The sequence below is a fragment of the Candidatus Brocadia sapporoensis genome, from assembly GCF_001753675.2.
GTDB lineage: Bacteria > Planctomycetota > Brocadiia > Brocadiales > Brocadiaceae > Brocadia > Brocadia sapporoensis.
Genome location: NZ_MJUW02000102.1, coordinates 1 through 51,707 on the forward strand (window position 1 = coordinate 1; position 51,707 = coordinate 51,707).

34 protein-coding genes and 3 riboswitches are annotated in these 51,707 nt (G+C 41.5%); of the genes, 20 read left to right on the plus strand and 14 right to left on the minus strand.

The features are described 5' to 3' along the window. Positions 1–411: 411 nt before the first annotated feature. The 9 genes from groL to BIY37_RS09835 all read right to left on the minus strand — a co-directional run bounded on the left by groL (position 412) and on the right by BIY37_RS09835 (position 14,298). Positions 412–2,049 (minus strand): chaperonin GroEL, encoded by a 1,638-nt coding sequence (groL, locus tag BIY37_RS09790; protein ID WP_070067664.1) that lies wholly within the window; start codon positions 2,047–2,049, stop codon positions 412–414. A 386-nt stretch (positions 2,050–2,435) separates the two neighbouring features. Then, positions 2,436–3,539: a C39 family peptidase gene (locus tag BIY37_RS09795; RefSeq protein ID WP_070067665.1), complete on the minus strand. Its 1,104-nt coding sequence runs from the start codon at positions 3,537–3,539 to the stop codon at positions 2,436–2,438. 99 nt (positions 3,540–3,638) lie between these two features. Beyond that, positions 3,639–5,762, minus strand: a complete 2,124-nt coding sequence (locus BIY37_RS09800) for a GGDEF domain-containing response regulator (protein ID WP_070067666.1) — start codon at positions 5,760–5,762, stop codon at positions 3,639–3,641. Positions 5,763–5,776: 14 nt separating this feature from the next. After that, complete coding sequence (locus tag BIY37_RS09805) at positions 5,777–6,223, minus strand: response regulator (protein ID WP_070067667.1); 447 nt, start codon at positions 6,221–6,223, stop codon at positions 5,777–5,779. Continuing rightward, the gene (locus BIY37_RS09810; RefSeq protein WP_179129358.1) at positions 6,171–7,883 is read right to left on the minus strand and encodes a sensor histidine kinase; all 1,713 of its coding nucleotides are present in this window, start codon (positions 7,881–7,883) and stop codon (positions 6,171–6,173) included. Before BIY37_RS09810 ends, BIY37_RS09805 begins: the two co-directional genes overlap by 53 nt. 2 nt (positions 7,884–7,885) lie before the next feature. Then, on the minus strand, positions 7,886–8,821 hold the full coding sequence (locus tag BIY37_RS09815) for an ABC transporter substrate-binding protein (protein ID WP_179129359.1): 936 nt from the start codon (positions 8,819–8,821) through the stop codon (positions 7,886–7,888). Between the two features lie 37 nt (positions 8,822–8,858). Next, the gene (locus BIY37_RS09820; protein WP_230402494.1) at positions 8,859–10,796 is read right to left on the minus strand and encodes a TonB-dependent receptor plug domain-containing protein; all 1,938 of its coding nucleotides are present in this window, start codon (positions 10,794–10,796) and stop codon (positions 8,859–8,861) included. Between the two features lie 513 nt (positions 10,797–11,309). Then, complete coding sequence (locus BIY37_RS09825) at positions 11,310–12,524, minus strand: MFS transporter (RefSeq protein WP_179129361.1); 1,215 nt, start codon at positions 12,522–12,524, stop codon at positions 11,310–11,312. Positions 12,525–12,909: 385 nt separating this feature from the next. Further along, positions 12,910–14,298, minus strand: coding sequence for a cache domain-containing protein (locus tag BIY37_RS09835; RefSeq protein WP_070067672.1), 1,389 nt, complete (start codon positions 14,296–14,298; stop codon positions 12,910–12,912). 970 nt (positions 14,299–15,268) lie between these two features. Here BIY37_RS09835 and BIY37_RS09840 point away from each other — a divergent pair. Both BIY37_RS09840 and BIY37_RS09845 read left to right on the plus strand, forming a co-directional pair. Next, the gene (locus tag BIY37_RS09840) at positions 15,269–17,785 is read left to right on the plus strand and encodes a hypothetical protein (RefSeq protein ID WP_143299240.1); all 2,517 of its coding nucleotides are present in this window, start codon (positions 15,269–15,271) and stop codon (positions 17,783–17,785) included. A gap of 171 nt (positions 17,786–17,956) precedes the next feature. Then, positions 17,957–18,388: a hypothetical protein gene (locus tag BIY37_RS09845; protein ID WP_143299241.1), complete on the plus strand. Its 432-nt coding sequence runs from the start codon at positions 17,957–17,959 to the stop codon at positions 18,386–18,388. A 108-nt stretch (positions 18,389–18,496) separates the two neighbouring features. Here BIY37_RS09845 and BIY37_RS09850 read toward each other — a convergent pair whose 3' ends face one another. The 5 genes from BIY37_RS09850 to mltA all read right to left on the minus strand — a co-directional run bounded on the left by BIY37_RS09850 (position 18,497) and on the right by mltA (position 25,092). After that, a complete protein-coding gene (locus BIY37_RS09850; protein ID WP_070067675.1) occupies positions 18,497–18,958 on the minus strand; it encodes a 4Fe-4S ferredoxin in 462 nt (153 codons plus the stop codon). Further along, on the minus strand, positions 18,955–19,752 hold the full coding sequence (locus tag BIY37_RS09855; protein ID WP_070067676.1) for a hemerythrin domain-containing protein: 798 nt from the start codon (positions 19,750–19,752) through the stop codon (positions 18,955–18,957). Before BIY37_RS09855 ends, BIY37_RS09850 begins: the two co-directional genes overlap by 4 nt. Before the next feature lie 168 nt (positions 19,753–19,920). Then, positions 19,921–21,513 (minus strand): DUF11 domain-containing protein, encoded by a 1,593-nt coding sequence (locus tag BIY37_RS09860; RefSeq protein ID WP_070067677.1) that lies wholly within the window; start codon positions 21,511–21,513, stop codon positions 19,921–19,923. Positions 21,514–21,902: 389 nt separating this feature from the next. Then, the gene (locus BIY37_RS09865; protein WP_070067678.1) at positions 21,903–23,528 is read right to left on the minus strand and encodes a DUF11 domain-containing protein; all 1,626 of its coding nucleotides are present in this window, start codon (positions 23,526–23,528) and stop codon (positions 21,903–21,905) included. A 409-nt stretch (positions 23,529–23,937) separates the two neighbouring features. Beyond that, on the minus strand, positions 23,938–25,092 hold the full coding sequence (gene mltA, locus BIY37_RS09870) for a murein transglycosylase A (protein WP_070067679.1): 1,155 nt from the start codon (positions 25,090–25,092) through the stop codon (positions 23,938–23,940). Positions 25,093–25,303: 211 nt separating this feature from the next. Next, a riboswitch (cobalamin riboswitch) is annotated at positions 25,304–25,513 on the plus strand. A 291-nt stretch (positions 25,514–25,804) separates the two neighbouring features. On the opposite strand from mltA, the gene BIY37_RS09875 reads away from it, so the two are divergent. From BIY37_RS09875 to BIY37_RS09955, 18 genes are all read left to right on the plus strand, one after another. Then, complete coding sequence (locus BIY37_RS09875; RefSeq protein WP_201789423.1) at positions 25,805–26,572, plus strand: energy-coupling factor ABC transporter permease; 768 nt, start codon at positions 25,805–25,807, stop codon at positions 26,570–26,572. Further along, positions 26,547–26,882 (plus strand): hypothetical protein, encoded by a 336-nt coding sequence (locus BIY37_RS09880; RefSeq protein WP_070067680.1) that lies wholly within the window; start codon positions 26,547–26,549, stop codon positions 26,880–26,882. Before BIY37_RS09875 ends, BIY37_RS09880 begins: the two co-directional genes overlap by 26 nt. 66 nt (positions 26,883–26,948) lie before the next feature. After that, positions 26,949–27,737: a cobalt ECF transporter T component CbiQ gene (gene cbiQ, locus BIY37_RS09885; RefSeq protein WP_070067681.1), complete on the plus strand. Its 789-nt coding sequence runs from the start codon at positions 26,949–26,951 to the stop codon at positions 27,735–27,737. Beyond that, positions 27,731–28,585, plus strand: a complete 855-nt coding sequence (locus tag BIY37_RS09890) for an energy-coupling factor ABC transporter ATP-binding protein (RefSeq protein WP_070067682.1) — start codon at positions 27,731–27,733, stop codon at positions 28,583–28,585. Before cbiQ ends, BIY37_RS09890 begins: the two co-directional genes overlap by 7 nt. A 35-nt stretch (positions 28,586–28,620) precedes the next feature. Continuing rightward, the gene (gene cobD / locus BIY37_RS09895; RefSeq protein ID WP_070067683.1) at positions 28,621–29,718 is read left to right on the plus strand and encodes a threonine-phosphate decarboxylase CobD; all 1,098 of its coding nucleotides are present in this window, start codon (positions 28,621–28,623) and stop codon (positions 29,716–29,718) included. A gap of 320 nt (positions 29,719–30,038) precedes the next feature. Beyond that, positions 30,039–31,577, plus strand: a complete 1,539-nt coding sequence (locus BIY37_RS09900; RefSeq protein WP_179129362.1) for a cobyric acid synthase — start codon at positions 30,039–30,041, stop codon at positions 31,575–31,577. 6 nt (positions 31,578–31,583) lie between these two features. Further along, entirely contained in the window at positions 31,584–32,756 is a 1,173-nt protein-coding gene (arsB, locus tag BIY37_RS09905; protein WP_070067684.1) for an ACR3 family arsenite efflux transporter, read from the plus strand. A gap of 272 nt (positions 32,757–33,028) precedes the next feature. Beyond that, positions 33,029–33,817, plus strand: a complete 789-nt coding sequence (locus BIY37_RS09910; RefSeq protein ID WP_070067685.1) for an AbiJ-NTD4 domain-containing protein — start codon at positions 33,029–33,031, stop codon at positions 33,815–33,817. A gap of 12 nt (positions 33,818–33,829) precedes the next feature. After that, complete coding sequence (locus BIY37_RS09915) at positions 33,830–35,533, plus strand: site-specific DNA-methyltransferase (RefSeq protein ID WP_201789424.1); 1,704 nt, start codon at positions 33,830–33,832, stop codon at positions 35,531–35,533. 11 nt (positions 35,534–35,544) lie between these two features. Next, positions 35,545–35,949 carry a hypothetical protein gene (locus BIY37_RS13695; protein ID WP_201789425.1) on the plus strand — a complete coding sequence of 135 codons (405 nt, stop codon included), beginning with the start codon at positions 35,545–35,547 and terminating at the stop codon, positions 35,947–35,949. A 361-nt stretch (positions 35,950–36,310) separates the two neighbouring features. Then, entirely contained in the window at positions 36,311–37,987 is a 1,677-nt protein-coding gene (locus tag BIY37_RS09920) for a putative DNA binding domain-containing protein (RefSeq protein ID WP_070067686.1), read from the plus strand. A gap of 178 nt (positions 37,988–38,165) precedes the next feature. After that, the gene (locus BIY37_RS09925; RefSeq protein WP_070067687.1) at positions 38,166–39,356 is read left to right on the plus strand and encodes an RNA-binding domain-containing protein; all 1,191 of its coding nucleotides are present in this window, start codon (positions 38,166–38,168) and stop codon (positions 39,354–39,356) included. Beyond that, on the plus strand, positions 39,356–42,277 hold the full coding sequence (locus BIY37_RS09930) for a DEAD/DEAH box helicase family protein (RefSeq protein WP_070067688.1): 2,922 nt from the start codon (positions 39,356–39,358) through the stop codon (positions 42,275–42,277). Before BIY37_RS09925 ends, BIY37_RS09930 begins: the two co-directional genes overlap by 1 nt. Before the next feature lie 40 nt (positions 42,278–42,317). Then, positions 42,318–42,589, plus strand: a riboswitch (cobalamin riboswitch). A gap of 165 nt (positions 42,590–42,754) precedes the next feature. Further along, a riboswitch (cobalamin riboswitch) is annotated at positions 42,755–42,952 on the plus strand. 35 nt (positions 42,953–42,987) lie between these two features. Further along, positions 42,988–45,105, plus strand: a complete 2,118-nt coding sequence (locus BIY37_RS09935) for a TonB-dependent receptor domain-containing protein (protein ID WP_070067689.1) — start codon at positions 42,988–42,990, stop codon at positions 45,103–45,105. Positions 45,106–45,405: 300 nt separating this feature from the next. After that, positions 45,406–45,801 carry a DUF4430 domain-containing protein gene (locus tag BIY37_RS09940; protein WP_070067690.1) on the plus strand — a complete coding sequence of 132 codons (396 nt, stop codon included), beginning with the start codon at positions 45,406–45,408 and terminating at the stop codon, positions 45,799–45,801. A gap of 139 nt (positions 45,802–45,940) precedes the next feature. Next, complete coding sequence (locus tag BIY37_RS09945) at positions 45,941–50,077, plus strand: cobaltochelatase subunit CobN (protein ID WP_070067691.1); 4,137 nt, start codon at positions 45,941–45,943, stop codon at positions 50,075–50,077. Continuing rightward, positions 50,074–50,703, plus strand: a complete 630-nt coding sequence (locus BIY37_RS09950; RefSeq protein WP_070067692.1) for a MotA/TolQ/ExbB proton channel family protein — start codon at positions 50,074–50,076, stop codon at positions 50,701–50,703. Before BIY37_RS09945 ends, BIY37_RS09950 begins: the two co-directional genes overlap by 4 nt. 345 nt (positions 50,704–51,048) lie before the next feature. Beyond that, entirely contained in the window at positions 51,049–51,408 is a 360-nt protein-coding gene (locus BIY37_RS09955; protein ID WP_070067696.1) for a DUF2149 domain-containing protein, read from the plus strand. Positions 51,409–51,707 lie beyond the last annotated feature (299 nt).

Here is a 51,707-nt window from a genome sequence, read left to right on the forward strand (position 1 = left end):
AATAACGTCCCTTCGGGATTACATAATCAATATTTTGTTCGCTCATAGTGTTTGTGAGCGAAAGTACGCTGGATAGTTACCAATAATCAGGCTTGAGTCGTCTATCCCTATTTTAAAATGAATGTTTCACAAACAACGTTGTGCAAGTTTCACACGGACAAACGGAGTTTGTCCGTGCCACCCTGTTTGTTAATTCAGAAGATTCGCCAACGGTGAATTCTTTGAGTATAGGGACAATCCATACATTACCACCTCTATGCATTATATCTTTATTAGCACAGAAGTTTTTCAAAAAACTAAAGTGATACGAACTTCTTCAATAAAAAAAACCCCGCCAGTCTGCGGGGTTTTTTATTAATCAGAAATTGCCAAAATTCACAAAAACCGATCCGGAATGTAACCGGTTTATTATTAATACATATCTCCGTATCCGCCATATCCTCCACCCGGCGGCATGGGCGGCATCTTTTTCTTTTCCGGTATCTTACCAACAATAGCATCCGTTGTGAGGAGCAATGTGGAGATACTGGCGGCATTTTGTAGCGCCGTCCTGACTACTTTTGTTGGATCGATAATGCCTTCACTCACCATATCACAATACCGGTCAGCACTCGCATCATATCCTTCATTGCCTTTGGCCGTTTCAACGTTTTGCACAACAATTGCGGCATTTACCCCTGCATTGGTAGCAATTTGCCGTAAAGGCGCCCGCAATGCCCTGCGGACAATATCAACTCCTACGGCTTCGTCCCTGGACAGTTTCAGGGCGTCTAAAGCCGGAAGACACCGCAAAAGAGCTACACCTCCGCCTGGAAGTATACCCTCTTCAACAGCTGCACGGGTGGCATGGAGCGCGTCTTCCACACGGGCCTTTTTTTCCTTCATCTCGCTTTCGGTTGCAGCTCCCACATTAATCTGTACCACACCACCGGCCATTTTTGCCAGCCTTTCCTGGAGCTTTTCCCGGTCATAATCTGAAGTAGTTATCGAAATTTCTTTTTTAATCTGTTCAATACGGGCTTTGATATTTTTGCCCTCGCCTGCTCCTTCGATGACGATAGTATTTTCCTTATCAATTTCGATTTTCTTTGCACGACCAAGATCTTTGATTTGTATGGTTTCCATATTGATACCGAGATCTTCAAAAACCGCCTGTCCACCGGTCAAAATAGCAATATCTTCCAGCATGGCCTTGCGTTTGTCTCCAAACCCGGGTGCCTTTACTGCTGCACATTTCAGAGCACCGCGAAGTTTGTTGACTACCAAGAGGGTCAACGCCTCTCCTTCTATTTCTTCAGCAATAATTAAAAGGGGTTTCCCTGTTTGAGAAATCTTTTCTAAAAGCGGAACCAACACCTTTGCAGTAGTAATTTTCTTTTCGTGGATTAAAATATACGCATCTTCTAACACGCATTGCATCGTATTGGGATTCGTGACAAAATATGGTGACAAGTACCCTTTATCAAACTGCAGCCCTTCAATCCATTTTGCTTCGGTTTGCAGGCTTTTACCCTCTTCCACCGTTATCACCCCGTCTTTTCCGACTTTTTCCATAGAATCAGCGATAATCTTGCCAATTTCTTTGTCGTAATTCGAAGCAACGGTAGCAACTTGTTCAATCTCTTTTCGTCCCTTTGTTGCAATGCTCATTTCTTTCAATTTCTTTACGATGGCCTCAACAGCCTTATCAATACCACGTTTCAAAGCCATTGCATTCGCGCCTGCGGTTACATTTTTCAATCCTTCAACAAATATCGCTTCAGCAAGCACCGTTGCAGTCGTAGTGCCGTCACCGGCAACATCACTGGTTTTTGAGGCGACGGATTTTACCATCTGTGCACCGATATTTTGCATATGATCTGAAAGTTCAATTTCCTTTGCAACTGTAACCCCGTCCTTTGTTATGGTAGGCGAACCGAAACTTTTTTGTATGATAACATTGCGTCCCCGTGGTCCCAAAGTAATCTTCACGGCATCTGCCAGTTGCTTAACACCAAGCTTAACGGTATCAAGTGCGTCATGATCAAATACAATCTTTTTTGCCGACATATCAAAGTATCCTCCAAAATTTTCACTATCAATAAAAGCAAATCAAATATCTGGGGAAACATTAGCAAAATAAATGCCTATTATTTTATTTTGTAGTATTTTTATCTATATTGCTTCAATGATACGTAACTTATGATGTTTCAACAAAATAGACACCGTTACATCGGGATATGAAAAATAACGAGAGACACTTTTCAGTAAAAGGCGTGCCATTATGACAGTATTCACCGGTGACGAATTCTTGTTTATGTGTCAATTTGACAGACGTTTTGGTTTTTATATCGTTAATTGCAAACCCTGATTCGGCAGGCACAGAAAATATCTACCTCTTTTATGAAGGCGTCACAAAAGTGATTTCCTATGAATAACCCGGCAATGCTGATATGTTACAGTTCTATACTTTTTTCAACACCGATTTCATCGGTATAGTCATATGCCGGATAAAAATTTTTCTTACTGTTCTTATCACCACTTTTACCCGGGTTTATATTTATCCTACCATTCTTACTCACTTTTGGCACAGTACCAGAAACAAGCCCCGTGGCTTTTACAGCAATTGAAGAACCAGACCCGTCTCCATCGAGCTTGACCCTCCATGTAACCGCGCTACTTTCTCCAGCCTGCAAATATCCGATATCGATTCCGGGCACGCCCTCCAGCAAGAGCATTTTTGGGGGTAAGGTGATCTCTGCACGGACGTTGAATGCAGAATAGGCATGACAATCAAAAGGTTGCGGGCAGGGATAGGTAATCTCTGCAGTTACCTCTAGTACTGAACCGGCGGTTGTTTCACCGGTGGTATGAATGGTAACCGTCCAGGGCATCATTACGGCCCCCCAAAAAGGGTGATCGGTTCCATATCCCGTATAATTCCATGCATTTTCAAAGTCAGTCATGCTCCAGGTAATAATCCCATCAAGGTTTGTCGCTCTGGTTAAGTCACGCCCCCATGGATCCACAAAATAAACAACTCCTTTTTCTTCATCATACCCCACAATTATCCGATAATGCCCGGTATCATCATCTCGTGCATATTTCATGAGTAGAACTACAGGGATATTTTGAGTAATAAGTCTTTTAAGATCTGTCCACCACAGGCAGTCTGAAGCATAACTAAAAGAAGCATAACCCAAGGGTCTTTCTGAATATCCGGCTTTAGGAGCACTTTTAGGGAAGCATCGTCCCCGGGCTGCACTCAAACGACTAAAACAACCAGCTCGCACCATATCCCACGTATAAGTACCCATGGAAGAAGATCGCGTAACATCTGAGATGGCCTTTTGATCGATATCCTCGCTCCAGAAGTCGTATAGTATCTCAAGGGCTGCAGGACCGCAGGAAAAAACGGTAATTTGCTTGTGGTACGGCACACCAGCAATGAGATGTGTCTTCGGCAAACTTGCCGTTTCACCTGCACAAACCATTGGAGTGCAGAAACTCAAAAACGCTAAAACCGACAACCATATAATGCGCCTATATCTGATTCTCATTTTCTCTCATCCCTGTTCAGAATATGTTATGAGACAATCGTAATTCATCCGCTACGGCGTGTACTAAAAGCAAAAAGAGGCAAAGCCATTTGTTTCCGTTTACAGAGGAACAAATTCGCGCGTAATGTTACTTTTTGTATCTGATATATACTTGTTTTTCTGCCTCAACAGGTTTGTAATCTCATCCGCCTTCATAGGACAGTAGAACAGGTAACCCTGTACATAATCACAGTTATACAAACGCAACAGGTCTAATTGCCCTTGTGTTTCCACCCCTTCTGCAATTACTTTTATTTTAAGCGTGTGTGCCATATCGACAATCGATTTAACAATTGTTGATGCATCCGAACTGGTATCGATGTCCGAAATTAAAGACCGGTCAATCTTTAACGTACTGAAAGGAAGATGTTTCAGGCTGTTTATCGAAGAAAAGCCGATACCAAAATCATCCATCATGAGATGTATTTTCATTTTATTCAGTTCTTCAAATATTTCGAGGACAAGCCCTTTGCTCTCCATTACCGTACTTTCTGTGATTTCCAGTTCAAAGGCATCGGCAGGTAAGCCGGTATTTTTAATTATAGCGCCGATCTGCTCCGGTAATTCTTTGTGCCGGAATTGTAATAAGGATATGTTAACCGTGACGGTTATGGTTGAAAATCCCATGTCATGCCATATCTTGTTTTGAGCGCATGCCTCTTGTATTACCCAATAGCCGACTTTATCAATCTCCATGGTTTCCTCTGCCAAAGGAATAAACTCATCTGGTAAAATCAAACCCCGTTGCGGATGTTGCCAGCGAACGAGTGATTCCAGAGCAACAATCTCCATGGTTGCTAATGACACAATGGGTTGATAATAAATTACCAATTCTGACCGCTCGATAGCATGCCGTAGATCTGCCTCCAACTGTAAAAAGTTCATTGCATGGGCATGCATTTCTACATTAAATATTGCATACCGTGCCTTACCAAGCATCTTTGCCCGATACATTACCGTATCGGCATCCCGCAGAATGTCCTCCGGACGATTATACAGTTCCCCTTTCAGAACGATTCCAATACTGGCGGAGACAACGATTTTGTGCCCATCGAGAACAAAAGGAGCCTTCAAGGCTTCCAGAATTCTCTCTGCCACAAATTTTGCATTAAAATGGTCATCGACATTATCAAGAAGGATTGCAAACTCATCTCCTCCAAAACGTGCGACCGTATCGGATTTCCGCAGACAGTCTCTCAGTTTTTGTGCGATTAAGACCAGCAATTTATCTCCCGACAGATGTCCGAGGCTGTCATTTACAACCTTGAAACGGTCGAGATCGAGAAATAATACAGAAAACGTACTGTTTCTGTTTCTTTTTGAGTGTTCAAGCAATCGCTCCAATCGCTCCATGAACAGGTTCCTATTGGGCAGATTCGTTAACGTATCGTGAAATGCATTGTACCGTAGCTGATCGATAAGACGATTGCGTTCGGTAATATCACGTAAGATCCCTACGATTCCTATTTCTTTGTCGTTTATATCCTTCAGGATAGACGCAGACAGAAATGAGGGGAAAGTTTCTCCATTTTTTTTTCTTTTATTTATTTCTCCCTCAAACATCTTTTCTTTTAGTATTTTATCAATAACCTGTTTGGATTCCGCAGCATCGGCAAACAACATGCGGATAGATTTACCGACTACTTCTGACTTGCAATAGCCAAACATTTTTTCGGCAGACGGGTTAAATTCGGTAATTGTTAACTCTAAATTGGCTGCTACAATCATATCCAGCGAACATGCAACAAGATATTCCGAGTAATTTTTTGCTGATCTGACGGCTTCTTCTGCACGCTTGCGTTCAATGGCATGACGGATCGATTTTTCCAGCAGAGAAGAGTTTATCTGTCCCTTAATCAGGTAATCCGACGCCCCTTTTCTTATCGCCTCCATATCCACATGATAATCGTCCTGTCCAGTGAGTATGATGATAGGGGACTTGCACCCAAGGTTTATTGTTTTGTGCAAGAGTTCCAATCCGGTATGTTCGCCGTAACCAAGCCGATAATCAAAGAGATACACATCATACTGTTTGCCCTGGATCTTTTCCAATGCCTCGTCATAGGTTTTTGCCCAATCCAGTTCAGGTTTCCAGGTCGAAATTTCAGAAACTAATTCGCGAACTATCACATAATCATCTTCGTCGTCATCTACGAGAAGTATTTTTATCCGGTTAATGTTCATAATCTTTCTATTCCTTAATGTGGAAGTTCAACAATTTCGAACCAATATCTTGACAACCCCTTTACAATCATCACTAATGTTGTAAAGTCCGTTGGCTTGAGTACGTATGAATTTGCGCCCAAATCATATACGAGACTAATATCTTCAACCCTTTTTGACGTTGTCATGATAATAACGGGGATTCGCTTCAGGTCCGGGTCTGATTTGATTTCTCTTAAAGCGTCTTGTCCGTTTTTTCTGGGCATATTCAAATCGAGGAGAATAATAGCCGGGTGTGGCGCATTATTAGGCCGGGAGTGTTTCCTCCGTGCATGAAGATAATCCATTAACTCCTGACCATCCTCAACGTAATGAATCACATGGTGCACGCCAGCTTCTTCAAATGCGTCTTTGAGTATGAGACGATCGTCAGGATCGTCTTCCGCTATTAAGATAGTAAATGGCTTCCTGGTGTTTTTCATCTTCTTTTCCTTTTATCTGGTCTACCGGTAATACAATAACAAACTTCGCTCCTTTCCCGGGAGCGCTTGTTGCGGTAATAGTACCACCGTGACGCTCCACAATTTTTCTGCAAAGCGATAGTCCTATACCCGTTCCTTCATATTCATCGCGCCTGTGCAGCCGTTGAAAAATTCCGAATATGTACTCGGCATATTTCTCATCAAACCCAATTCCATTATCTGCGACTGTAATCTCGCAAAATCCATTGTGGTGAGAAGTCTGGGTATGATCTTGTTTTAAGCTCCCGAGGCATTGTGCCTGTATCTCTATATGGGGGGGTACATCTTTGAGATGGTATTTCAGGGCATTCCCGATGAGATTTTGAAATAATTGGCGCATTTGAACAGCATCCGCATTAATAACCGGCAAATTCCCAACGTTTATACATCCTTTTGTCCTTTCTATTTGGATTTCCAAATCGTTGATTACATCCTGAACTATCTTTGCAAGATCAACCGGAGTAAACAAACTGTTCTGTGTAGCAACCCTCGAGTAGGCGAGAAGATCCGTGATAAGTGTTTGCATGCGCCTTGACGCATTTCTCATACGTTCTATGTAATCACGCCCTTCATTATTCAAAACCTCTCCATGCTTCATGACCAATCGGTCACTAAATACCATTACCTTTCGCAACGGTTCCTGCAGGTCGTGAGAAACGATATAGGCAAACTGCTCCAAATCCTTATTGGAACGGATAATTTCCCTGGTTTTTTCTTCGAGCGCTTTTTCTATCTGCTTTCGGGTAGCAATTTCCTGCAACAGTTTTTCATTGGTATCCATAAGTTCCTTATTGTGCGATTCTATTGCACAACGATATGCCCGTAAACGGCTAATCATATTATTAAAAACCGTTGCAAGATCTGAAATTTCATCGTTCGTATGAACATGAACAACATGTTCAAATACTCCATCGGATACTTTTTTTGTTATCAAACTCAATCTTTCGATAGGGGCAGTAATTCTCTTCGTAAGAAAAAGGGTTAACATAATGCCGACAAATATAAATAAAAGGGTAAAGGCCGAAGTAGATATCTGGAATTGTCTTATCCTTTTGTAAAGATTTTGAAGAGATAATCCGAGATGAACATACCCGATAATCTCCTGATTTCCATTCTTTCCCGTGGTTAACAAGTCATCCGCTGATTTATTATTAATAAGACCAATTACCGGCGATAAGACGCTAATATATCGATTCCCATCCTCCGTATTAATAAATTCTTCATGGAGGAGCGGTGGGGGGAAACTGGAATTTGCCATATTCGTTGCCGGAGCCGGCGGAATTATCAATCCGGATTTAAAGCTTTTACACATGAGTTGTCTCTTTCTTTTATCAAGAAAGCATACATAGGCAATATCTTCATCTACTTCCAGGCTCTCAATTGTCTGCCTCATGGATTCCCTGTCCCCGGTGTAGATACTATATTCACTCGTTTGTGACACCATGCTGGCAATGATCAAGCCATGATTTACAAGGCTGCGATATATGTGAGAGGTGGTATTTCGTATGATGAAATAACTGATTCCTGCCGAAGTTACCAAAATAATGAAAATGGTTAAAAGGTTAAATTTCATTACAATGCTTACGCGTCTCTTTTTTTTAGTTACCTGTGTGGTGGACATAATCATTCGTCATAAATTTGATATGCATCATGAATATACTTTTCCTGAAACACGACCTTCATACGTCTGGCCGTTCTCAGATTCAGAACATAACGCAAGTTTCGAGGAAAAGAGACAGGGACAGAAATCACCTCAACCCCCTGCTGTATTTTAATGGCCTTCTCTCCGCATTGCACACCGATATCATAAAAATCATATTCCAGGGAGTAAAGCGCTCCAGCCTTTACCCATGCGGAAGAAAGACCACAGAATGGTATCTGATTTCTAAAGGAAAACAATAGTATTTGCTTCGCTGTGAGTGAATTATATACCAGCGGGTCATTTATTCCCCACAAGATATCAATGTCGTTTGCTAAAATTTTCAGCGCTGCAGGAATATCTTTTGGCGAATGGATTTCGACTGGCTTAAACTCGAGTCCCATCGTCTTTGCTACTCTTGTGGCAGATCGGATATTCTCCTGATTCTCCGCCGGATTGTACATAACCCCAATTTTTCTTACATCCGGAAGAAACTTTTTTAACCAGGAGAACTGTATTTCTGCCGGAAAGCTCAATATTACCCCTGTGACATTACGAGCATGCTTTATAGCGCTATCATCAAGAATAAAGGTTGCAATAATAGGTATATCAGTAAACATCCTGATGACTTCCACCACGGGAGTAGTCCCAACAGTGAATATTACATCAGGATTGATTTTTTTGATAGTATCAAGGATTTGCGCTGTTTGTTCTTTTTCACCTTCTATGACAAAGACACTGTATTTTACATGTCTTTTTTGTTCCGTAACTGTTTTCTGAAAACCGTCAATCACCTCTTTGTAAGGAGATTCGTTACGGCCGGCAAGCACAGCAATTTGGTATTCGTTTGCTAAGGTTGCGGGAATGCCGGCGCATAAAACAGAGAGCATCGTAACAAACACCCTGAAAATGATAGGCATTTTTCTTCTGTGCATAGTTTGTGTTGCTTATTCATACCTAAAATGCGTACGTAATCCTGATGCGAAATGTCCTGCCAAATTGCTCAATGGAATCCTCTGTGTGCTCTTCACCACCCGGGTCTTCGTATTTATTATTTAACAAATTAAAAATGCCTCCCGAGAGCTCCAATGTCTTGAAAATATTCCGGCTATACAGTGTTACATTTGTAACAAAAACGTCCTTCACAGAATTACGTAAAATTGTTTTCCGGCTGCTTTTATACTGCTCTTCTCCGCTTAAAAAGAGTCTTCTTTTGATCAGCGGAACAATCATATTGAACTTCGCCAGGTGTTTGGGAGAATTTACCATGACTTTCCCGGTATCGTCCTCTCTGGCTTCCTGAAGACTATAACTTGCCCTCCCCTCAAATCCATTTTCCCATTTTCCTTCCAGTTCAAATTCCAAGCCTTTTGCATGAACTCCCTTTACATTATCAAACATCTGTAAACCGTCGTTAGGATCGTTTTTTAGGGAGATGAAATCGTCTATAGAATTATAAAAACCAACAACTGTTCCACGCAGATGTTTCCCTAAATACTGCTCGTAAATGGCCTCATAGGAATGAATGGTCTCGGGATTAAGACCGGGATTGGCCTTTTGGGAAGTGCCGTCTCCATAATAAAGTTCGTAGGCATTGGGTTCACGAAATGCCCTGCCATAAACAAACTTAAAAGTCGTTTTCTCAAAAGGAGTATAAATCAGGGCTGCACGGGGATTGGCAGTCCCACCAAAGGTTTCAAAATAATCAAAACGAACGCCGGCCTGCAAGGTCAGGAAATCGGTAATGGTAAACTCATCCTGAATATACGTTGCCCAATAATTCGATTGGCGTTTGTCATCAAGGATGGTACCATCTGTGCTGTGAGCATAGAAGCGCTGGTCCTGCTGCATATTATGCCGGGAATCCAGGCCAAAGGTGCATTTGTGCTTTTCAAGAAATGTTTTGGTTAACTGCATCTCTCCTTGTAGCCATTGACTATCAATATCATCAGAATATTTTAATTTTCCTGTTGATGCTTCAGAATAATAATCATCATTATACTTATAAAAATTATAGCTGACCCTGGACAGCAAGTGTACCTGGTTACCAAATGTGTGATCATACTTCAAATCGGCCCAGCCCCGTTCATCTGCGGTAAAATAACGTTCGTTAAAGATCGTTTGATAGGGAGCAGTTGGAACATCCTTTTCTCTCCTATGGTAATTTAATTGCAAGGAAAGATCACGATACGAAAATCCAGCAAAAATATTTTTAAACTGATCGTTGTCAAGATTTTCTGCAATACCATTATTATTTTTGGGCTGGTCGAACTCTTTAAAAAAAAGCCGATCGTCCCCTTCGCTATCGTAGTAAGAGCCGGAAATTATCATTTCAAGACCATTGTGAAATTTCTCACCGTAGCTCATACGGGTCTTGTAAGTCTCATAATTACCAGCTTCTCCGGATACCTCGGTACCTCTAAAATCTCTGCCCTGCCTGGTGATCACGTTGATCACTGCAAAAAATGCATTTGTACCATAGAGCGAAGAACCAGAACCGCGGATAATCTCGATACGTTCAATAAGACCAATATCGATAGGAAAATCGGTGCCAATAGGCGCCTGGTCATAAACAACATCATTTATTCTATGCCCATCGATAAGGAGGAGGATACGGGTGTTGTAATCCCCCGGTAACCCAAAGCCTCTTACCCCTACATAATGATAGTTTCTGTCATAGGTAACATAGAATCCGCGCACACTCCGTAAAATTTCTGAAAAATTCCAGTACCCATATTTTTTGATCTCCTCCGCCGTTATAATACTCACGGAGGAGGGCGCTTCGGTTATCTTTTGCTCATATTTTGAAGCGCTATATACGGAGGGGATTTCCTGGAAAAGTATCGATTCTTCACTTATCGACGTCGATTCCGGGAGTTGTTCACATTCTGCCAAACGCAGTGAAGACAAAAAAAAGAGGGGAATTATAACAAGAAATGTTCGAAACTTTCCATGTACTGGAGAAAAGAAAAAATATTTCATTTTATTACAAATACTTAACATTCCCGGTTCTACATGTTATAAATTTTATACGAGAATTTCGAAGATGTGCATACGTAGTTGTTTCAAAGATGCCATCTAAGAAATTTAACCGAAAAACGAGTTTTGTCTTTTCGTTTTTTTCATCCATGAAAGGACATTGTATTTGTTGGCAATACTATAATAATATCATTACGATAGTTCAACTAAAATAATTGGGAAAATTTCTTTGTCCGGAAGAATGGCGAGTATATAAAGGCGTATTACGGAGTATCGTGTTCGGCGGGGAGATAATTTTTGTCTTTGATTCCGGGTATTTAGGGTGTTGAAAACGCCGTGCAGAAAAACTGACAGGAATTATGATATTTCGGAATCTTGTTTGATGGAGAACGAAGGGAATCTTCGCTCTCCGTCAAACCATGCATGCTCTTATTGCATTGCTGTCGTTACTTTTTGGTGTGCATTCAGGAGTGTTTTTTCCTCCATAAATGAAAGACACAGAAGGCAAACGAGGGATACGAAGATGTAGCCGAGCGAATAATTGTCGGTGTAATCTTTAATAGTGCCTAAAATTATAGGAAGAAAGAAGCCCCCAAGACCTCCTGCCGCCCCTACCAGACCACCCACAGCCCCCGTATCTTTGGGAAAATATTCTGCAACGAGTTTGTATACAACGCCGTTGCCAATGCCCAGACAGGTTCCCATAATATAGAACACAGCGAGTGAGACTGTCAGCGATACGTTTAAATTAAGGAATATCGCAATAACAAGTACAATTACGGTAAGAAGTACCATTATTTTTCTTCCATTGAATCTGTCGCCAAGGAACCCACCCAAAATTCGGGTAAACGATGACAGAAATACAAATATCGATGTGAATCCACCGGCCTTTATCGGTGAAATGTTGTAAAAATCACAAAGATAAGATGGCAACCATATCGAAAAGCACACGAAGAATCCAAAGAACATAAAATAAAACAGACAAAAGATCCAGGCCAACCTGGATGATTTATAGAGTTTTAATTTGTCGCTTAAAGTAGAAACTTTTACACCTGCCGGCTTTGGGGCATTTGATGTAAAAAACCAATAGACAAATGCCATAAAGAGTAAGGGAAATGCGTAAATGATAAATGCCTTATTCCATCCCAAAGATTCTGCAATAAACGGTGCTCCAAAAGCTGAAAGGGCAGTACCCGCGTTACCCACGCCGTAGACGCCGAGTGCAAAGCCTTGCATCTTTTTTGGATACCATTCTGAGACATGCGGAATTCCTATGGAAAAGGAAGAGCCTATTAAACCAAAAAAGAATCCGCCTATCAACAACATGCTATAACTACGCGCAAAACCCGTAAAAAAAAGAGATATGAATCCGAACAGCAGCATAATGGTAAAAACGAGCCTTCCACCAAACCTGTCTGTAACAATACCCATAGGAATTTTTGCGAGAGAACCAAGTAGTACCGGAGTTGCAAGTAATAATCCTACCGATGTGGAAGACAGGTTAAATTCTGCCTGAAAATATATTGCTAAAGGGGCAAACAATGTCCAACCCGCAAAGCATAGTGCAAATGCTACGGTCGCAAGAATCATTACCCTTAAATTGCCATTTGGTGTTTGTGTCGATTCATTTGCTGACATATTCATAAAAAAAATCTCCTGACTATGAAAAGGTATCGTCATCGTAAAATAATCATGATTTTACTGACGATAACAAAAAAGACTACAGTTCAAACAACTGTTAACATGGATATAAATACTGAAAAGGTTTAAATTCGGCCTTCATCAAGGCAAAACAACCATACATTTGGAAAATCCCAAGAATAGCAATGTTTGCCGTTCTTATGTTTTTCAAAAAACTAAAATTGTTACATCCAGGGCACTTTACACCACGAGTATCGATATCAGTTATGGCGTCATCATAAATGCTCCTATTCATAGCAGCCCTTGTGTCCTTTATATCATCAAGCGTTTGAACGTCCCTTTTGATAAACGAACTTATTCGGGAAAACCTCTTCATATCAAACATTTTTTATTGTTTTAACTCCCATGTCATTCCTGGCTTATCTGTTGATTGTGTCGTATTACTTTCAACAGACCCTTCTTTCTTATTTTCCAGGTTATTGGTACTTTCAGATTTAAGTATGGGAAGCTCCTTTTTAAACTTAGAGATCTTGCTCTTGATGAAATCAGCATCCCTCTGTATTATAAGTGAGCCCAATGTATTTAACGGGTTGTGTACTTTGTATTTTTGCTCCCGAAGATATCCGCGTTCTTTCCTCAATTCGTAGTTATCAAGGATTGCTATAATAAAACCAATGGTGATGATGCATGTTATTCCCAGTAAAGCCTTATGAGGTACAGACAAATTTTTGATCATATAGCCTGCACTTAATTTTCTGTAAATCAATATTGCCATTGCAAACGCCGGAATGAGCATTACGATCATAAGCGACTTTGTCATCGAGCTAATATTATCCAATGCCCCAAAAGCTTCATCAGCATCAATTTCAACAATCAGTCCCATATTAAAGTCCTTCAGCCAACTCCATGCACCAACGACTTTTAGTCCACTGTAATCCCTGTATCCGTCCAGATTACAGCCGCTTGCTTTTTCCGTGATGCACCTCTTTACACCTTTTGTAATTATCAGATTGTCAGGATCTGCGACAACGTGACACGTTTTGCAAGTATCGCCGGTATTTTTCATATGTTCCGAAAACCTTGACTGCGTCATCATGACCCCTTCCTTATTTACCAGATATGATTTTCCGGTTTTCCCCAGCAAGGCATTCCTCATACCATAATTTAGCATAGAAGTGTCCATCCATAACACAATAGCACCAATCACATCACGGTTTTCGTCTTTAATGGGATACGACAAAAAGAGGGAAGGTATATCGACATCTTTTCCACCCTGGCTATTGTCACCGGGAGAAAAATGGATTACATTAGAAAAATATGTTTTCCCGTCATACAGGGTTTCCTGGATATTGCGGAATGCCTTCTCTTTCATAATATTCCTGCCAACCATAAATTTTTCAGTTTCAGTCGTCATGCGAACGATACCTGCGCCATCGCAAACAAAAACCCCTTTATATCCGTAATCGACCTTTGTGCATTCCATCTGCGTTTCCAACCTGAGATATTCATGATCATTTTTCCCATTTATGAGACTTGCAAATTTTTCATCACCGTGAATCAACAAAGTGGTGAGAATGGCGTCTGATATGCCCCTGGCATGCGATTCCTTTTCAGACCGCAAGAGCATTAGCATATCTTTTTGTTTGTTGAGTATACCCTCCAGGTTCCGTTCTATCCCCTGTTTCAGTTCTGCGCTTGCCTTTGGAAATGCAATGATTCTAAATAAAACCAGGGGAAGCATCCCAAAAAAAAACAAAAGTAATAATGACTGTGACAATTTGTTTTTTTAATATCTCTATCATTTTTTTACCCTCTTTAAGGGAGAAATACATACCCTATAAAGTATAAAATTCTGTTAATTTCAATAAGATGTACCTCAGTATCCGTTATTAAAAAGCCTGGCAATTGTCTTTTATTTAAATGAAAGGAGTCTATTATAATAATGAAATATTATATGTCAATAAATTAGTAATGTTGTCAAGCGGAGATCTGATAAATACCCGCATTTGTATCGCTGTCATGCGTCAATACCGCTGTAATTTCCTAACATTGAGCCCTGTTATCTTTACTGCCACCTTTCCTAAATATCACATAACGCAGCAAAGCCGCAACCCAATCCCCCCCTTTCGTTCGACGGATCGCTCACAACGAAGTCAAGGGATGCGAAGGGGGGGTAAAAAAACTTACAAAAAAAAGAAGGTTTTTACACGGTAAAACTATAAATACCTTTAGAAAGAGTGTGCAGAAAACACCAATCCCTTGATGCTCTTTCCTCGCGTTGCTTCCCTTTGTTTTTCATTCGTATCCTGTCCACTTCCTCCGGGAGAAGTACCCTTTCACCCATCTGAAAATCTATTCCTGTATGTTGTCTTTTGAACGAATTTCCCTACTGTCATCTTACCCACAGCCCAGTCAAACTCCGGTACGTCTCCGGCGGCATTCCCTTCACCGGCTCCGTTTCAGGAGTTTAAAGGGTTATATACACTAGATGCCAGAATCTCTTGCATTGCACATGTCACTTTCTGGAAGTCGCTTCTGGATAAAATCCGTTAAATTCTTGCGGCAGTAATTTGTTACATGCGAGGGAAATCGTCCAGAAGCGGCGTCCCCTGGTTTCCACTCGAAATTGATAACCAAGCCCTCTTGTGATGCCATTTATGCAAGAGGTTATCCACTTATCGCCCTTCTTTTTTTATCACATGAAAATTTATTTTGACAGTCTCAGAAAGTTTTATTACATTGTACGCATGAAAACACAAATCTCTTCTACTAATTATTTGTACGATCTGCTCATAAAGAAGCAACACACTTCCGAAATCATACGCGCTCAAATTATCACTATTAAGGAAGAAACCAAAGAGAAGGTGGTTAAAGAGCCATTGAAAGCCTTTGTTGTTAGATTTAAAGGGCAGGTCATTGATACCTCCTTTGAGAAAACCCTCAAGATTATTTCAAAACACCTCTTTGTTAAAAGCAATATTGACACGATCAATACCTTTAAAGAACAGGGTTATGTAGAAGCAACGATGACCGCAACACAAACAGAGACCGAGTCCCTCATTCATTATCTCATGAAGCCCCGTGTCGTATTGCATTATAAGAAAGGAATTGAAAAGGGCGCAAGTAACTTCCTGATCATCGATGAAACAGAACAAGGCCAAACGGATAATTGTGCACCGGATTATCTCCATCGCAATTATATTACCGGTGCCGAATCATGTGAAAAGTACACGGGACGGCTAGGTGATTATTTGGTTCTCAATGGATTGCCATTAACTTCTGAAAAAATAGGCAGGGAACTCCGATTCAATAAAATCGAAACGAAGAATAAGGTCTTTACAACAACGGGATTGAAGGAAATCTACGTAAATCTCTATTTTATTTCTTTAATCCTTAAATTAGATTTAGAACAACATTATCTAAAGCTGAGGATTTTTCATTTTCAGGAGAGCGACATTAAAGCGGTTGAAGAAAAAATTGATGCGCTTGGCTTTTTTGCTGATATTTATAATCTTATAGCTTCAAAAGATAATCCCCTGTTATTTAATAAAGACTTATCCTTGGACTTAATAAGGCTTGAACACATCATCGAGAATGATAATTGGACGGCTATTCCAGCATATGCAGGCTATATTTATTCGGCATCTAACAGACTGAATGATCAATTTAAGCTTCTGGAAGAATACAGCTTGTTTTTAACGTATGCCAACTGTATTGAAAAGTTTATCGTGCGGTTAACAAAAAAATTCATGAAGTATAAACCGGACATTCGCAGTGAACAGGAAAATTTAACCGCAAACTATCACGAGTTAAAAAAATTACAAACTATTTCAAAGCATGAGACACTGCAAAATGATTATCAGGAATTGCTGAATTCTTTTGGCAAACTTCTTGCCTATCTCGATTTTTTAATGATACGTGATACGAACACAAGCGCATCTGGAGAGCAAAAAACGATTCATCTTGCTGAAAAACCCGTAAAAAAATTTGGTGCCTTTTTGAAAAAATGCATCGAGTCTGTTTTTCCCATAACGATCGATATTTCCACGAAACCGACTTTCCGTCAAGACCAAGTTTCAGAACCGGAAAAAGGAGACATTCAACAACTTATCGGAAAGTTTAATGCAAATTTGGAAAAGCTATCGAAATTAAGGACTCTTTCAGGGAAAGATGCCTTTTTAGAGGCGAGGATGTCTGTGCCTCAGCTTACCAGTTTGTCCCATATCCTTGACGAGTTGAAAGAATTAATGAGAAATATTGAGAGAAGAAAGGACGTTCAGGATCCGCTGAAGGCCATTTTCGCTAAATCCAATAAATTTGAAACACTCTACAACGATATAAGCGCCCTGGTCATAAGAGAAAATGTTCAGGATCAGGAATTTCTTCATGGTTTATTGGCAGAAGTACAGAGACTTCTCTTTAATAAACCGTTGAAGAAGAATGCTTACAAAAAGATTATCAACACTGTTCAATCTATCGAAGACTTTATTGTTAGCAAAGGTACTTCTGTAAAGACGACAAATAGCAGTTCTCATGCTTTTATGTCAGAGCTGCATCAAAATCCCGTTTTAAAAAATCTGACGGATATTAAGACAGGGCTTAAAAATATTATGGAAACGGAAACTCTCACACGCAGAGTCGATAGTTTTAAAAATGACGCTGAATTTTTTTCTTACAGCGCAAAAGAACTGGATGGATTTCTGGCAGAGATTGAAAAGTTTCACGAGGAATTAAAAGACACGTGCTATTATCAAAATCTATCTGCATTTGAAGTTATAGAGAACCGTCTTGACAATTTAATCAATGCAGTAAAAGATATTGACCATCGAATTTCGTCTTACACCAGGGATAAAGACAAAAAAATTTCCAAAGAACCGGACGTCAACATCGATTATTTAAAAAGTTCTCAGTTATTTAAAAAAAATCTGGAAAAGGCGATCCTTATTTTGCAAAATCAGATTGCTCAGACTGAAGCATTTATGCACGATATTGAAAACAATTTGTATCGTCATTCGTTTATTCATTCAGGCGTGGCAACCAGCGTCCTCTTTGACCAAATAACATATTTGCTAAGCAATATTGATGTTCGATTGATTGACTTAACGCAATCAATGGAAGATATGTTTAAAGAAAGTGTCAGCACCATATTTCATTACCAAGTGGGAGAAGTTTTTAAAGAACCGCAAAAAGAGGAAGTCGAGGATCTCATGAAAGAAGTCGATAAAAGAGCGGTTGTCAGAGAATACAAAAATGACAAGATCTGATCCGTTATGCTTTGCGAATAGAAGACGAAATACATCATTTTTCTTAAAAATATAATGCATAAACAGACAATACACACTGATTATAATGAGCTGCCGTTAATTGATCTTAACGCACCAAAAGCATTCAGTTCCAGGAACAGGGCAGGAACAGTTGCTTCAAACGATAGCATTATGCAAGATCTGGAGGATGCGAAAAGAATACTTGAACTTGCCGGTTTACGTATCAATTTTTCTTCAGAACATGTAATTGATGCCACGGAGAAATGTCTGATTGAAGTGCTGCCTTCTCGCAACAATATACCTACGCTATCAAGTTCTGATAGCGGCACTAGGCAGAAGTCGATTCGAAAACCGCATTACTCACATCTTTTACTATACAACAATACCCCGGTCTTTCAAGTGGCTTGTTGCCTGCCTTTAAAAGTGCTTGCTGCCAGTCTGGATGGTAATCCTGTTTTCGGAAGGGTTTTGTTCTCCAGTCACTCGGAAGAAAACGGCGGGAAGTTGGTTTACGAATTCCAGAATAAGGGCACAGAAATAATTATCGACTTACAGCGCGGAGAAAGCCAGCGTGTACAGCGATATCTATTCAGAATGGTGTGATTTAAGACTAGATAAATTTGCGCTTTAAAAAAATTTTGTCATAAAAAAAATCCTTGGAGAGTTAAACTCTCCAAGGATTTTATACCTGCCACATACATTAATTACCAGCTAAATCCACTCTTCGGATAAGATATTACCTTCAAGTCCCACGACAACCTGCTTTACGGGAATCTTGCGAGATGCCTTTTCCGCACCTTCTTTAGCGATCTGTGCTAGTCCAAAACAACAGGGTACCTGCATGATCATAACGGTTAGGGTATTAATCTTTGCATCATCAATCAATGCTCTTATCTTCTCGGTATAGACCTCCTGATCAGAATCAAGCTTCGGACATGCAATTCCGATGCTCTTTCCTTTCAGATAGTCCTTATGGAAATCCCCAAGTGAAAAAGCCGTACAGTCCGCCGCCAGCAATATATCTTTACCTTGAAAATAAGGCGCCTGCGGGGATACCAAATGCATCTGTATTGGCCACTGCCTTAATTGAGAAGGACGCTTCCCCGTTTCGCTACCTTCCAGATCTGTCTTTTCGCTAAAATCTATCGTTCTTGATCCTGGACATCCACTCATTTTGCCACCTCCTGTAAAAATTTTTCTTCTAAATCACAAATAAACTTTTCATACTTTTTTGGTAATTCTTCACCTACCGAAGCATCGGCCTCATTACATTTACGAAACATCTCACCAACTTGAGTTGTTGATAGCTGACGATCGATCCAGGGATAAAGAATTTCATCTTCTTTTTTAATATGTTGTGTGAGTAGTTCCCGATAAGCAAGCATATTCTCCTTGATGAGTGCTTTATCACCCTTTTCAGCGCCCTCAACAACCAGCCTGATATACCCCCTTCCTGTATCGTGATCTTTATACATAACTTGAATAATATCAGCCTTTTCATCAACATACCGAAACAAAATATCTTCTTCTTTCATATGATGATATTTGTCTGCATATGTCCTAATAAAATCAACACACTTTAAAACCAAATCCTTATCTACCTTTATGCTACTTTCAATATAATCAACTATGGTAGGAATTAAAGCCAAAAGCCGTTTGATCAGGACATGCTCGTCAACAAGTTTTCTTACCGACGGTGAATACGTAATTTTCTTCGGAGCCGATTTTTTTGTTGTATCTATCACCGGTTCCGAAACCTTCCTGTCCGGATAAATAGCCTTTTCGATTCGGTACATCAAGGTAGCCTCTTGCTGAGGGTCAAGATTGTGTATCCCCACAACATCCTTCAAAAGACAACTACCTACCGAACACGGGACGCAACCAATGCCATATTCATCAAGAATACGGCCTACTTCAGGACAGGCATCGATGATTGTTTTGATTTCTTTGTTTAATACATTCTCCAAAAATACCCTCCTATTACTATGGTTTCAGTAATAAAATTATGCTTAAAATGGCATTATAACGAACAATGGCACGATATGTCAAGTTATAATCTTTGCTTCATTCTATCATCACGCCTGAAAACAATCCGCATTGGCCTTATCAACATTTCATCCTTTAATAACCGAAATTCATTTATAAAAGTTCGTTGCCTCAGTCTCCTCAACTGGCCGCTTAAGGCAATCCTCAATCATTTCGACCTTGAAACGAACATCTCCCGGGCTTAATGCCTTCACGACAACCTTCCAGGTTGTTGTTGCCTTTGGTGCAAGGCTTGGCAAAGGATCAAAGATCACGGTATTACCAACGAATGTTCCCTTGGTAGGACCAGCAGACGATATATATTGCATCGTATCTTCAAGGGTGCAGTATATCTTAATGTTGGTGCTGTAATCAGAGCCCTGGTTGGTCACGGCAATCTCGTATGTCTCATTTTCTCCAACCTCTATTGGGTCAGCAATATCAATTACTTCTAGTAAAATAGCCGCGATGCCGATGACATCCGTTATAACAGTTGCAGACACCGGGTTGGCGCACATCGCCTTAACGGTTGCAGTGTTTTTTATTTCACCAAGACCCTTATCTTTCAGGGTCACACTAACCTTCGTGGAGTCATTCGGCAGTAAAGTCCCTAAATTCCATCTGACGGTATTCCCGGATAAGATACCACCTTGATTTGCATTTACAAATGTTGCATTTCCTGGTATGGCATCCTCAAGAACCGTTGATGTTGCAGGACCATCGCCCTTATTGCTTACCTCAATTGAGTAATTAATATCGCGACCTGTATAAATCCTTTCCGGTCCTTTTTTGGTAATGGCCAGTACCGGTTGTATTACAACGGTGGTAGTCGTGTTGGATTCTGCTTGCAGACCACCTTCCGCAACCACAGTCGCAAAATTCGAAAATTTTCCTGTTCTTTCTGCCTTGGCAGTGAAGGCAATTTCACGAGATTCTCCAGCCCGTAACATACCAATTTCCTGGACAATATCGCTCTTGCCATCCAGCGTTTTTAATCCTTGTGGCAGAGATTCTTTCGCTTGTACATTTTGAGCGATACCAGTGCCAACATTGCTCACCACAAGGGTAATTGGTATTTCATCGCAGAATAAAACCTCGGTTGGTATGCGCTTGGTAATAGTCAACTTCGGTTCCACGACATTTGTTATAAGGCAGAGTGGCGGTAAATTGTAAGTGACATTGGTACAAAACGGCATATCCCCTGTTTCTAATGACACTCCATTAACCCGAATTTCTTTCATCTCATTCGGTTCAAGGTCTCCGACAAACCATCTTGCCGTACCCTCAGCTTGTCCTTTCTGGAACTTGGGAATAGAGTTCCTAAGCTTGTACTTATACGAAAAAGTTTCCGTTATCTCAACATCCTTTACCTTTTCGTCGGAAATATTGGTAATTTTTATAATATAATCAAAGGGCTTGCCGACCTGAATTTCCGGCGGTGCTTTTTTTTCTATAAAGATAATACCGTACTTCTTGTTAATTGCAGAAAAGGTTCTGCTGCTTTCTCGTTTCTCGGGTGCAACTTTCCCGCTACCCGCATGTAAGCGTTTATGTCTTTGTCCCGGATCTTCTTCAATATGCCCATGTGCATAAGGTGGGTTTTCGTTTAAAACTGCACTTTGCTGATAACTACAGCCATATATGCTAAATACTCCCAGAAAGAACAAAGATATCAAAAGATTCCGTCTCTTTTGCCAACTCATGTCATAACCCCTTTTCAAAAAATCTTGAATATTTGCAACATTTTAGTGTTTTGAACTTTCATGACGACGTAAGATAAATCCCACATGCTGGTTCAACTCTGACAGGGTTCTGAAACCCTGTCAGAGTTATAAAATAGCTAAGAAGTCCTGGTTTTTCAAAAAACTAAAATGTTACGAATGTTTTAAATACAAAGACATGCACCTGATACGGCAAATATTATATTTTGTAATCAATAAAGGTCTTTCACTACAACATGTGGTATTTCCAAGGGTTAAACATATACCTTACAAATATTCAGCAAATAAAGAAAGCCGGTGCGTCGGTGGACGCCCCGGCCTTCTTTTGAGATTTCAACCTACTATCTGCCAGGTACTGTATGAAAGAAACACTATTTATAGAAATTTGTAGCTTCGGTTTCTTCTACTGGCCTGCGCAGACAATCCTCTGTCATGATAACCTTGAAACGAACATCTCCTTCATTCAGTGCCTTCACTACAACCCTCCAGGTCGCTTTTGCCTTTGAAGCAAGCGTTGGTAACGGTTCAAAGGTTACTGTCTTTCCGTCAGCAGAAACGCTTCCCGTCGTTGGCCCTGAAGAAGATACGTATTGCATCTCATCTTCAAGTGTGCAGGTAACTTTAATATTCGTACCAGTATCAGAACCTTGATTGGTTACCACGATCTCATAGGTTTCACTGTTACCAACCTCGATTGGATCCTCGAGATCAACTACTTCAAGCAGAATAGCTGGTATACCCACGACTTCGGTTGTGGTCGTTGCTGAAACAGCCTCAGCACACTCAGCCTTTGCTGTTACAGAATTTTTCACTACACCAATATCCTTAGGATTCAAGGTTAAAGTAAGTTTCTGTGAGTCCTGAGGTTTTAACGTCCCTACATTCCAGGTAACTGTATTACCCAACAATGTAGCTCCCTCACTGGCGTTCACCACTGACGTATTAGCAGGTACAACGTCCTCAACAACAGTTGATGTCGCCGGGCCATCACCTTTATTCGTCACCTCAATACTATAGGAAATATTACGTCCCAGGAAGACCTTCTCCGGACTACCAGCTTTTGTAATGGCAAGAACTGGTTGTCTTACGATCGTTGTTGTTGTGTTGGATTCCGCACTCAAATTTCCAGCGGCAATCGCCATCGCGGTATTATTAAACTCTCCGGTTTTTACCGCTTTTAACGTCAGAGCTACTTCTCTCGACTCTCCCGGGTTTAATGAGCCAACATCTAAAACCACATCCGTTCTTCCGTCCTGTGTCTCCAATCCAGCCGGCAGTGTCTCCTTAACTTGAATGTTGCTGGCAACACCAGTGCCTGTATTTGTAACCACAAAAGTTACAGGAATCATATCACAAAGAGATACCTCAGACGGAGCATGTTTTGCGATGGTTATTCTCGGCTCAGTAATGATTGGATCAATGCAAAGTTCCGGTAAATTATAGGTTACGTCGGTACAAAATGGCATATGCCCGCTCTGTGTTGGGATACCGCAAACCTTAATTTCTTTTGTTTCTTCCGGTCCCAATTCTCCCAATAACCATTTTGCCATACCCCCGCCACTACCAGCTCCCAATTCAGGATTAGAGCTCTTCACCTCAAAATTCTTAGGCAGAGTCTGAGTAACCTCAACATTCCTCACATTTCGTTTCGTAAGGTTAGTAGCTTTTATTACATAACAATATTCTTCACCTACGCGTCCGGTGCAAGGGCCCATTTTTTCCAAATAAATAACACTGCAACAATCCTTGTTATTGGTTGGATACGCACCATCCGCAACGCACATATCTCCTTTTGGGGCCTCCTTTGGAGCCTCTGGTTTATGCGTACGTTCGTGTCTTGGAGGCGGCTCGTTTTCAACATGTCCATGATAGTACGGCGGAGTCTCTGCCGTATGGTTCACACCGCTTTCGTATTTAAACATCCCGCATCCGTATAGTGTAAATGCCATAAAACCAGAAATACCCAGCACTTTATACACACTATTCCACAACTTCATTACTCCCCCCCTTTCTAAAAATGTATGACCTTCCAAAGAGCCCTCTTGTTTTCCATAAAATACGAGGCTGCTCTTTTGCTGCTGATGCAGCTTTCACCCTACTTTTGAGTATTTATAAAATCATAAACTATAGTCAAAATCTGTCTCTGGTCGTATCAAAAAAATCTTACTGCTAAACCATACAACACTTCGGCAGTAAGACTATTTTTTCGTTTTCAGGAATGTTTTCCGTTGCATCCTCATCTTAAAAAATATTTAAAGTCCTTTACTTTGTGCACCCTGATCGTTCAGGATTTTCCTTTGCCGGATCTATATAAATATACTTAATGACAACTATTGTCAAGAGAAAATTGCAAGACTTTCTCTCTTTTACCGTTTCATAAAACCAGAAAAAATGATAAATAATGCCCTATCGTTTTAAGAAATAGTAGAGTTGACCGAAGGTATTTAAGTTCCCCGCCTCATACATAGCCTGATCCCCAATTCCGAAATATACATCTGCTCTGGCCGGGGTTTGAATGGCACTCCCCGTATCCTGATCAAGGACAAAGAAGGATTTCCCGGTTCCACTATTCTCTTTGTCCCAAAACTTCCATGTCTTCTTTGCCTTCTTTGGTTCGATAACTGCAAAGGCCAATCCGCCCGCAGGGAAGACCTTTTTGTCGGTAGCGATGCTCCTCATAGGAGTTACCGGCACCCCGATAGAACCGTACGGGGTTGCGTAGTTGACTCGTTTGAAAAAGATAAATCGATCGTTCTTCTTGAGATAAGAATCCAATTCGCCGGGATGCTGCTGAAAATAGCTGATGAGTGTCGAAAGGGTCAACTCCTCTTCCGGAATCTTTCCATCCATGACGAGCATACGCCCAATGCTATTGTATTTGTGACCTGAATCCGCTGCATACCCCACATAAACCTTTTCACCCGACGAGAGCTTTATTTGCCCCGATCCCTGAACATGGATAAGATATGCATCCAATTTAGATTTGAGATAGACAATTTCAAGACCCTTCAGGAGATTGCGATCTTCGATCTCCCGCCGTGTATAATAAGGCTTCCTAAAATCCGATGGCATTTTATAAATAGGATAACGAAATTCTCCGGTCGGCGTAAGACTTCCATCGTAGATAGGTGTTCCATAACCCGTGAAATGCACCTGGCCCTCATAAGCATTTCCTATGGCCTGAAAGACCCTGAAGTTTTTTATGATGAAATCATTGATCTCCTCGGCGTCTCGGCAACGAAGAAAACCTTCCCGAAAGAATTTTAAGGAATCTTCCAGATTTTCATGAGAAAAACCCGTCATATGAAATCCATACGGATTCGTCTTAACCCTCTTAAAGTAGTCAAGACTGTTGTCGATTGAATGCAAGAGGGAGTCCCGGCTATAATCATCTTTAAAATGAGGAAGGAGTGTAGGATCGGTAATCTCTACAAGGGTATCTCCCGGTTCTTTCGGAACCAGAAGCGGCCTTTTCTTAAACATTGCGCAGCCTGATCCCATAATAATGAGAAGAGTAACCGTAAGAAGAAAACACGGATGGCCGTTTCTTTTTAATCTCATGTGAACCACATCCTCCTTTACCGGGAAAATTACCCAAAAGCTTAAATCTCAAACAAACGTAAGGCGGTATTGTATATTTCTTATGATGGAGAATCAAAGAAAAAATGAGGAACATAGAAGTAGCCCGTGTACCCAACAAAAATAATCCGCTTGACAAATTTGTCCCATATAAAGTAAAATCGCACCTTTCATAATTATAATAGCTCTTTTTTAATAAAAATCGATTACAGGTAATTCTCCCGCAAATGTGGGAGTTAAAAGGGAATCTATATTTCATTACCAGATGAGATAAAGAGCGGACCCGCCGCTGTAACCGGGAACGAAAGTCACAATACCACTGTCTTATAACCATAAGGTGGGAAGGGGTGACCAAGTAGGATGATCCGGAAGCCAGAAGACCTGCCTGTGATCGCTTCACGTTGTCTTCGATGGTAAAGAAGGTGAAGGATATACAATCCACAGATTTTGCAGCTACTCTGTGAAAAGAAGATTTGCTGTCCCATTGCCTTTGCGGTAACAAAGGACTGGGATCCTAAGAGAAGAACGTATAGAATTATCCGGGGGTATTCCTGATTTCTTCGTTCCTTTTACGGCAAACTATTCAGGGTATTTATCTGCGTCTAAGAGAAAATCTGTGATCGTAAAAATCTCCTAAAACCCATGTCTTCTCCGTTGAAGGCATGGGTTTTTTTGTTTCAATAAAGGGATTTCGTTGACAAGAAAAATACCAGTATTTTTCCTGGTTTTCCTGTTATTTTTTGCTACAGCACGTACGGCAGAGGCAATGCACATCACGGAGGGAATCTTGCCCTTTCAGTGGTTTGTTACATGGTTTGCCGTATCAGCACCCTTTGTGGGGATCGGTATGTATCAGGTAAAGCGGAAGAAGAGAACGATACCGAGTTATCTGCCCATGGTTGGGCTGTTGGGGGCTGCGGTGTTTGTGTTCTCCTGTTTTCCCATCCCTGTCATTGCCCTGAGCGGAATGGCTACTTCCCATCCATGCGGCACAGGAATGAGCGCGGTGTTGCTAGGTCCGTTTGTTAGTGTGCTGGTGGCGGCCATTGCTTTACTGATTCAGGCGCTGTTTCTCGCCCATGGCGGACTGACCACCCTGGGCGGAAATGTCTTCTCTATGGGTATCCTGGGGTCATTTTCAGGTTATTTTGCCTTTAAAATGGCACAACGCTGCAGACTGCCGCTCTTTTGGTGCGGATTTCTTGCCGGTATGATCTCTGATATATTTACCTATCTCGGTACATCTCTTGAATTAGGGTTACTCGTGATCAACGGCGGTGGATCATTTGTTAAGGCTACAACGGAAATATTTGCAGCGTTTATGATGACCTCGCAAGGAATCCTTTGTCTTGTTGAGGGTGCCGTAGTGGGGTTTGTAATGGTTTTTATTTACAAACGACGCCCGGGTATTTTGCTCAACCTCGGAGTGATCAAAAATGAAGCTAAATCCATGGGGACATAAGTTACTAATTATCCCTTTTGCAATTATTTTTGTCATGTCGGCATTGCTCTCTGTATCGTCATATTCCTATGCAGAAGAACCAGAAAACAGAACTGAGGCACGAGCAATACAAACAAATGAGGAATCACCCTGGACTGGCATTGATGTAAGTATTGTAGGTAAATATGCATCAAAATACGGACACCCGCCGCGCGACCCTTATATTAACACCGATCAGGGAGATTTGCTTCTCTTTGTATTTACTCTTGCCGGGGTGATTGGCGGATTCGTCATGGGATTTAATGTGCGAAGACTTTTTTATGAAAAATAAGCGGACCAATGCTTCTCCCCCGTGCGTGACTGCGAACAAAGTTGTCAAAGGCATAAATTACATCACATGAAATTTTTACACCATACGTTTTCCGATCTCTATGCCCGTCAGGATAATTGGCTTACAAGGATTGACGTAAGAATAAAAATGCTTTACGTCACCTTATTGCTTTCTTTAAATGTATGGACAAAGAATGCAACCGTTCCCCTCTTTTTTCTTTTCGTATCTTTTCTCTTACTTTTTACCATAAAAATCCCTTTTACGGCAATCATTCGAAACATGTCTCTACCCATAGTATTTGCCATGCTTATCTTTCTCGTTAAGAGTCTGCACGAAGGGAAGCAGGTGTGGCTTTCCATTTCAATCCTGGGCTACAATCTGGCCTTCAGGGGAGAAGGGATATGGAGCGGACTTCACGTCTGCAGCAAAATACTCGGCGGTGTCTCATTGCTTATGCTATTCTCGTTTACCACAACGATCGGCCGTCTGTGCACAGGATTGACCTGGTTTCGCATACCAAATACCGTTATTGAACTTCTGGCTTTTATGTACCGGTATAGCTTCCTGCTCTTGGATGAAGCATCCACGATGTGGACTGCTCAAAAATCAAGGCTAGGCCATGTCTCGTGGAAAAAAACGATACACTCCCTTGGCATTTTGGGGGGGCTTCTTGTTATTCGTGCGTTTGACAGGGCAGAACGAACCCATGATGCAATGTGTGCCAGAGGGTATGAGGGTGGTGGCATCCTGACGATACCCTTGCCACCATGGGGGAAAAAAGAGTACATCTCATGTATAGGAATGGTTCTTATCATACCCATCCTTGTTTATATAGGAAACATGCGCCTATGCTAACGCTACAGGTCAGAAATATTCAGTACCGGTATCATGACGGAACGGTTGCATTACGTGGTGTCTCTCTCGATATCAAAAAAGGTGAGTTTTTGGCCATTCTCGGTCCCAACGGGTCAGGAAAAACAACCTTGCTAAAGCACCTCAATGGTCTGCTGAAGCCGGCAGACGGGGAAATTGTGCTGAATCAAAAATCTTTTGCTAACTATCCTCCAAAGGCAATATTCCAAAAAGTGGGGTTCGTATTTCAGGACCCGAATGACCAGTTGTTTGCGCCATCCGTCTGGGAGGATGTCGCCTTTGGTCCCATGAACCTGGGTTTCCCAAAGAATGAGATTGCAGGCAGGGTGGATGAGGCATTATCTCTGGTTAATATGGGGCTTTATGCCAACAAAACGGTAGATGCCCTGAGTTTCGGACAAAAGAAGCGCGTTTGTATTGCAGGAGTTCTTGCAATGAAACCGGAAATCCTGGTGCTGGATGAGCCTACCTGTGGACTCGACCCTGCCGGCGTCACTTCCTTGATGACACTGCTGAAGGAGTTGAACTGTAAGCACGGCATCACGATCATTATGGCAACCAATGCAATAGATCTCGTGCCTCTTTACATGAACCGGCTGGCAATTATGTATCAGGGCACGCTTCTCAGGATTGGCGATCCTGAGGAAGTATTTTCAAATGCAGCAGAAATACCGTATGCCTGCCTGGAACTTCCCCAGATTGCCCAGTTAATGCAGATTTTAAGAGACGAAGATCATCTTCCCATGGACAGCCTCCCCCTTACCGTGGGAGATGCAAGAAAGTTTTTAACGCACAGACTAATCAGCAATCATTTAACAATTCACACGTAGAGATAACCTAACAGGTCGTCTCTGCCGGACAAATTATGTTTAAAGGTCATGGTGGAAATATAAAACCGTTCCTTACTCCGGGAAATAGCAGCATCCTCGATTTTAGCGCGAGCATCAATCCCCTGGGGTACCCGGAAAAAGTTAAAAAGACGGTGATGGATAACTTTGACGATATCTTACATTATCCCGATATCGATTGTGCCAGCCTGAAAAAATACCTCTCCCGGAAGATTGGACATGCTGAGGAAGAAATTATTGTGGGAAATGGTTCTACTGAGTTATTCTATTTGATCCCACGCGCACTCAGGCCAGCCAAAGGAATTGTTTTTCAGCCTACCTTCAGTGAATTTACCGAGGCGCTGAAATGCAGTTGTACGGAAGTAATTAATCATGTGTTAAAGGAAAAAGACGGCTTTGGTTTTCGGTATTGCAAAGATGACTTTCGGGATCAAAAAACAGGGATGGTTTTTCTCTGTAATCCAAATAATCCGACGGGCCAGTTAATAGAAAAAGGCGCCATCGTAAAGATGGCAAAACAGCATCCGGACATAATATTTGTTGTGGATGAGGCGTTTGTAGATTTCCTTGATTCACCTGAAAAATACAGCGTTATAGACGATGTGGGCGCAATGGGTAACCTGATTGTCGTGAGGTCTCTTACGAAATTTTATGGCTTTCCTGGTATACGAATCGGATACCTTGCGGCTCACGCGGATCTGATTAAAAAAATGGTGGAATACAAGGAGCCGTGGTCAGTAAACGCCCTGGCTCAACATGCCGCCATGGCAGCAATGGAAGACAGTGAATTTATTTCCAGGAGCAGGGAGTTTATGTTCCGTGAACGATTGTTTTTGTTTCATGAATTATCCGCTATCGATGGACTTTTGCCGTATGAACCAACGGCTAATTATATTTTTGTCAAAATAAAACAAGACACGATGACTTCTTCGTCGTTGTGCAAGCGTTTAATAGAGGATGGTATCGCTATTCGTGACTGTTCAAACTTTTTAGGACTCGATAACTCATATTTTCGGGTAGCGGTGAGGACCAGGACTGAGAATATAAGGCTTATTGAGGCGTTAAAGAAAATAGTCGCCGGAAAATCTATCATGGCGGGTTTCTTGGCAAATTAGGCCTTCGTCGGCTTATACGTACACTTTTCACGATAACATTTCTCTCCCCCATCGCATCCCTCCGTCAATGGGGAACATTTGTTGTTCCCTCAGTGAAGGGGATCAAAGGGGAAGACGAAATTTCTATACGCCGGATACCAAACAAAAAACCTGTTGGTCCGGGTTGTAAATCCGAATCCGTATAAAAATTAACCCTGTCAGGGTTTGAAACCCTGACAGGGCTGATTCGCGAATTTCAAATTTCAGATTTTGACTCTTCTGGCTTGTTCTGACCTTTTAATTTTTCCGGATACTTCGCGGTTATTATTAACAGAAAACGTATGATAAAAAGATCTATCATGATACAGGGCACGGGTTCACACGTGGGCAAGAGTGTTCTGGTCTGCGCCCTGTGTCGTATTCTGAAACAAGACGGTCTCAGGGTTGCGCCATTTAAGGCGCAAAATATGGCCCTAAATTCATTTGTGACAAAAGATGGAAGGGAAATGGGACGGGCTCAGGTAGCACAGGCTGAGGCAGCAGGTATCGAGCCCGCGATCGAGATGAACCCCATACTCCTTAAACCAACGAGTGACCGCGGTTCACAGGTCGTTATTATGGGCCAGCCAATAGGGAACATGACTGCCAGGGAGTATTATCAGAAGAAAAACAAATTCATTTCAATCATAAAAGAAGCTTACGATACGCTACGGAACCAATTCGATGTCATTGTCATAGAAGGCGCCGGCAGCCCTGCCGAGATAAATCTGAAGGATGGGGATATTGTCAATATGGGCATGGCAGAAATGGCATCCGCTCCCGTATTATTGGTGACAGATATTGACCGCGGCGGCGCCTTTGCCTGGATTGTGGGAACGCTTGAATTACTGACCGAAAGTGAAAGGAACCGGGTGGCGGGCGTCGTATTCAACAAATTCCGGGGAGACAAGAATATCCTGAAACCTGGACTGGATATGCTGGAAGAACGCATCAGGAAACCCATCGTAGGAGTAATACCATACCTGCATCAGTTGCATATCGATGATGAGGATTCCGTTTCTCTTGAAACTATAAGCGGCAAAAAGGCAGATGTTCCGCATAACAACACGGTGGATGTCGCAGTAATTCAATTGCCGCGTATATCGAACTTTACGGATTTTGCGATATTTCGCCACGAGAAAGACATAAAAATTCGTTTCGTCGACAGGGCGCATGATGTTGGAAATCCTGACTTACTTATCATCCCCGGCACAAAAAATACGATCGGCGACCTGCTGTTCCTTATGGATCAGGGCATAGCAGATGAAGTGGTGAGATTATCAGGGCAGGGTGCGATGATCATGGGTATTTGTGGCGGGTATCAGATGCTGGGACAGGAAATCCACGACCCGCATCATGTCGAATCAAGACACAAGGATATTCAGGGGCTAGGGCTATTGCCTACAATCACCACCTTTGCCAGGGAAAAACAGACCTACCAGGTAAAGGCACACATGCTGGGTCATGAAAATCTGTTTCATGCAGACGATGAGATCTCGGGATATGAGATTCATATGGGCGAAACAACGTATAACGGCCATAATCCCGTTAAACCCTTTGCAAGGATTACCGAACGGGCAGGCGAGCGGGTAGATATCCTGGACGGTTGTGTTTCTGCCGATGGCAACATCATCGGCACGTATATCCATGGCGTCTTCGATAATGATGGCTTTCGTTTTAATCTCATTCAACACCTGAGAAAGAAAAAGGGGCAAACACCTTCGTCCGGCAACCTCATAGAATTTAAAAGAATAAAAGAACAGAAATACGATGAACTGGCGGACATTGTCCGGAGAAATATAGATTTGGACATGATTTATAAAATCTTGGACACACTTTAAGCGTTCATGAACACGAAAACAATCGAAAGAAAACTTAGTATTTTTGAAAAGTTCCTGTCAATATGGGTAATACTGTGCATCATTACCGGGGTGTGTCTCGGCAAATTTGCCCCCGCTGTTGCAAAATATCTTGATGGGCTTGCTATTACGGTAAATGAGGCGCCTGTTGTGTCAGTTCCAATCGCTGTGTGCCTGTTTTTTATGATGTATCCCATTATGGTAAAAATTGACTTCACTGAGGTTTTGAAGGCTGGCAAGTCAATAAAACCCGTTGGGTTGACGCTGTTTGCCAACTGGGCAATTAAGCCATTTACCATGTATGCTATTGCCCTGTTCTTCCTGGGTTTTCTGTTTCTTCATCCGATAGGTACGCATGCCTATGATTTTGTAAAACTTCCACCAGGGGCCGATTGGGCTGTTGGCTCTCGGCATGGCGCAGGAATAGTAACACTGCATCATAGCGGCAAGATGCTCCTTATCCCCCTGTGGAGGAGTTACCTCGCCGGCTGCATTCTGCTGGGAATTGCACCATGTACTGCTATGGTACTCGTTTGGGGTTATCTTGCCAGAGGCAATGATGGACACACCCTTATTATGGTTGCAATAAATTCGTTATCCATGCTTGTCTTGTATGGACCGCTCGGTGGTTTTCTTTTAGGTATCGGACGGCTTCCCATCCCCTGGCAGGCACTTGTTCTTTCAATTGCAATATATGTCGCACTCCCCCTTGTTGCCGGATATTTTTCAAGAACGTGGATAATCAAACTAAAAGGAAAAACGTGGTTTGATGAAAAATTTTTGTATATGCTCACACCTGTATCAATTATTGCCTTGCTGATTACCCTCGTTCTTCTCTTCTCGTTCAAAGGTGAAATAATTCTTACAAAGCCGTTGACAATCCTGTGGATAGCAATACCCTTATTTATCCAAACGATGCTTATTTTCTGGATAACCTACGGTCTTGCTAAGGTATTAAAATTTTCTTATGAAGATGCTGCGCCTTCTGCCATGATCGGTGCAAGTAATCACTTTGAGGTTGCAATTGCAACTTCTACGATGCTTTTTGGCCTTGCTTCAGGTTCGTCGCTTGCCACAGTAGTCGGAGTGCTGATTGAAGTGCCCACTATGCTATTTCTGGTTTATATTTGCAATAAGACACGGAATTGGTTTGCCTTTTAGTTTTATGAAAAGTCAATTTACTTGTGCAAACAGGATATAATGGAGTCAAAGCCGGGCATAGCCGGGACGGAGCTGATAAAATGTTTGAAAGATTTTGGTATGATACGGGAAGATTTGCTATATAAATATCTTAAATGATTTGATATAGCATTGTCATTGCGAGCGATAGCTAAGCAATCTCTCCCTCCCTAAGATTGCTTCGTTGCTTTACTTCTTGCAATGACAGACTGCTTTTTGTATTAATTAAACATAAATTAATTTAAGTAAAAAGTATGCAAAATAACCCTTCTTTTTCAGAACGACACGGTTTTCAAAAAGAACCAAAGCAGATTACAATACGTCATGAAGCCCCTCTCAGATTGCGGAAAGCTATTTTAGATATAGCCATTGAGGCTGGTTTTAAGGCAAAAGATATCAGAGATGTTTTGTGTCGAAAATTACATGAGATCGAGAACGAAGATAATTGGTCTGACGAGCCTGTTATGAAAGAGTGCTTGGATTTAATTAAGGGTTGCGAGTGGTTTAAAGTCTATGAGATTTGTGAAGTTCTTGCACAAGAAAAGAACATTCCACTTGTATGGAGAAATTCATTTGAAAAGGAGTTAAATAAATTTTTTATTGAAGAGGGAATAGGATGGAAACTTGCAAATGGGTTAGTCGTTACCCGTGGTGAAAAAGATTTTGAAAAGGTAATGTCTGTCGCCAAGGAGCAGTTAGAAGAAACAAAAAGAATGACGGCTAAATCAGAACTTGGAGAGGCAATAAAAGATTTATCGAGACGTCCAGAACCTGATATAACTGGGGCAATTCAACATAGTATCGCTGCATTAGAATGTGTTGCTAGGGATATTTCAGGTGAACACAAAAAAACTCTTGGGGATATTATAGGAAAGATAAAGATTCCACAACCCATAGATAAAGCAATTGAAAAGATATGGGGATTTGCGAGTAATCAGGCACGTCATATTAAAGAGGGCACGAAGCCCGATTTTGCAGAAGCAGAACTTACAGTTCATTTGTCCGCTGCCTTGATTTCTTATCTGTGTGAGAAGAATAAATAGAGAGATGAAAATATGGCTGAATCACTGATAGAACAATTACCCAAGATTGTTGCTGAGGGGAAGAAGGAGGTTGAACGGATACTGGAGAGGATTTCTTCTGCTCATAAGCTGACGTTGCAGACAAATGAGTTTGTGCTGCCTTGTAAGAACAAATCGGGCCTTTTCAAGGGACAAACTCCTGACTTCAAGCCAAAAGCAAAGAAATATTTTGGCGAGTCACAACTTGGATTCACAGGTATATCCAATAGTGGCCAGCAAAAACTATATTCGGAAATTGGCGGTGAATGGGTAAACCGTTTGTGTTACGGAGACAATCTCCTTGTGATGCAGGCGCTACTTGCAGGCGATCCGGCAACGGGTTTACCATCTATACGCGGGAAGATTGATTTGATATATAACGACCCACCCTTTGACAGCAAGGCAGATTACCGTACAAAGGTTATTTTACCCGGCGCTACATTAGAACAAAGACCTACCGTTATTGAGCAGGCGGCCTATTCAGATACATGGAAAGATGGGACGGCGAGCTACTTAAAGATGATGTATCCACGCCTGGCGCTCATGAGGGAATTGCTCAGCGAACAGGGGTCTATTTATGTGCATATCGACTGGCATGTGGGACATTATGTGAAGGTGTTGATGGATGAGATTTTTGGGAAAGAGAACTTTATAAATGAAGTAGTTTGGAAAAGAAGCGATTCTCATAATGATGGTGCTCGATATGGAGTAGTTGATGATCGAATCCTTTATTATTCTAAAAGTTCAGAACGAATATTTAGTAAGCTTTATAAGCCTTATTCACAAGATTATCTTAATGATTTTTACACTAAAACAGCTGAAAATGGGCGAAAATACAGATTAGATCACTTTACAAAACCTAAGGGAAGTATTGGATATTTTTATGAATACAAAGGCGCAACACCACCACCCAACGGCTGGAGATGTCCTATCGAAACGATGCGGGAGTTAGATGAGAAAGGTTTATTGGTTTTTACAGAATACAAAGTTTATAAAAAACGATATCTAGATGAACAACTTGGTAATCCGTTAAATACAATTTGGGATGATATAACTGGACAAATTAGAAATCAATCTGTTAATTATGACACACAAAAACCAGAAGCATTAATTGAAAGGATTATTGAAGCTTCATCAAATAAAGATTCTATTGTCGCAGATTTCTTTGTAGGTTCAGGCACTACCGCTGCCGTTGCCGAAAAACTTGGTCGTCGCTGGATTGTGTGCGATATCGGTAAACCAGCCATCATGATCACCCGCAAACGCCTCATTGATCAGGAGGCAAAGCCGTTTCTTTATCAATCCATTGGGGATTACCAGAAAGAGGTCTTTACCTCAAGCAGGTTATTCCGCCGTGTAGGCGATCTCGCCCATGTAGTGCTCAATCTTTACGGCGCAATACCCTTTCCGGAAGAAAACAATCCCAACCGCAACATCGGTTACATAAAAGAATCCAAAACGCTGGTCATGGTTGATTCTCCATCAAAACTGACAGGTTTTGCCACCTTGAAAAAGGCGCAGGAACTAAGGGAATCCTTTATGGGCGGGTGGAAGAAGGTGGTCGTCCTGGGCTGGAATTTCGTCTTTGACATTGCCGCGCAGATACAGGCATTGAACGATGATAAACTGAAGTCCTGGTTATACCGCCCGATCTCCTCGATAAACTCAAGACAAAGGCAGGTTACGAAAAGCTCTTAAAGACAGGACAGGTGCGTTTTTCATCCTTACAGTATTTGTCCATTAAAAAGCCAGAGGTAAAAGGCATTGATGCTGATATGGATGAATTGACCATTACTTTGGACAACTACGTCCTGCTTTCGCCAGATGCCCTGCCGCTCGACGAGGCAAACAAGGAGAAATTGCAGGAAGTAATCGAGAAAGACCCTCTGGCGCTGATTGAATATTGGTCTATTGACCCTGACTATGACGGCGAGACATTCAGGAGCAAGTGGCAGGATTACCGGGATAACACATCGAACGATTCAGACCCGCACCACGTAATCCTTGAAGCCAAATTGAAAGTTCCAAAAGTTAAACACAAAAGAAAGATATGCGTAAAGGCAGTGGATGTGTTTGGGTTTGAGAGTGTTGTGATTAAGGAAATAGAGCAATAACCATTACGGAGATTATAAAGAAGGTGATTATTTAGCCAAGTGAAGTATGATTGTCATTCTGAGCGGAGCGAAGAATCTTTTGTTGTAACAACACAAGACTCTTCGTTTCACTCAGGGTGACAAAAACAAAGGTTTTTAATAACAGTTTAGTGTTTTAAGAAACAATTGTGTATCTTTTGGATTATGGTAGAGGCAATTCATGAATTGCCTCTACACATCGCCGCAATAGAATTAACCCTGTCAGGGTTAGCGTCCCTACACTGTGCGACAAAATATCGTGATTACTGGAATTTTTTCAAAAAACTAAATTGTTACAAAGAAATAGCGTAATTTTGCTGCAGTAATTTAAAGAGACGATGATATGACACAAGAAGAGCTTAAGAAATTACTGGATGAATTTGTGGCTTTACCTTCAGAAACCGAGTGGTTGGAGTTTAAAGAAGCAAAAGATAATTATGATTTTCATAAACTGGGTGAATATTTTTCCGCTTTAAGCAATGAAGCCAATCTTAAAGGCAAGCCGTCTGGATGGTTGATTTTTGGTATAGATAATAAAACGAGAAATATTGTTGGTACCCGGTACCGTCCTCATAGAAATAGTCTGGACAGTTTAAAACTGGAAATAGCCAACAAAACAACCAACCGCATTACATTTATGGAAATTCATGAACTTCATTTGACCGAAGGACGCGTAATTATGTTTCAAATTCCTGCTGCGCCAAAGGGAATCCCAATAGCCTGGGAAGGGCATTATTATGGCAGGGATGGTCAATCTATTGGCGCTTTAAATATACAAGAAATAGAACAGATTCGCAATCAGGTTAAAGACTATGATTGGTCTGCTCAGATTTGTGATGGGGCGACTATTCAGGAATTAGACCCAAATGCAATCATAAAAGCCCGCGAAAAATATAAAGAAAAATTTCCACAAAAAGCCCAGGAAGTAGATAAATGGGATGATATCGCTTTTCTCAATAAATCGAAAGTAACCATTCAGGATAAAATAACAAGGACTGCAATTATCCTTTTAGGCAAAGAGGAATCAGAACATTTTCTTAGTCCTTCCATCGCTAAAATTTCCTGGGTTCTGAAAGATGAGAATGATTGGGAAAAGGATTATGAGCATTTTGGGCCACCCTTCCTGCTAAATTCAGATGCTGTTTACAGCAAAATTCGTAATTTAAAATACCGCTATCTACTTAAAAACACCTTGTTTCCTACGGAAATCACACAATATGAACCTTATGTAATTCGAGAGGCATTGCATAACTGCATTGCGCACCAGGATTATGGTTTAAAGGGACGAATCACTGTTGTGGAAAAGCCGGATGAGTTAATTTTTACGAATCTCGGTAGCTTTATTCCCGGTTCGGTTGAAAAAGTAATTGAGCAAGATGCCCCTCAGGAATATTACCGGAATCAATTTTTAGTAAATGCAATGGTTAACCTGAATATGATAGACACCATTGGTAGCGGTATCAAAAAGATGTTTATCTTGCAGCGTAACCGTTATTTTCCAATGCCCGATTACGATTTAGGCGAGCCTGATAAGGTCAAGGTTAGGATTATCGGGAAAGTACTGGACGAAAACTATACAAAAATGCTCATAGACAATACAAACCTGGATATCAAGACAGTTATTTATCTGGATAAAGTGCAGAAAAAACAACGACTTACTAAAGATGAATTCAAGCTATTAAAAGCTCAAAAATTAATAGAAGGAAGGTATCCTAATTTCTTTGTTGTTGCAAAAATTGCCGCTATTGCAGGAGATAAAGCAAGTTATATTAGGAACCGTGCCTTTGATAAAGAGTATTACAAAAAAATGATAATAGCTTTTATAAAAAAATATGGAGCCGCAACTAGGCAGGATATTAATAATTTAATACTCGACAAACTGTCAGATACATTAGATGAAAGACAGAAGCAAAATAAAATTACAAACTTACTTGCTGAAATGGCAAGGAAGGATAAAACCATTAAAAATAATGGATCATATAAAAAACCTAATTGGATTTTGACCGAATTTTATAAGTAAATTATAAATAAATTATAAGTAAATTATAAATAAATATTTTATAACTATTTGGCAAACCAGTAGTTAACAAAGAGATATTTAGATAGAAATTAGAAGGGTTTTAGGCATAATCAAGCGGTATAGAGAAACTCTTATACAATATACGCTAAAAACTGAATAATTGCTTGGAGGTGGAATAATGCTTCAGGAGCAAGAAATACTGAAGTTGATAGCAGGCGGTGAAAACTCTTATATAGAGTTTAAAGAGGATACCGTTGATAATAAAAAGCTTGCAAAGGAGATGATCGCATTGTCCAACCATAGAGGCGGCTACCTCCTTCTGGGCGTTGATGATGCCGGGAAGATTTCAGGAATTACACTGGATGGCAATGAAGAACGCATTGCAAATATATGTTCTGATTCGATAAAACCGGTAATAAATCCAGCATATTATGAAATGAGTATTGAGGATAAGCGCATCGGAGTCGTTGAAATTGATAACGGCTGCAATAAACCATATTACATGGAGGATAAGGCTGCAAAGACAAACCGCTACTATATGAGATACGGCAGTACGACAAGGGAGGTAAAGAACAGAGATGAACTTCAGAGGCTCTTTCAGGCATCCCAAAATATTCACTATGAAATTATCCCCGCCTCTTATGCAAAACTGGAAGCGTTGGATGAGTATGAGATAAAGGAATATCTGAAAAATAACAGAAGCGGCATTGAACTGACTGAAGAAAACAAGCTGAGCCTGTTCCAGAGTCTTGAGCTGATTACTTTTGCCGACAACCAATACCGTCCGACAATTGCCGGTCTCCTGCTTTTTGGAAAAGACCGTGTTACAAAATGTTTGCCACAGGCAGAAATCATGTGTGTAAAGGTTTCCGGGACACATATCACCGACGGGAAAGAAAACCTGAAATTTTTTGAGCGGGATGTATTTAACAATTTTAAGGACGCTGTTAGCTTTTTTTATCTTTATAATAAGCAATCCTTTGTGATTGAAGGGATGAAACGAATTAATTTTTACGATTATCCAGAAAAGGCTTTTCGGGAGATTCTGGCAAATGCCATTATTCACAGGGATTACACGATAGCAGGAACGGGTATTGCCGTCTGGATATATGAAGACAGGATAGAAATTAAGAGTCCGGGTGGTCTTCCCAATACCATAACGATTGAAAAGATGAAGGTCGGCGTCAAGTATCACAGAAACCCGGTATTGGCACAGTATTTTTTTGATGCGAATATGGTTGAACGGGCAGGACAGGGCATTCCGAAATCCAACCGGTGGCTAAAAGAAAATGGAAATCCAACACTTGATATAAAAGAAGATGAACACGAGGTAGTGGTAACGATGTACAAACGAGGAAAAATTACATAATGTCCATACCCTTAAACACAGGCACCAGAGAAATTCCCTTAAAATTTGCCAGGGAAATAACAGGGTTTGTTAATAGCGCGTGGGATAGCGGCGAATTTCTTGCAAAAGTAACCCCTATTACCCAGGATTTACTGAGATTCTGGTTCTTTGACTCCTTCAGGGAAACCCGTCACATTAACTTTCACGACGGACAACGGCAGGCGATTTTAAATACGATTTATGCGCATGAAATACTACAGCCGGAATCTGTGTTTGATTTGTATTCAATGATAAGCAATGAAATTCTGGCAGAGATGGATTTGAGTTACCTGAAAAAAGACAAGTTCAGCCACCCCAAATACTGCATGAAGATGGCAACTGGCACTGGCAAGACGTGGGTAATGAACGCCCTGCTTATCTGGCAGTATTTGAATGCAAGACACGAAGAGAAACCGGGTGGATGCTATTCCACGAATTTCCTGCTTGTTGCCCCCGGTTTGATTGTTTATGAAAGATTGCTGGACGCCTACCTTGGAAAACAAAAGGAAGATGGGAGCCGTGACTTCGAGGCTTCAGATTTTAAGCAATATGAAAAGCTGTTTATCCCACCGGCATACAGGGATGAAATCTATGGATTCATCCAGACCTGTGTTGCTAAGAAGGAAGAAATTGGACGTAAAGTAACCGGTACAGGTTTAATTGCCATAACCAACTGGCATTTGCTTGCCGGGGAGGAAGAAGAGATTGATAACGATATTTCACCTCTTGAAGATCCTTCGATAGCAGTTAAAGAAATATTCCCTGTAATGCCAGGCACTTCTGCCGGACATGATTTAAATACCCTGGACAATAAATATCTAAGCGGTGGTGAAATCGAATATCTGGCAAACTTAAAAAGCATCGTTGTTTTTAATGATGAGGCGCATCATATACACGAAACAAAACGGGCGGGGATTGTTTCAGAGGTGGAATGGCAGAAGTCGTTAAATAAAATATCGGAAAATAAGGGAAAGAAGTTTATCCAAATTGATTTTTCTGCAACTCCCTATGATGTGACAGGAAGCGGGCAGCGAAGGACAAAACATTATTTTCCGCATATTGTTGTAGATTTCGATTTGAGGAATGCAATTCACGGGGGGCTTGTAAAAACAATTACCCTGGACAGACGCAAAGAAATTGCCACTATGGAGCTTGATTTCAGGGCAGTGAGGGATGGCAATAAGGTAATAGGGTTGTCAGAAGGACAGAAATTGATGCTCCGTGCTGCTCTGACGAAACTCAAAATACTCGAAAAGGAATTTACGGATTTTACAAAAGATAAAAATGGCATTACGGATAAACATCCCAAGATGCTGGTAATATGCGAGGACACAGCAGTTTCTCCTTATGTTACCGAGTTTTTAATACATGCCGAAGGGCTTGGTAAAGAAGATGTTGTCCAGATAGACTCTGATAAGAAAGGAAGCATTCCTGCAAAGGAATGGGATACGATTAAACAAAGACTGTTTAATATTGATAACCATGATAAACCAAAAGTCATCGTTTCGGTATTGATGCTCAGAGAAGGGTTCGATGTAAATAATATCTGTGTTATTGTGCCTTTGCGTTCAACGCAGGCGCCCATTCTTTTGGAGCAGATACTTGGAAGAGGGTTGCGGTTAATGTGGAGAGAGCCTGAATTTCAGGACGCAAAGGAAGAAAACAGAACAAGGCTTCTTAAAAGGAAGGAAGCGCCTTCGAACTATTTAGATATATTAAGCATTGTGGAACACCCGGCATTTATTGAATTTTACGATGAACTTATAAAAGAAGGGCTTGTTGGTGAAATAACTGAATTACCCGGGGATAGAGAAGGTATTTTAGGGGATATTATCAAAGTCGGACTCAAACAGAATTATAAAGATTATGACCTGTACTGGCCTGTAATAACACAGGAACGAGAGGAATTTTTAAAAGATGTGATGCCTTCTCTGGACAAGTTAAAAAATATGCCATGGTACAATCTCGACCAGCTTAAACTGATGGTGTGTGAAAAAGGCGAAACATTCTATTCAGAGGAAATGACCGTAAAAACAAGGTTTGGCGACTACAAAGTTACCGCTGAGCTTTTTACGGCAAAAAGCTACAATGAGTTTTTATCAAAGATGGTAAAGATAATTACCAGCACCGTTGTCAGGGTTACACAGCGGAGCACAAAAGATTATCCCATTATGCAGATTAATCAAGCCAACCTGGTGCAGTTAATTGATGACTTTATAAGATGCAAGCTCTTTGATCAGGAATTTAATCCTCTGGAAGATAATAATTGGCGTGTGCTTTTGTTGTCACAAAAAGGTATTACAGAGCACATAATAAAAGAACTCAGCAAGGCATTATATGAGATGCGGAACACCGTTGATGTGCAGGATGCAATTGTTATAAAGCAATATTTTTCGCAAGTACAGCAATTAAGAATGCGGGAGAATTTTTCTCTTGATATCGTAAAAACAATATATGAAAAGCTTCCGTATCCTTCCAATAAAGGTGAACTGGAAAAGAATTTCATGCTGGCATGCGATAGTGACAGTGTGGTAAAGGCGTTTCTCAAGATTAGTGAGATTTATCATGATTTCGCGCATTTGAACTATATCAGGAGTGACGGTATTTTGTCGTCTTATTGTCCTGATTTTATCTTAAAAACAAAAGATCATATTTACCTTGTTGAGACAAAGGCACAAAAAGATGTAAAGGATGAAAACGTATTACTGAAAAAACGGTCAGCCCTGGACTGGTTAAAGAAAATAAATGAGTTAAAACCACATGATCGGGATGGTTGTGAGTGGTCATATGCCCTTTTAGGTGAAAATACGTTTTATAGCATGCAATCAAAAGGGGCTTCTATCAATGAAATACTGGAATATTCAAAACTCACAAAACCGCGTATTGAAGGCACACTTTTTTGAGATCGAAAGGATACGTTATGTAATGTAAAAATAGCAAACGAATTGATTCCACATACCGGTGTCCTGATAGTTTTACCAGGACGAAAAGGGAATCCCAACTCCAACTAATTTTTGACAATAATTGACGCGTAATTCCTCATGTCAGAAATCCGGAGTAACGGGAACGGTACCGCCGCTGTATCCGGGGACGAACGTTGCAAAAACCACTGGAAGGCCGTCTCAACAGGTTAAACTGATGAAACGGTTTCCGGGAAGGCGCAACCAGTAGGATGATCCGCTAGTCAGAAGACCTGCCTGTAATGTGTGCTGGAAATACTTCTTCGAGTAAAGGAGGTGAAGCGTTGATGTTAATGCAGTAAAGCCCGTTTCTTCCCCCCGAGAAGGAATGGGCTTTTTTATTTTAGTTGTACAGAAATTTCGTAAAGGAAAAGGGTGGCACGGATAAACTTTGTTTATCCGTGTCTCGAATAATGTTCTCATATTTATCATAGTTCAAATGTCCAGGGAATCCCGTAAAAACGGGAGCTGCCCCGCAACTGTAACCGGCGACGAACGCTGCATGATGCCACTGGAATCCGTTTAAAACGGCTAAAACTGATTAAACGGTTTTCCGGGAAGGCGCAGAAAATAGGAAGACCCGGGAGCCAGGAGACCTGATTGAACGCCCGTTTTATCAATTCTTATTTCCGAGGGGAAAAGAAAGGATACGCATGAAGTATTTAATTATCGTAATAATGTTTGTATCGATACTCAGTTTTGAATATTTGGCCGAGCCAGCAGAGCAGGCAGACGAATCTACTCCCGAATGGAAACCTCTGCAAGAGCAATTTATTATCCGTATGCCTGGCAAAGAAGAGATTCCTATGCCGATAGAAGAACCAACTCCTGAAGAAAAAGCGAAACCAATAGAGGAAAATCAACCCCAACCTCCAAAAGAGGAAAATAATCAGGATGACCCGACACCAACGCCTGCGCCAACACCTGAAGAAGATAAATCAGCGCCTCAGAATGAAATGACATCGCCAGAAATACCCAAAATTGATTTGCCTCACGAAGAACAAAATGATGAAAAGGAAACGGTGATTACACCTACAAGAACGAAACAATTATTAAAGGATGTCGGCAGCTCGGTGTCTGTTATTACAGAAAAGGATATTACGAATAGCAAATCGCCCCTGCTCCTTGACGTCTTGCGCCAGACACCAGGCCTTGAGGTTACAAGGACCGGCCCAATAGGCGGGGTGACAAGTTTGTTCTTACGGGGCGCCTCTTCTGCCCAAACCCTCGTGTTCGTTGACGGTGTCAGGATGAATAGCCCAACAGCCGGAGGATTTGACTTTGCAAATCTTACTACTAACAACATTGAAAGGGTTGAGATACTGCGCGGCCCTCAAAGCACACTGTATGGCTCCTCCGCAATGGGTGGTGTTGTCAATATTATCACGAAAAAAGGCGCGGGAGACACCAAAGTTACCCTGGGAACAGAATACGGGATGCGTGATACCTATAGAGAAACAATTAACGTTTCAGGCGGGAAAGAAAAATTCGACTACTCCATAGGCGCTTCCTACCTGAAAACCCATGGAATATCACAAGCCAGCAGCGGAAGTGAAAAGGATGGCTACGAGAATTTTACCGGCTCTGCACGACTCGGTTGGAATTTTCTGAAGAACGGAAGGATTGATACGACCGTACGAGGCTCGCACTCTGATTATGAAACCGATGGGTATGTATTCGGTGTTGGTTTAACTGATGACCCAGATCGGCATGTAACAACAGATGAGATTCTTTTTTCTACGAAGGTAAGTAAAACTTTTTTCGATCTATGGACTCCCTCATTTCTCTTTTCAGTTAACGACACAGAATTGAAAGGCTTTGACCCGACTGATGCACAGGGCGAATATCGGATACCTACACGACTATGGCGGTTTGAGCATCAATCCGACTTTTCTCTCTTTGAAAATGACACATTAACTGTTGGGTATGAATATGAAACTAAAAAAGGGAAAAATGAAGGGGTGTTCGATTGGGAGACATTTTGGAACAACGCTGTTTTTGCGGAGAATCAAATAAAGCTCTTTGATGCATTATCCCTGACCGCTGGAATTCGCCGTGACGATTACAGTACATTCGGGAACCAGGTTACCTACAGGACAACCGCATCTTACAACATTGAAAAGATCGGCACACGATTCCACAGTTCCTGGGGAACTGGTTTCAGAGCGCCCAGCATAAACGAACTTTTTTATCCCTACTATGGCAATCCAAACCTTAAACCTGAAAAAAGCAAGGGTTGGGACTTTGGAATCGGAAAAGAAATCCTGAAAGATAAACTAACCATGGACATCACATATTTTAAAAATAACTTTGATAACTTAATTACTGCAGCGGTGCAGCCGGATGGTAGTTACTTAGCAGAAAACGTAGCTAAGGCGGAGTCAGAGGGAATTGAAACGATCATAACCTATAAACCGCACGCTAAATTTTCTTTAACGGGAACGTATACTTACACAGACACGAGAGATAGGGACACGGATCGGCAATTACCCCGAAGGCCCAGGAATAGAGCAACACTTGGGATTAATGCACAACCTCTTGCAAAATTGAATTTGAATGTAACAGGAGTAATGGACAGGGACAGAATAGATAGCGATGGCAAGGAGATGGATAACTATTGGACAGTCAACCAGGTTACCCGCTATGACATCGCAAAATCTATGGCTGCTTATGTCAGATTTGAAAACCTTTTCGATTATCACTATGAAGAAGTGCCGGGCTTTGGTTCCCCTGGCTTCACGGCATATTGTGGACTGGAATTCAAGTTCTAAAGATACAGGGCTGTGTGATACCGGCAGCCGCTTTTTATAGTTAACAAAGATAGGAGATGAAATCAAAAAATACGATTGATACGTAATAATGAAAAACAAATTGGGGTCACCCTCCCACCCTCATTTTTCACCAATGGAGGTGAGAAGGGTAATGGCAAGCGTAATCGCGGACGATTGAATTGCCCCGTATGTGCACATTGCACCCTCATTTCCAGAATGAGCACGAAACTACGGCGGTAAGCAAAATATGGCGAGAATTATTTATTTAAGAAACTTAGCATGTTAAGGAGGAGTTGTAAGATGAAGCACATGATGAAAGCATTGGGAATATTTATTTTTTTTGTGATTTTACCCGCAGCATACAGCGCCAGCCAGGATGTCACCATTGAAATTAATTACGGGGGAATACAACAGAACCGTGAGACGAAAACAACCTGGAAACCGGGTATTACCGCCCTGGAATCTCTTCAATCCGTTGCAAAAGTTGAGACCAGGAAAATTGGCGATTACCTTTTGGTTGTATCCATTGATGGTGTTGAAGGGAAAAGAGGGGAAATGGCCTGGTATTATGACCTCAATGGCAAACATGCAACGTCTGTTGCCAGTAAATATGTACTTCAGGAAGGCGACCATTTGAAATGGATATATACTAAGGATGTTTGCAGTCCTAAAGCCGCTGGTGAGTCTTGTAAGTAGTATCAATTAAAGATTATTTACATTTTGGTAAAAGCATGAAAACTTACCCTGTCAGGGTTTTAAACCCTGACAGGGTTGATATAGACAATTTCATATTTCAATTTTGTCTTTTCCGTCTTGTACAGTTCAGGAGTAAACAATGAAAAGATATTTAATCCTTTTTGTGTTAATCTTTCTTGCAGTCCACCAACCGTCTTCCTTTGCAAGAGAGATCAAGCCAATAAAATACCGTTTTATCGTGGGACCTTACCTGACTCCCACTGTTGTTAAAGCAATAAAAAATATCTGGGCTCAGTATCCCTTTCTGAAAGAGCGCATAGATTTTGAGCTCATCAGCAAGACAGACCTGGATATGAACTTTGATCCCCGCGAGATTGAGGATTCTGATATTGTTGTTATCGATATCATGGGTATAAGAATCTCTACTTCAACACAAGCAGGTTTCGATCGTGAAGTGATTAAAAAGGCCATATCCAATGGTGCGCGCATACTCCCGATAAGCCAATCGGGAGGAATGGACAAGGAATACCTCGAGCTAGGTTTTACCTATGATGAAGAGTTTCGTACCTATTTCGAGTACGATGGTGTTGAAAATTTTCAAAATATGGTGCTATTCTCTCTGGACAAATACGAAAAAATCCCTGGAATAAAAATAGAATTACCAAAAAAGCGTCTGAAAAATGGCTATTATCATCGTCATAATTCACAGGGAATGTTTTTTGAAACCTTTGAAGAGTTTGAGCGCTGGTACCGTGAAACGGGTTACCTTAAAAAGGGGGCGGAATGGGTGGCGGTTTTAACGTATTCAGCATTTTGTGAGCGGGATCAAAACGAGGCGGAAGACGAATTGGTTCGTCTCCTTGAAGAAAAGGGTTTGAATGCCTTTATTGCCTTTGGTTATCCCGAAGCTGCTGTTGTTGAAAAGATATTGTCTGATATGAAAGAAAGCACAAAGGTTTCAGGCATACTATCCTTTTTATTTCGTTTTTCAGACTTTAAGGCCACCGATGTGTTGGGAAAATGTGGGGCGCCAATAATCAATCTGATTACCCTCTACGGAAAAGATGGAAAGGAATGGGAAAGCGATCCGGAAGGCCTAAGCTCCCTGGAAGGAAGCTGGCAATTGGCAATCCCCGAAATTGCCGGCCTTATACAACCTACCGTCGCCTCCTATCGTATCCGGGAAAGGGACGAAGAAACCGGTTTTTATGCCGAATACCGGAAGGCCATACCAGAACGTATCAACCGTGCTGTCAATCGTATAAAAGCGTGGATCAACTTACAGAAAAAAAATAATAAGGACAAAAAGGTGGCTATTTTTTATTGGAATTATCCGCCCGGGAAACAGCATATTGGCGCCAGCTATCTGAATGCCTTTGCCAGCATTGATAATATCCTGAAGAAGATGAAAGAAGAGGGATTTGATGTTGGCAATGAAGCGGTTAACGCGGATACCCTTCTTGAAAATTCCCTGAAGTATGGAAGAAACATTGGGAATTGGGCACCGGGTGAGCTTGATGAAATGGTGAAAAACAAAAGATGCGTCTTACTGCCGCTGGAGACGTATCAAAAGTGGTGCAGAAACCTGCCTGCAAATTTTATAAAAAAAGTTAATAAGGACTGGGGACCTGTCGAGGAATCAAATGTGATGATGTGGACTGACCCCGCGCAAAAGAAGAAATATATGGTAATCCCTGCCGTAAAGCAGGGAAATGCCGTCATCCTCCCCCAGCCCGTCCGGGGTTGGCTTCAGAACCTGGAGGCTATGTATCATAGCAAAGATCTATCGCCACACCATCAGTATTTAGGCGCCTATTTGTGGCTGAAATATGGCTTTGGCGCAGATGCCGTTATCCATTTGGGCACGCACGGCACACACGAATGGCTGCCGGGCAAGAGCGGCGGACTCTCCGGCGATGACCCGCCAGAGGCATTGATTCAGGACTTACCCGTAATTTACCCCTATATTGTGGATGACGTTGGCGAGGGGCTCGTGGCAAAACGAAGGGGCTCTGCAGTTGTCATCGACCATATGATACCCCCTCTTAAAAAAGGCGGACTCTATCATGAATATGCCGAACTGGAAGAATTGATTGGTGATCATAGTCGGGCGCTTGCCCAGGGTGCTGAACATGCAAAACAATATATGGAAAATATTATGCAGAAAATAAAAAGCCTGGGACTCGATAAGGATATTAAGATTGACGAGTCGGCTATAAATTTAGCCCAAACTGCTTCCGCTACATCCACTTCCTCAATTTCACAGGAAAGAAAAGCAGGAGAAGAATCAACATTACCAGAAAACAGGCAGTTTTCGTTAAAAGAGCCAGCGAGAAACATGGATGCCAGCACATGCAATTTGCCGGGATACGAACACGAAGTTATTCATAAAATAGAAGGATATCTGCGGGAGTTAAAACAGCTTAATATGCCGTATGGGCTTCATACATTCGGCGCTGCTCCAGATGCATCACTTCGTTTATCAACGATTCAGGCAATTCAGGAAGTTGCAAAAGAAACTTCTGTTGATGAATTGGATAAAAATATCCAGGAAGGTGCAAGGAGAGAATTATCCAATCTGATCAAGACTATGAATGGACAATATATTCCTACGGGAACGGGAAATGATCCTGTGAGAAATCCCGATTCTTTGCCGACAGGAAAGAACTTTTATGCCTTCAACCCGGATAAAATCCCTAAAAAAGAGGCATGGCAAGTGGGTGCAAAATTAACAAAAGAACTCCTTGATGATTATCGGGCAAAAAATGACGGTAAATTTCCCGAAAAATTATCCTTTGTGATATGGGGCACTGAGACTATACGCCACGAAGGGGTGCTGGAATCTCAGATACTCTATTTGCTGGGAGTTGAACCTGTCTGGAATGAATGGGGAAAGGTAGCAGGGATAAAAATCATACCAAAAGAAGAGTTGGGACGTCCTCGAATCGATGTCGTTGTATCTTCAGCGGCAGAAGAGATGTTTGGACAGTTGACTCAATACATTGACCAGGCCGTCCAGATGGTAAAAAACCTTGATGAAAAGGACAATTATGTGCAACAACATTTCAGAGAAGTTGCCGGCAAGCTGATTCAGCAAGGCTGGCCGCAGAAAAAGGCCGAACAATATGCGGCCATTAGAATCTTTGATGAAGCCCCGGGACGTTACGATCTGAACGTTTCTCGCATAGTAAGTGCAAGCGGAACCTGGGAAAACGACTCTGTTGTGGCAGATGAATATTTAAAACGGATGAGCTATGGATATGGGAACGGTCTATGGGGGGAGCCTATGGAAGAAGTCTATAAAATGGTTCTGAGTGGAACCACAATGGTCATTCACAGCCGCTCGACAAATCTTTATGGAACTCTTGATAATGACGACTTTTTCATGTATGCGGGCGGTCTTGCTGCAGCGGTCAGGGAATTGGACGGAAAATCACCAGAACTTGCCGTCACGAATATGATGAATCCCGTCAAACCTGAAATGACATCGATTGACAAGATGATGGGTATGGAATTACGGTCGCGCTATTTGAACCCGCAATGGATTGAAGGGATGAAGAAGGAGGGTTTTGAAGGCGCTAACAAGATGGCCGAAATTGTAGAAAATATGTGGGGCTGGCAGGTCACCGCACCAGAGACAATGGACGCCGCCCGATGGGAACAGATGTTTGAAGTTTACGTGACTGACAAATACGGCATGGATTTGGAAGAATTTTTCAGCGAAAAGAACCCTTATGCCTATCAGGCTATTACTGCCCGAATGCTTGAAACCATACGAAAAGGTTACTGGCAGCCCACGGAAAATATCAAACAAACCCTGGCGAAGGAATATGCGGAAACGGTGGCAACGCACGGCGCCGCCTGCTGTGAGCACACCTGCAACAATCCTGCATTCCAGCAGTACACCATGGATATTCTGAACGCCCCCGGGCTTATAAGTTCTGATACCCTGAATACGTTTGCTGAAGTTATGCAAGCAACCTCCGGCAAACCCCCCGGTGAACAGAAGGCAGAAATGGATAAAATAGTCCAGGCCCAGGCAATCTCGCAAAACAAAGGAGAACAACAGGCTCCACCAGCAAAATCGGACGAACAAATAGCAGAGAACGAAGGGGTTAAAAGGACCGAAACCGTCAAGGGATTGGAGATGGAAGAGGTAAAGACTTATGAGAGCAACCCAAGCGCCCAAAAATCAGATACACCATGGATTACCGTTGCTGTTGCGGCGGGATGTTTCAGCCTTTTCGTTTACGGCTGGATAAGGAGGAGGTCATGAACCTGCTTGCTCTGCTGCAAACCATTCTATCCGTTCTGTCATCAGCCATGCTCTATCCGGTCATGATTTTACTGGTCGCCTTTTTTCTCTGGATGATTATAACTCTTGGAGGGTTTGTTTTTGAATATCTGGAACGAAAGAAGCAAACCCGGAAGCAAGGGCCGAAAGAGTTTGTAGAATCCTTTATGGAACATAGCAATGAGAATACCCTGCATCTAAAATTTCAGGAAATCCAGGAGATGCCATTTTATTTTCGGGAATATCTTGAGGAACTTACCGGCGAATTAAAAAAGGATACTGCTGGCAGAGAGGTTCGTGTAGAATATTTATTGCAAAGCATAGAACAAAAAATGGTTAAAGGCCTGGACACACTTCGCCTTATGATTCGCGTGGGCCCCACCCTTGGGTTAATGGGAACCATAATCCCCATGGGACCTGCCCTATCAGCCTTATCACAGGGTGATCTCGAAAAGTTATCCAGCAACATTATCATTGCCTTTACTACAACTGTCGTTGGATTAGCAATCGGGATTACTGCCTATTTTCTTTCCACCGTAAAAAATCGGTGGATTCATGAAGATATAAAGAACCTTGAGTATTTTACTGAATGTGTTATGAAAAGTTAGTTTAAGATCTTTCATTTCATTTTACTTTTTTGAAAAGCGTCTCCAATAATGAAGATATTATACAAGGGAGAACCAATTCATGGAGCCCCCCTATTTTCAAAGGGTTCACAATCAGTGAATATTTTTCAAAAACTAAAGCGATACGATTTTTCTTTGTTTTTCTGTAACACTTTAGTTTTTTTGAAAAAATATGACTTCTCAGCTATTTTACAACTCTGACAGGGTTCTGAAACCCCGTCAGAGTTGAACCAGCACGCGGGATTTACTTTACGTCGTCATGGTGTTTCAAAAAATAAAGCGTTACGTTTTTCTTATGAATTTGTCATGGATTGGGATTATTACAATATGAGATACCTTAAAAAGAGACGCAGGGTTATTGGAAAGGACGTTGATCTTCATCAGGAAGATCCCATGTCAGGCGTTGCCAATCTTTTTGATGTGGGAGTAGTCTTTATTGTTGGCCTTATCGGGGCGCTGATAAGCGCTTACAGTCTGCTCGATTTCCTTTCTCCAAAGACAGAAATCACTATGGTCAGAAGTAATGACAACGGCCAGGTAGAGATTGTTACAAAAAAAGGGAAGCAGATAAAGGTTGAAAAGGTCACGGACAGGAATTTACAGGGAGAAGGCACCCGTCTGGGCACAGCATACCGGCTAAAAGATGGAAAGGTAGTCTATGTGCCGGAAAATAATAGGGAGAGATAATTACCACCTTTTATAACCCGTGTGCTTATTACGTTATTCCCGGCAGGTTTTTTTCTATCTTACTCTAACCAGCATCTTTCTAACAATCTTATAAGAAAAGTCCCGGAAAATAACTCCTGAACAGCATCTCTATCCCTAATGAACTCCGAAAGCATCATAGCGACCAGAGCAATCCTGTCACCAGGGATTGCTTCGGGTTGTCGTCCTCTCAATGACACTTGCATGGACATGTATTTGTTACGTTGTAACTATTCAGCGTACTTTCGCTCACAAACCCTATGGGTGAACAAAATATTGAT

What these genes read in the sequence shown, in the direction of transcription:
- BIY37_RS09805 (WP_070067667.1), bottom strand. Translation starts at nt 6,223, where the DNA reads ATGAAAAACACCAGGAAGCCATTTACTATCTTAATAGCGGAAGACGAT.
- BIY37_RS09825 (WP_179129361.1), bottom strand. Translation starts at nt 12,524, where the DNA reads ATGAATATGTCAGCAAATGAATCGACACAAACACCAAATGGCAATTTA.
- cobD (WP_070067683.1), top strand. Translation starts at nt 28,621, where the DNA reads ATGTTTAAAGGTCATGGTGGAAATATAAAACCGTTCCTTACTCCGGGA.
- BIY37_RS09920 (WP_070067686.1), top strand. Translation starts at nt 36,311, where the DNA reads ATGACACAAGAAGAGCTTAAGAAATTACTGGATGAATTTGTGGCTTTA.
- BIY37_RS09795 (WP_070067665.1), bottom strand. Translation starts at nt 3,539, where the DNA reads ATGAGAATCAGATATAGGCGCATTATATGGTTGTCGGTTTTAGCGTTT.
- BIY37_RS09955 (WP_070067696.1), top strand. Translation starts at nt 51,049, where the DNA reads ATGAGATACCTTAAAAAGAGACGCAGGGTTATTGGAAAGGACGTTGAT.
- BIY37_RS09940 (WP_070067690.1), top strand. Translation starts at nt 45,406, where the DNA reads ATGAAGCACATGATGAAAGCATTGGGAATATTTATTTTTTTTGTGATT.
- mltA (WP_070067679.1), bottom strand. Translation starts at nt 25,092, where the DNA reads ATGAGATTAAAAAGAAACGGCCATCCGTGTTTTCTTCTTACGGTTACT.
- BIY37_RS09840 (WP_143299240.1), top strand. Translation starts at nt 15,269, where the DNA reads ATGAAAACACAAATCTCTTCTACTAATTATTTGTACGATCTGCTCATA.
- BIY37_RS09950 (WP_070067692.1), top strand. Translation starts at nt 50,074, where the DNA reads ATGAACCTGCTTGCTCTGCTGCAAACCATTCTATCCGTTCTGTCATCA.
- groL (WP_070067664.1), bottom strand. Translation starts at nt 2,049, where the DNA reads ATGTCGGCAAAAAAGATTGTATTTGATCATGACGCACTTGATACCGTT.
- BIY37_RS09945 (WP_070067691.1), top strand. Translation starts at nt 45,941, where the DNA reads ATGAAAAGATATTTAATCCTTTTTGTGTTAATCTTTCTTGCAGTCCAC.
- BIY37_RS09800 (WP_070067666.1), bottom strand. Translation starts at nt 5,762, where the DNA reads ATGAACATTAACCGGATAAAAATACTTCTCGTAGATGACGACGAAGAT.
- BIY37_RS09935 (WP_070067689.1), top strand. Translation starts at nt 42,988, where the DNA reads ATGAAGTATTTAATTATCGTAATAATGTTTGTATCGATACTCAGTTTT.
- BIY37_RS09900 (WP_179129362.1), top strand. Translation starts at nt 30,039, where the DNA reads ATGATAAAAAGATCTATCATGATACAGGGCACGGGTTCACACGTGGGC.
- BIY37_RS09930 (WP_070067688.1), top strand. Translation starts at nt 39,356, where the DNA reads ATGTCCATACCCTTAAACACAGGCACCAGAGAAATTCCCTTAAAATTT.
- BIY37_RS09890 (WP_070067682.1), top strand. Translation starts at nt 27,731, where the DNA reads ATGCTAACGCTACAGGTCAGAAATATTCAGTACCGGTATCATGACGGA.
- BIY37_RS09865 (WP_070067678.1), bottom strand. Translation starts at nt 23,528, where the DNA reads ATGAAGTTGTGGAATAGTGTGTATAAAGTGCTGGGTATTTCTGGTTTT.
- BIY37_RS09925 (WP_070067687.1), top strand. Translation starts at nt 38,166, where the DNA reads ATGCTTCAGGAGCAAGAAATACTGAAGTTGATAGCAGGCGGTGAAAAC.
- BIY37_RS09850 (WP_070067675.1), bottom strand. Translation starts at nt 18,958, where the DNA reads ATGAGTGGATGTCCAGGATCAAGAACGATAGATTTTAGCGAAAAGACA.
- BIY37_RS09810 (WP_179129358.1), bottom strand. Translation starts at nt 7,883, where the DNA reads ATGTCCACCACACAGGTAACTAAAAAAAAGAGACGCGTAAGCATTGTA.
- arsB (WP_070067684.1), top strand. Translation starts at nt 31,584, where the DNA reads ATGAACACGAAAACAATCGAAAGAAAACTTAGTATTTTTGAAAAGTTC.
- BIY37_RS09910 (WP_070067685.1), top strand. Translation starts at nt 33,029, where the DNA reads ATGCAAAATAACCCTTCTTTTTCAGAACGACACGGTTTTCAAAAAGAA.
- BIY37_RS09860 (WP_070067677.1), bottom strand. Translation starts at nt 21,513, where the DNA reads ATGAGTTGGCAAAAGAGACGGAATCTTTTGATATCTTTGTTCTTTCTG.
- BIY37_RS09880 (WP_070067680.1), top strand. Translation starts at nt 26,547, where the DNA reads ATGAAGCTAAATCCATGGGGACATAAGTTACTAATTATCCCTTTTGCA.
- BIY37_RS09815 (WP_179129359.1), bottom strand. Translation starts at nt 8,821, where the DNA reads ATGCCTATCATTTTCAGGGTGTTTGTTACGATGCTCTCTGTTTTATGC.
- BIY37_RS09845 (WP_143299241.1), top strand. Translation starts at nt 17,957, where the DNA reads ATGCAAGATCTGGAGGATGCGAAAAGAATACTTGAACTTGCCGGTTTA.
- BIY37_RS09915 (WP_201789424.1), top strand. Translation starts at nt 33,830, where the DNA reads ATGGCTGAATCACTGATAGAACAATTACCCAAGATTGTTGCTGAGGGG.
- cbiQ (WP_070067681.1), top strand. Translation starts at nt 26,949, where the DNA reads ATGAAATTTTTACACCATACGTTTTCCGATCTCTATGCCCGTCAGGAT.